Source organism: Streptomyces sp. NPDC088725 (assembly GCF_044751305.1).
Taxonomy (GTDB): Bacteria; Actinomycetota; Actinomycetes; order Streptomycetales; family Streptomycetaceae; genus Streptomyces.
Window position 1 is genome coordinate 1 of the sequence record NZ_JBIVLO010000010.1, and the last position, 56,854, is coordinate 56,854.

51 protein-coding genes (1 of these 51 cut by a window edge) are annotated in these 56,854 nt (G+C 69.1%); 29 read left to right on the forward strand and 22 right to left on the reverse strand.

Annotated elements, in window-relative coordinates:
- The first annotated feature begins 361 nt into the window (after positions 1-361).
- The 6 genes from ACIP6N_RS23415 to ACIP6N_RS23440 all read left to right on the forward strand — a co-directional run bounded on the left by ACIP6N_RS23415 (position 362) and on the right by ACIP6N_RS23440 (position 5,760).
- Positions 362-769: a TIGR03618 family F420-dependent PPOX class oxidoreductase gene (locus tag ACIP6N_RS23415; protein WP_401818385.1), complete on the forward strand. Its 408-nt coding sequence runs from the start codon at positions 362-364 to the stop codon at positions 767-769.
- Between the two features lie 882 nt (positions 770-1,651).
- Positions 1,652-2,986: an extracellular solute-binding protein gene (locus ACIP6N_RS23420; protein ID WP_401818812.1), complete on the forward strand. Its 1,335-nt coding sequence runs from the start codon at positions 1,652-1,654 to the stop codon at positions 2,984-2,986.
- A 5-nt stretch (positions 2,987-2,991) separates the two neighbouring features.
- Complete coding sequence (locus tag ACIP6N_RS23425) at positions 2,992-3,924, forward strand: carbohydrate ABC transporter permease (RefSeq protein ID WP_401818814.1); 933 nt, start codon at positions 2,992-2,994, stop codon at positions 3,922-3,924.
- Positions 3,924-4,748: a carbohydrate ABC transporter permease gene (locus ACIP6N_RS23430; RefSeq protein ID WP_401818387.1), complete on the forward strand. Its 825-nt coding sequence runs from the start codon at positions 3,924-3,926 to the stop codon at positions 4,746-4,748. The genes ACIP6N_RS23425 and ACIP6N_RS23430 overlap by 1 nt, the downstream gene beginning before the upstream one ends.
- Positions 4,749-5,279: 531 nt before the next feature.
- The gene (locus ACIP6N_RS23435) at positions 5,280-5,531 is read left to right on the forward strand and encodes a DUF6400 family protein (protein WP_401818388.1); all 252 of its coding nucleotides are present in this window, start codon (positions 5,280-5,282) and stop codon (positions 5,529-5,531) included.
- Positions 5,515-5,760, forward strand: coding sequence for a hypothetical protein (locus ACIP6N_RS23440; RefSeq protein WP_401818390.1), 246 nt, complete (start codon positions 5,515-5,517; stop codon positions 5,758-5,760). Before ACIP6N_RS23435 ends, ACIP6N_RS23440 begins: the two co-directional genes overlap by 17 nt.
- Positions 5,761-6,104: 344 nt before the next feature.
- Here the strand turns inward: ACIP6N_RS23440 and ACIP6N_RS23445 are convergent, their stop codons facing one another.
- Positions 6,105-6,371, reverse strand: a complete 267-nt coding sequence (locus tag ACIP6N_RS23445; RefSeq protein WP_401818393.1) for a hypothetical protein — start codon at positions 6,369-6,371, stop codon at positions 6,105-6,107.
- 419 nt (positions 6,372-6,790) lie between these two features.
- Between ACIP6N_RS23445 and ACIP6N_RS23450 the strand changes: the two genes are divergently transcribed.
- Complete coding sequence (locus ACIP6N_RS23450; RefSeq protein WP_401818816.1) at positions 6,791-7,222, forward strand: ATP-binding protein; 432 nt, start codon at positions 6,791-6,793, stop codon at positions 7,220-7,222.
- Positions 7,223-7,338: 116 nt separating this feature from the next.
- On the opposite strand, the gene ACIP6N_RS23455 is transcribed toward ACIP6N_RS23450, so the two are convergent.
- From ACIP6N_RS23455 to ACIP6N_RS23465, 3 genes are all read right to left on the reverse strand, one after another.
- A complete protein-coding gene (locus tag ACIP6N_RS23455) occupies positions 7,339-8,124 on the reverse strand; it encodes an SAM-dependent methyltransferase (RefSeq protein WP_401818394.1) in 786 nt (261 codons plus the stop codon).
- A gap of 170 nt (positions 8,125-8,294) precedes the next feature.
- A complete protein-coding gene (locus ACIP6N_RS23460) occupies positions 8,295-11,039 on the reverse strand; it encodes a molybdopterin-dependent oxidoreductase (RefSeq protein WP_401818396.1) in 2,745 nt (914 codons plus the stop codon).
- Entirely contained in the window at positions 11,036-11,866 is an 831-nt protein-coding gene (locus tag ACIP6N_RS23465) for an FAD binding domain-containing protein (RefSeq protein ID WP_401818397.1), read from the reverse strand. Before ACIP6N_RS23465 ends, ACIP6N_RS23460 begins: the two co-directional genes overlap by 4 nt.
- 329 nt (positions 11,867-12,195) lie before the next feature.
- On the opposite strand from ACIP6N_RS23465, the gene ACIP6N_RS23470 reads away from it, so the two are divergent.
- Together ACIP6N_RS23470 and ACIP6N_RS23475 are read left to right on the forward strand one after the other, a co-directional pair.
- Positions 12,196-12,981, forward strand: a complete 786-nt coding sequence (locus ACIP6N_RS23470) for a ferritin-like domain-containing protein (RefSeq protein WP_401818399.1) — start codon at positions 12,196-12,198, stop codon at positions 12,979-12,981.
- A complete protein-coding gene (locus ACIP6N_RS23475; RefSeq protein WP_401818401.1) occupies positions 12,978-13,799 on the forward strand; it encodes a ferritin-like domain-containing protein in 822 nt (273 codons plus the stop codon). The genes ACIP6N_RS23470 and ACIP6N_RS23475 overlap by 4 nt, the downstream gene beginning before the upstream one ends.
- A gap of 118 nt (positions 13,800-13,917) precedes the next feature.
- On the opposite strand, the gene ACIP6N_RS23480 is transcribed toward ACIP6N_RS23475, so the two are convergent.
- Positions 13,918-15,606: a putative glycoside hydrolase gene (locus ACIP6N_RS23480; protein ID WP_401818403.1), complete on the reverse strand. Its 1,689-nt coding sequence runs from the start codon at positions 15,604-15,606 to the stop codon at positions 13,918-13,920.
- A gap of 212 nt (positions 15,607-15,818) precedes the next feature.
- On the opposite strand from ACIP6N_RS23480, the gene ACIP6N_RS23485 reads away from it, so the two are divergent.
- A complete protein-coding gene (locus ACIP6N_RS23485) occupies positions 15,819-16,826 on the forward strand; it encodes a polysaccharide deacetylase family protein (RefSeq protein WP_401818405.1) in 1,008 nt (335 codons plus the stop codon).
- Positions 16,827-16,860: 34 nt separating this feature from the next.
- Here ACIP6N_RS23485 and ACIP6N_RS23490 read toward each other — a convergent pair whose 3' ends face one another.
- Complete coding sequence (locus ACIP6N_RS23490; protein ID WP_401818407.1) at positions 16,861-17,760, reverse strand: dihydrodipicolinate synthase family protein; 900 nt, start codon at positions 17,758-17,760, stop codon at positions 16,861-16,863.
- Between the two features lie 71 nt (positions 17,761-17,831).
- On the opposite strand from ACIP6N_RS23490, the gene ACIP6N_RS23495 reads away from it, so the two are divergent.
- The gene (locus ACIP6N_RS23495) at positions 17,832-18,746 is read left to right on the forward strand and encodes a LysR substrate-binding domain-containing protein (protein WP_401818409.1); all 915 of its coding nucleotides are present in this window, start codon (positions 17,832-17,834) and stop codon (positions 18,744-18,746) included.
- A gap of 80 nt (positions 18,747-18,826) precedes the next feature.
- Here the strand turns inward: ACIP6N_RS23495 and ACIP6N_RS23500 are convergent, their stop codons facing one another.
- Positions 18,827-19,369: a DUF4232 domain-containing protein gene (locus tag ACIP6N_RS23500; protein WP_401818411.1), complete on the reverse strand. Its 543-nt coding sequence runs from the start codon at positions 19,367-19,369 to the stop codon at positions 18,827-18,829.
- 181 nt (positions 19,370-19,550) lie between these two features.
- Between ACIP6N_RS23500 and ACIP6N_RS23505 the strand changes: the two genes are divergently transcribed.
- Positions 19,551-21,578, forward strand: a complete 2,028-nt coding sequence (locus tag ACIP6N_RS23505; protein ID WP_401818413.1) for a glycoside hydrolase family 15 protein — start codon at positions 19,551-19,553, stop codon at positions 21,576-21,578.
- A 66-nt stretch (positions 21,579-21,644) separates the two neighbouring features.
- Here ACIP6N_RS23505 and ACIP6N_RS23510 read toward each other — a convergent pair whose 3' ends face one another.
- The 7 genes from ACIP6N_RS23510 to ACIP6N_RS23540 all read right to left on the reverse strand — a co-directional run bounded on the left by ACIP6N_RS23510 (position 21,645) and on the right by ACIP6N_RS23540 (position 28,359).
- On the reverse strand, positions 21,645-22,361 hold the full coding sequence (locus ACIP6N_RS23510) for an SGNH/GDSL hydrolase family protein (RefSeq protein WP_401818415.1): 717 nt from the start codon (positions 22,359-22,361) through the stop codon (positions 21,645-21,647).
- A gap of 211 nt (positions 22,362-22,572) precedes the next feature.
- Positions 22,573-23,490: a UTP--glucose-1-phosphate uridylyltransferase gene (locus ACIP6N_RS23515; RefSeq protein ID WP_401818418.1), complete on the reverse strand. Its 918-nt coding sequence runs from the start codon at positions 23,488-23,490 to the stop codon at positions 22,573-22,575.
- Positions 23,491-23,666: 176 nt separating this feature from the next.
- Positions 23,667-24,785 (reverse strand): LLM class flavin-dependent oxidoreductase, encoded by a 1,119-nt coding sequence (locus tag ACIP6N_RS23520; RefSeq protein WP_401818420.1) that lies wholly within the window; start codon positions 24,783-24,785, stop codon positions 23,667-23,669.
- 129 nt (positions 24,786-24,914) lie between these two features.
- Positions 24,915-25,688, reverse strand: coding sequence for an amino acid ABC transporter ATP-binding protein (locus ACIP6N_RS23525; protein ID WP_401818422.1), 774 nt, complete (start codon positions 25,686-25,688; stop codon positions 24,915-24,917).
- Between the two features lie 43 nt (positions 25,689-25,731).
- On the reverse strand, positions 25,732-26,691 hold the full coding sequence (locus ACIP6N_RS23530) for an ABC transporter substrate-binding protein (RefSeq protein WP_401818819.1): 960 nt from the start codon (positions 26,689-26,691) through the stop codon (positions 25,732-25,734).
- A gap of 13 nt (positions 26,692-26,704) precedes the next feature.
- Entirely contained in the window at positions 26,705-27,226 is a 522-nt protein-coding gene (locus ACIP6N_RS23535) for a GNAT family N-acetyltransferase (protein WP_401818424.1), read from the reverse strand.
- Positions 27,226-28,359, reverse strand: coding sequence for an LLM class flavin-dependent oxidoreductase (locus ACIP6N_RS23540; RefSeq protein ID WP_401818425.1), 1,134 nt, complete (start codon positions 28,357-28,359; stop codon positions 27,226-27,228). The genes ACIP6N_RS23535 and ACIP6N_RS23540 overlap by 1 nt, the downstream gene beginning before the upstream one ends.
- 648 nt (positions 28,360-29,007) lie before the next feature.
- On the opposite strand from ACIP6N_RS23540, the gene ACIP6N_RS23545 reads away from it, so the two are divergent.
- On the forward strand, positions 29,008-30,021 hold the full coding sequence (locus ACIP6N_RS23545; RefSeq protein WP_401818427.1) for an amino acid ABC transporter permease: 1,014 nt from the start codon (positions 29,008-29,010) through the stop codon (positions 30,019-30,021).
- A 46-nt stretch (positions 30,022-30,067) separates the two neighbouring features.
- On the opposite strand, the gene ACIP6N_RS23550 is transcribed toward ACIP6N_RS23545, so the two are convergent.
- Positions 30,068-31,690, reverse strand: a complete 1,623-nt coding sequence (locus tag ACIP6N_RS23550; protein WP_401818822.1) for an ATP-binding protein — start codon at positions 31,688-31,690, stop codon at positions 30,068-30,070.
- A 118-nt stretch (positions 31,691-31,808) separates the two neighbouring features.
- On the opposite strand from ACIP6N_RS23550, the gene ACIP6N_RS23555 reads away from it, so the two are divergent.
- The 5 genes from ACIP6N_RS23555 to ACIP6N_RS23575 all read left to right on the forward strand — a co-directional run bounded on the left by ACIP6N_RS23555 (position 31,809) and on the right by ACIP6N_RS23575 (position 38,045).
- Positions 31,809-32,645: a response regulator gene (locus ACIP6N_RS23555; RefSeq protein ID WP_401818429.1), complete on the forward strand. Its 837-nt coding sequence runs from the start codon at positions 31,809-31,811 to the stop codon at positions 32,643-32,645.
- A gap of 63 nt (positions 32,646-32,708) precedes the next feature.
- The gene (locus tag ACIP6N_RS23560) at positions 32,709-35,255 is read left to right on the forward strand and encodes a glycosyl hydrolase 2 galactose-binding domain-containing protein (RefSeq protein WP_401818431.1); all 2,547 of its coding nucleotides are present in this window, start codon (positions 32,709-32,711) and stop codon (positions 35,253-35,255) included.
- Positions 35,252-35,611 carry a hypothetical protein gene (locus ACIP6N_RS23565; protein ID WP_401818433.1) on the forward strand — a complete coding sequence of 120 codons (360 nt, stop codon included), beginning with the start codon at positions 35,252-35,254 and terminating at the stop codon, positions 35,609-35,611. Before ACIP6N_RS23560 ends, ACIP6N_RS23565 begins: the two co-directional genes overlap by 4 nt.
- 355 nt (positions 35,612-35,966) lie before the next feature.
- Positions 35,967-36,170 carry a cold-shock protein gene (locus ACIP6N_RS23570; RefSeq protein ID WP_401818435.1) on the forward strand — a complete coding sequence of 68 codons (204 nt, stop codon included), beginning with the start codon at positions 35,967-35,969 and terminating at the stop codon, positions 36,168-36,170.
- Between the two features lie 321 nt (positions 36,171-36,491).
- On the forward strand, positions 36,492-38,045 hold the full coding sequence (locus tag ACIP6N_RS23575; protein WP_401818437.1) for a DEAD/DEAH box helicase: 1,554 nt from the start codon (positions 36,492-36,494) through the stop codon (positions 38,043-38,045).
- A 103-nt stretch (positions 38,046-38,148) separates the two neighbouring features.
- Here the strand turns inward: ACIP6N_RS23575 and ACIP6N_RS23580 are convergent, their stop codons facing one another.
- On the reverse strand, positions 38,149-38,460 hold the full coding sequence (locus ACIP6N_RS23580; RefSeq protein ID WP_401818440.1) for an SCO5918 family protein: 312 nt from the start codon (positions 38,458-38,460) through the stop codon (positions 38,149-38,151).
- Between the two features lie 201 nt (positions 38,461-38,661).
- Complete coding sequence (locus ACIP6N_RS23585; RefSeq protein WP_401818442.1) at positions 38,662-39,639, reverse strand: aldo/keto reductase; 978 nt, start codon at positions 39,637-39,639, stop codon at positions 38,662-38,664.
- Between the two features lie 454 nt (positions 39,640-40,093).
- Here ACIP6N_RS23585 and ACIP6N_RS23590 point away from each other — a divergent pair, with 454 nt between their 5' ends.
- A complete protein-coding gene (locus ACIP6N_RS23590) occupies positions 40,094-40,987 on the forward strand; it encodes a glutathione S-transferase C-terminal domain-containing protein (RefSeq protein ID WP_401818444.1) in 894 nt (297 codons plus the stop codon).
- Between the two features lie 180 nt (positions 40,988-41,167).
- Entirely contained in the window at positions 41,168-41,701 is a 534-nt protein-coding gene (locus ACIP6N_RS23595; protein ID WP_401818445.1) for a type 1 glutamine amidotransferase domain-containing protein, read from the forward strand.
- Between the two features lie 69 nt (positions 41,702-41,770).
- On the opposite strand, the gene ACIP6N_RS23600 is transcribed toward ACIP6N_RS23595, so the two are convergent.
- Positions 41,771-42,151 carry a VOC family protein gene (locus ACIP6N_RS23600; RefSeq protein WP_401818446.1) on the reverse strand — a complete coding sequence of 127 codons (381 nt, stop codon included), beginning with the start codon at positions 42,149-42,151 and terminating at the stop codon, positions 41,771-41,773.
- Between the two features lie 255 nt (positions 42,152-42,406).
- Here ACIP6N_RS23600 and ACIP6N_RS23605 point away from each other — a divergent pair, with 255 nt between their 5' ends.
- Positions 42,407-42,787 carry a hypothetical protein gene (locus ACIP6N_RS23605; RefSeq protein WP_401818447.1) on the forward strand — a complete coding sequence of 127 codons (381 nt, stop codon included), beginning with the start codon at positions 42,407-42,409 and terminating at the stop codon, positions 42,785-42,787.
- 188 nt (positions 42,788-42,975) lie between these two features.
- Entirely contained in the window at positions 42,976-43,500 is a 525-nt protein-coding gene (locus tag ACIP6N_RS23610) for an ATP-binding protein (RefSeq protein ID WP_401818448.1), read from the forward strand.
- Positions 43,501-43,758: 258 nt separating this feature from the next.
- Here ACIP6N_RS23610 and ACIP6N_RS23615 read toward each other — a convergent pair whose 3' ends face one another.
- The gene (locus tag ACIP6N_RS23615) at positions 43,759-44,217 is read right to left on the reverse strand and encodes a DUF5709 domain-containing protein (protein ID WP_401818823.1); all 459 of its coding nucleotides are present in this window, start codon (positions 44,215-44,217) and stop codon (positions 43,759-43,761) included.
- A gap of 72 nt (positions 44,218-44,289) precedes the next feature.
- Positions 44,290-45,435 (reverse strand): glutathione-independent formaldehyde dehydrogenase, encoded by a 1,146-nt coding sequence (locus tag ACIP6N_RS23620; RefSeq protein ID WP_401818450.1) that lies wholly within the window; start codon positions 45,433-45,435, stop codon positions 44,290-44,292.
- 388 nt (positions 45,436-45,823) lie between these two features.
- On the opposite strand from ACIP6N_RS23620, the gene ACIP6N_RS23625 reads away from it, so the two are divergent.
- Both ACIP6N_RS23625 and ACIP6N_RS23630 read left to right on the forward strand, forming a co-directional pair.
- The gene (locus tag ACIP6N_RS23625; protein ID WP_401818825.1) at positions 45,824-46,162 is read left to right on the forward strand and encodes a WhiB family transcriptional regulator; all 339 of its coding nucleotides are present in this window, start codon (positions 45,824-45,826) and stop codon (positions 46,160-46,162) included.
- 104 nt (positions 46,163-46,266) lie between these two features.
- Positions 46,267-47,673, forward strand: coding sequence for an NADP-dependent succinic semialdehyde dehydrogenase (locus ACIP6N_RS23630; RefSeq protein ID WP_401818451.1), 1,407 nt, complete (start codon positions 46,267-46,269; stop codon positions 47,671-47,673).
- A 242-nt stretch (positions 47,674-47,915) separates the two neighbouring features.
- Here ACIP6N_RS23630 and ACIP6N_RS23635 read toward each other — a convergent pair whose 3' ends face one another.
- Positions 47,916-48,266: a tetratricopeptide repeat protein gene (locus ACIP6N_RS23635; protein ID WP_401818454.1), complete on the reverse strand. Its 351-nt coding sequence runs from the start codon at positions 48,264-48,266 to the stop codon at positions 47,916-47,918.
- A gap of 112 nt (positions 48,267-48,378) precedes the next feature.
- On the opposite strand from ACIP6N_RS23635, the gene ACIP6N_RS23640 reads away from it, so the two are divergent.
- Positions 48,379-49,344, forward strand: a complete 966-nt coding sequence (locus ACIP6N_RS23640; protein ID WP_401818455.1) for a pirin family protein — start codon at positions 48,379-48,381, stop codon at positions 49,342-49,344.
- A gap of 446 nt (positions 49,345-49,790) precedes the next feature.
- Here ACIP6N_RS23640 and ACIP6N_RS23645 read toward each other — a convergent pair whose 3' ends face one another.
- On the reverse strand, positions 49,791-50,366 hold the full coding sequence (locus tag ACIP6N_RS23645) for a CGNR zinc finger domain-containing protein (protein ID WP_401818458.1): 576 nt from the start codon (positions 50,364-50,366) through the stop codon (positions 49,791-49,793).
- Positions 50,367-50,448: 82 nt separating this feature from the next.
- On the opposite strand from ACIP6N_RS23645, the gene ACIP6N_RS23650 reads away from it, so the two are divergent.
- From ACIP6N_RS23650 to ACIP6N_RS23665, 4 genes are all read left to right on the forward strand, one after another.
- Positions 50,449-51,621, forward strand: coding sequence for an epoxide hydrolase (locus ACIP6N_RS23650; protein WP_401818461.1), 1,173 nt, complete (start codon positions 50,449-50,451; stop codon positions 51,619-51,621).
- A gap of 1,055 nt (positions 51,622-52,676) precedes the next feature.
- Positions 52,677-55,232, forward strand: a complete 2,556-nt coding sequence (locus ACIP6N_RS23655) for a nitrate- and nitrite sensing domain-containing protein (protein ID WP_401818463.1) — start codon at positions 52,677-52,679, stop codon at positions 55,230-55,232.
- A 3-nt stretch (positions 55,233-55,235) separates the two neighbouring features.
- Positions 55,236-55,637 (forward strand): roadblock/LC7 domain-containing protein, encoded by a 402-nt coding sequence (locus ACIP6N_RS23660; RefSeq protein ID WP_401818464.1) that lies wholly within the window; start codon positions 55,236-55,238, stop codon positions 55,635-55,637.
- Positions 55,638-55,776: 139 nt separating this feature from the next.
- Positions 55,777-56,854: the 5' portion of an ABC transporter substrate-binding protein gene (locus ACIP6N_RS23665; RefSeq protein WP_401818827.1), read on the forward strand. 122 nt of this gene lie beyond the right edge of the window; only the first 1,078 of its 1,200 coding nucleotides appear in the window; the start codon lies at positions 55,777-55,779; its stop codon lies beyond the right edge, outside the window.

The following is a 56,854-nucleotide window of genomic DNA, read 5'->3' on the forward strand; positions in this document are numbered from 1 at the left end:
CGCCCGTCGAATACGAGAACAACCACTACCGCGCAACCACGAAACCCCAGGTCACAACCAACATCTGAGCTCTCTACCGAACCCGGAACGGTTCAATCGAGACTTCACCGAACCCACCACGGAGTGCGGTCCGCGGTGAGCGAGTGGGCCGTCCAGTTGTCGTGAATCACGACGGGCGGGGCCGGTGTGCCCTCCTCACCGGTGTTGTGCGGTGGATTCTGGCGGCACCGCCGACCACCACCGACGCCCCCGCCGACGAGAAACGCCGGGACGCAGTCAGCGCATCGCCACGATGCGAGGACAATGGTGGTGACCGGCGTCCAGCACCTGCGACCGGCATCCAGCATCCGAAGGAAGCACCATGGCGATACCTCATCTGCGTTCCGACCCGGCGTTCCTCGACTTCTGGCAGGAACGCCACGTCGGCTTCCTCTCCACAACACGGCCGGACGGCACACACCATCTTGTGCCCGTCGGTGTGACGTACGACAGTGAGACCGGCATCGCGCGCGTCATCACCAGCAGCACCAGTAAGAAGGCACGCAACATCGTGGCCGGCGGCCCCGGCGCCGTCGCCGCGGTGAGCCAAGCCGACGGAGCGCGCTGGTCGACCCTGGAGGGGACGGCGAGCGTCAACGACGACCCGGACGCCATTGCCGATGCCGTCGAACGCTACGCCCGCCGCTACCGCCGGCCGCGTGTCAATCCCAAGCGCGTCGTGATCGAGATCGCCGTCACCAGGACCATGGGTTCGGTCAAGCCGCACTGAACGCCGCGAAGCGGCATTGCTTGTCTCATTCTGACAAGAACATTGCAGGTCAGGGGGGTGGCGGGGAGAGGGAACCAGCAATCGCCGGAAACGATCAAGGGCGCGCGGCGGGAGCGTGAATGTCTTTGGGCGGGTCACCCCGCGTCAAGGGGAATCACAGGGCTCTCGTTCTCCGGGGTGCCCGACCGTGTGTCCGACCACCTCGCGGGAGCGCCCGACCGTGCGTCCGACCTCCCCGCCCACGCGGCGAGGACAAAACCGTAGCGCTTCCGGATGCCGAGCACACCGGTGGCGCGGCCCGCGCTGCGGCTGGTTCCAGGCCTCGTGTGCGAGGCGCCGAGACGTTCGGCGGCAGTGACCGGGGCGAGACGAGGGGTCCTGCCCGTACGGGCAGGGCGGCGGTTCGATTCCGGCAGGACTCCGGGGAGGCTTGCACCTGACGCCCCATCATATGATGGCTGGATGGAGGCGTTTCGGCGCCGTCCCGGGTTTCCGTGTGAGACCTCGCGCCGTTGTCTCGTTCCTACAAAGTGTCGCCGAGCCCACTTCCCATCCGGCCTACGGATGAAGCCACTTGACATCGTCGGGCAGTCTCGTAATGTCCTCGTAAAAAAACACCCGCTGCGGACTCGCCCGGCGAGGGCATTTCGGTGCTGGACGGCGCCCTGCGCGACGGCCCACGGAGGCCCGCACACGCCCGTCTTCTCCGGTCCCCTGGATTGCGATCATGGCGCTGACCACGCATGGAGCGCCGGAAGCGGGGCAGCACTGATCAAGCAGATTGAGGCGCAAGGGGATTGACCTTGGTCCAAACGAGTCCTACGGTCTGCCGGGCAGCCCTCACTGCTGCTCATAGGAGGATTTCCCCACGTGCGCACCACCATGCCACTCTTGCTCGTCGCCGTTCTCGCCGCCGGTTCCCTCACGGCGTGCGGCTCCGGCAGTGATCCGAACACCGTAAAGGTTGCTTATAACCGCTCCACTGACAACAAAATCCGTTTCAAAGACGCCTTCTTGGGGTCAGTCAAGAAGCAGTTTGAGACAGCCCACCCGGGCAAGAAGATCGAACTCCTGCCGATCCAGGCGTCGGACGAGGACTACGCCACCAAGCTGCAGCAGATGATGCGCTCGCCGAGGACGGCTCCTGACCTGGTCTACGAGGACACCTTCCGCCTCAAGTCCGATATCGAGGCGGGGTATTTGCGTCCGCTGGACGACTACCTGAAGTCCTGGGACGGCTGGGACCAGTTCATCGACGCGTCGAAGGCGGCGGTCACGGCCGAGGACGGCAAGCCCTACGCTGTGCCGAGCGGCACCGACACCCGCGGACTGTGGTTCAACAAGGCGATCTTCGCGAAAGCGGGCCTGCCGGAGGACTGGCAGCCCCGCACCTGGGCGGACGTGCTGGACGCGGCCCGTACCATCAAGCGCAAGGTGCCCGGAGTGATCCCGCTCAACATCTACACCGGCAAGGGCGCCGGCGAGCGGTCGGTGATGCAGGACTTCGAGATGCTGTTGTACGGCACGGGCGAGGATCCGCTGTACAACCCCGACACGAAGAAGTGGGTGTCGGGCAGTAAGGGCTTCAAGGACGCGCTGGGCTTCGTCCAGACGGTCTACGGCGAGAAGCTCGGACCGGATGTCACCGATGCCCTCGACCCGAACGTCAACACCCGTGTGACCACGGAGTGGTTGCCCGAGGGGAAGCTGGCCATGGACCTGGACGGCTCGTGGCTGGGGCAGAACTGGGCGAAGGGCGGCCCGCGAGAATGGCCGGAGTGGTCGAAAGAACTGGGGCAGGCGGCGATGCCGACCCAGAACGGCCAGGCTCCCGGCAAGGTGTCGATGTCCGGCGGCTGGACGTGGGCCATGCCCGCACGGTCCAAGAACTCGGACTTGGCCTGGGATTTCCTTAAGGCACTGGAAACCCCTGACAACGTTGTCACATGGGCGATCGCCGACTCGCAGATCGCTTCACGGAAGGACGTGGCGGCCGATCCCCGCTATCTGAACTCACGGCCGGGCGTCAAGTTCTTCACCGACCTCGTCCAGAACACCCACTACCGGCCCGCGCTGCCCGTCTATCCGCAGGTCTCGACGGCGATCAGCGAGGCGATGGAGAGCGTGACCACGGGTGACGTCTCCGCCGCCAAGGCCGCGAAGGAATACGACGGTCAGCTCCGGACCATCATCGAGAACGCGGGAGGCGCACAGTGAGCGCGCTGAGTACGGCGGCGCCGGCCGAGTCCGGTGTCCCGGAGCCTTCGGGCGGAACGTCCGGCGGCCCCGGCGGACGCCAGCAGGGGCGCCTGTGGCGCTGGGTGCCGCTCGCCCCCGCCACCTTGCTGCTGCTGCTTTTCCTGGCAGGGCCGATCGTGTACTGCATCTGGATCGCTTTCACGAACACCCAGTTGACCGGTTCTTCGACCTCGGAGTTCGTCGGCTTCGCGAACTTCCGCAGGGCCTTCTCCGACGAGAACTTCCGTAACGCGGTCTGGCTGACCCTCGTCTTCACCATCATCTCGTCCATCCTGGGGCAGAACACGCTGGGCCTCGGGCTGGCCGGGCTGATGCGGACCGCGTCCCGGCCGGTCCGCACGATCACGGGCATGCTCGTGATCGCCGCCTGGGTGCTGCCGGAGGTCGTCGCGGCGTTCCTGCTGTACGCCTTCTTCCGCCGAGAGGGATCGCTGAACGTCATCCTGGACTGGCTGCATCTGCCGTCCCAGAACTGGCTGTTCACCCTGCCGATCCTGGCAGTGTCCTTCGCCAACGTCTGGCGCGGGACCGCCTTCTCCATGCTGATCTACTCGGCCGCGCTCTCCGAGATCCCGAAGGAGATCACCGAGGCGGCGGAGGTCGACGGCGCGAACGGAATCCGGCGGACGTGGTACGTCACGCTCCCGATGATCCGGCGCTCGATCGGCACCAACCTGATGCTGAACACCCTCTCGACGCTCTCCGTCTTCGGGCTGATCTGGGCGATGACGCGCGGCGGCCCCGGCAACCGCAGCGAGACCCTGCCGGTGTTCATGTACGACCAGGCGTTCCTGAAGAGCCTGATGGGCTACGGCACCGCGGTCGCCCTGCTGCTGCTGATCGTCGGCGCGCTCTTCTCGGTCGTCTACCTGAAGCTGATGAAGGTGGAAGTCTGATGAAGCGCCAGACCCAGGGCCGTCTCGCGGCGGATCTCGCCCTGCTCGTCATCTCCGCGGCTTTCGCGATACCGCTGATCTGGCTCGTGCTCGCGTCGGTCGACGTCGACGCGGACCTGCGCGTACGCATCCCCTCGTCACTGACGACGGACAACTTCAGCGCCGTCCTGACGGACGACATCACCTTCACGCCGATGCTCAACAGCCTTCTGCTGTGCGGCAGTGCGACGATCCTGACGGTGGTGTGCGCGGCGCTGGCGGCGTATCCGCTCTCCCGCTACAAGTCGCGCTTCAACCGCCCGTACCTGCTGACGATCCTCTTCTCGACCTGTCTGCCGATCACGGCGATCATGGTGCCGGTGTACGGACTGTTCGTCCAGGTCAACCTGGTGGACACGATGTACGGCACGTCGCTCTTCCTCGCGGCTTCGCAACTGCCTTTCTCCATCTGGCTGATGAAGAACTTCATGGACGGTGTGCCGACGGTCCTGGAGGAGGCGGCGTGGATGGACGGCGCCTCGAACTTCCAGGCGCTGACGCGGGTCGTGCTGCCGCTGATGGGGCCGGGGCTGTCCGTGGTGATGATCTACACGTTCATTCACCTCTGGGGAAACTTCTTCGTCCCCTTCATGCTGCTGCTCTCGCCCGACCAGCTGCCCGCCTCGGTGTCGATCTTCAGCTTCTTCGGCAACTACGGTTCGGTGGTCTACGGGCAGCTCGCCGCCTTCTCGATCCTCTACTCGGCGCCGGTGCTGATCCTGTACATCTTCATCTCGCGCCGCCTGGGCGGCGGCTTCGCGCTCGGCGGCGCGGTGAAGGGGTAACCGTCCCGGTCAACTCCGGGCGGCCCCCGGACCTGCCGCTTCCTTGCCCGTCCGAGGCAGCGCCTTCGGGCCGGTGAAGCGGGGTGGGCCGGGCTGGTCAGTGGTTTCAGAGGACTCGTGGTCCGAGGAGACTCGTCGTTCCGGAAAACTCGTCCGCCCTGCGTCGTCCGGCGCGCACCCGCGCTCGTACGCGCGCCGGGCGGACGAGGCCGCTGCGCGACACGGCCCGGCTCGCCGCCCATGGGTGCTGCGGTCGGCGGTGGGGGCTGTTCGAGCCGGCTTCCGCGGCTCCGTCCATCCTGCGGACGCGAATCGTGAGGTACGTCACAGTGCTGCGGGTGGCCGATGTCCGCGGTTCGGTCGCGGCGCGGGCAACGGCCCACCTCTGCTGGCCGATCCGGGGATGCCCGGCGACGGGCCGGGTGGAGCCTCGTGCCGGGCGGCCCAGAGGCGACTTAGGTCACCCTTCCCTGTGGCCGCGGGTGCCTGGTACAGATGGATGGGTACCGACCGCAGACCGGAAGTATCACCATGAGCCAGGACAAAGAAGCGGACCTCACCCCCTTCATGATCGACCTGACCGTCGAGGAGGCCCGGCGACGGACCGAGGTCATGGCCGCGCTCGGCCCCGACTGGGACCCGGTCGCCGCCCTCCAGGGCGAGGACGAGGCGTACGCCCTTCTCTACTCGGGCCTGGACGCAGAGCAGCAGCACACCTACGACATGCTGGTGGCGGCCGGTGTCCTGCCGGCGAAGGGGCAGGGCCGTGCGGGTACCCATTGATCCCCAGGCGGACTCCTCGCGCCGCGCCTGGGTGGCCTGCCCCGTCTGCGACGACGCCCGCCACTGCGAGACCTGCGCCGACCTCCGCAACTGCGGCGAGCACTGGCGCTATCTGATCTCCAACAGCGGGCCGGTCCTCCACCTCCAGTGCCCTCAGTGCACGCACCTGTGGTCACTGAACACCCGCCCCGGCGTCACCCGCCGAGGCGACGGCACTCCCTGCTCCTGACGCGTCGGAGAGGCCGAGCGGGACGAGGGTCGCTGTCTATCGTCGGGTAATGCAACGGCCTCACGATCCGTCCAACGCCTCCCTTGTCCTGACGGTGTCCTTTCCGGGCCGTCTCGCGGGTGGCGTGCGGAGTGTCCTGGCGGTCGTGCCGGACACCGGGCCGGGATCCGCCGGAACTGTTCGCGCCGACCTGGGCGTCTCAACTGCCGTGTTTTGAAGCCCAGTTGTCCCGGTTCTGCAACGGCATGAAGCCGTACAACTTCCTCGCGGTGGTGTGGGTCCAACCTGATGTGCCGTTCGACCGACGTCACCTCTCGCACACCCGAAACGGGCAAGCGCATGATTCACGCCCGCCGAGCCGCCAGGGCCGTCGTCGCCACCGCCGTCACGCTCGTGGGCGCCACGCTTACTCTCGCGTCGGGAGCGAGTGCCGCGATCCCGACCGGCACGGCCGTCTCCGCCCGTACGGCCGTTCCGGCGGCGCTGCCCGCGACGGCCACACCGACGCGCGTTGTCCCGGCCGCCGAGGCCACGCCCTTCGGTACGATCGCGCCGTACAACGGGGCCTGTGGCGCAGGTTTCAGCGTGGTCAATTCGGCCGAGATCGGCACGCTGGGAACGGTCTACCCGACGTACAGTGCGGTCACGGGCAGCAACTACGTGGTGACCAGACGCAACAATGCCGGGGTGCCCGTACCTCTGGTGGCTCAGCTCGCCGTCACCTCCACCGGGGAGACAGGCGAGCGACAACGGCGACTTCACCACCTACGCGGGTCCGTTGTACCTGGAGGCGCGTGGTCGTTGCGTGAACTGGTACGGGGCGATCTCCGGTATCCCGGCCGGGACGATCGGCATGAACTGCGCCGCGCTCACCCGCTCGGAGTCCGCGTCCTCGCTCCGCCACGGGGCGGTGCGGAGGGCTCCGGGTTTGGTGGGACTGGAGGTGCGGAACCGGGGTAGAAGGGGGAGACCCCCGCATGGAACATGAGGTGTCGTGCGGGCATGGGGACAGGTGGTAGTCGTGGATCTGATGGCACTGGACAGCAGGAGCGGACTCACGTCCTCCGGCCGTTCAATGGCGGCCGGTGTCGCTTACGACGGCGGGCCGGGCATGATCGCGGAGGCGCGCCGTTTTGTCACGGACTTCCTGGAGAGCCTCCAGTCCACGCACGGTGTGCCGGTCTCGTCGCGGATGATCGGGACGGGCCAGCTCGTGGTGAGTGAGCTGGTGACCAACGTCTGCAAATACGCGCCTGGACCTTGCCTGCTGGATGTGGAATTCCTCGGTGACGTCGTGGAGATCACCGTCTGGGACGCCGACTCCACTCTGCCTTTCGCGCGTGCGGCCGAGCCCGGCCGGATCGGGCAGCACGGCCTGGAGATCGTCCTCGCGCTGTGCGAGGGCTTCGACGTCCGCCGCGAGCCCGTGGGCAAACGCATCAAAGTCCGGCTCGCCGTATAGGGGGTTCGCCGAGTGCGGCCTGTCAGAAGTATCGGCCTGAGGTGATCGGGCCCGGAAACGGCCCCGGCCCAGGAAACGGACTCCGCCCCCCCGACAGGCCTTGTCGGCAAGGGCGTTCAGCGGACGCGGGCCACCCCGACGTAGAAGCCGCTCAGCTCCTGCTTCGGCGCGGGCTCCTCCTGGTACCAGTGCGTGGCCGTCACCAGTCCCGGATCGACGAGATCGAGCCCGTCGAAGAACGGCAGGATCTCGGCGCGCGTCCGCATCCGCAGCGGGATGGCGCCTTCCTTGTACGCGGACGTCACGGTCTGGGTGAACTGCGGGTGCTCGTCGAAGGTGACGTGGGAGAGCGTCAGGTAACTGCCCGACGGCAGGGCGTCCACGAGCGTGCGGGTGATGCCGTACGGGTCCTGGTCATCGGTGATGAAGTGCATCAGCGCGATGAGGGACAGGGCGATGGGCCTGGTGAAGTCCAGGAAGGTGCGGGCGTGTTCAAGGATTTCCTCCGGGCGGCGCACATCCGCCTGGACGTAGTCCGTCCCGCCCTGCGGGCTGCTGATCAGCAGCGCTTCCGCGTGCCGCAGCACGATGGGATCGTTGTCCGTGTAGACGATCCGGGCCGTGGGGGTGATGTCCTGGACGATCTGGTGCAGGTTCGGCTCGGTCGGGATGCCCGTCCCGATGTCGAGGAACTGCTCCACGCCGCTGCGCGCGAGCCACGCCGATGCGCGGTGCATGAAAGCCCGGTTGCGTGCCGCGTTGCCCTGGGCCTCCGGCGGCAGCTTCTCCGCGACCCGCCGGTCGACCTCGTAGTTGTCCTTGCCGCCCAGGAGCCAGTCGTAGACACGGGCCGGATGGGCCTTGCTGGTGTCGACCTGGGCTCTGGGTATTCCCGCCGTCATGCGTGACTCCACAGGGAAGAGTGTCTGAAATTGAGAACGCCGGACTTCCTGCCTGCGGCACCGCGCCTGGGGGGAGTTGAGCGTACGCCACGCCGCGCGCACAGATTACGCTTCGAACGGCGGGGACGCGCCCGGCGCGCGGAGCCGCCCGGCGCTCCGTCCGGGAGCGATCACGCGGTCGGGTGACCGGCGCGTGCCTCCAGGGCCAGCCACACGCGGTCGGCGGTGAGCGGGAGTTGGGTGAAACGGATGCCCGTGGCGTCCCGCAGCGCGTTCGCCAGGGCCGGGGAGACCGGGTTGAACGGGCTCTCGCTCATGGACTTGGCACCAAGGGGGCCGATCTCGTCCGAGGTCTGTGCGAAGTACACCTCGGTACGCGGGACATCGGCGAAGGCCGGCAGCCGGTAGAGCCGGAACGAAGCGGTGCCGACCTCGCCCCGGTCATCCAGCCGTACGTGCTCGAAGAGCGTGGCCCCCAGCGCCTGGGCCACCCCGCCCTCCACCTGGCCCCGGCACTGCAGCGGGTTCAGCACCCGGCCCGCGTCGGCGGCGTGCACACTGCGCAGGACGCGGATCTCGCCCGTGCCGGGATCGACGGCGACGCGAAACCACTGCGCGTTGAAGCACACCGAGCGCGGAGTACCGCCGAAGTGCCCTTCCGCGGAGAGTGTTTGCCCTGCCGATCGCGCCGCCGCGTACAACTCCTCGAGCAGGAGGCACCGTCCAGGGGCCTCGACGGCCCCCTCCACCAGCCGGCACCGGTCGGCGACGGTCCCCAGATGGAGCGCGGCGAATTCCAGGATCCGCACGGACAGCGCCTGCGAGGCGCGCAGTGTCGCCTTCCCCGCGACCACGATGCCCGTGGAGGCGAACGCGCCCGTGTCGTGCCCCACGACGTCGGTGTCCGACTGGCGCACACTGATCTGCCCGACCGTGGTGGCCAGTTCGCCGGCCGCGATCTGCTGGAGTACCGTGGTGGTGCCGTTGCCGAACTCGGCGGTCCCCACCGCGAGATCGAACGAGCCGTCGGCCAGCAGTGTCGCGCACGCCTCGGCGACATGACCGCCGGGCGGCCCGGTCACATTCATCGACAGCGCGGAGCCCTCGCCCACCAGCCAGCCGGGGGGAGCTGGTTGAGCGGGCTCCGCCCGTGCCTTCCGCACGATGTCGAGGCACTGTTGTAGGCCGTAGCTGCCGATCCTCAGGTCCTCCTCCTCACCGGCGGGCGCGATCAAGGGGTCGCCGGGGCCGATGACGTTCCTCTCACGCAGGACCAGCGGGTCGAGGTCCAGCCGGCGTGCCAGTTCGTCCAGCGCCGATTCGACGGCGAACACGGCCTGGCCGAGACCGTATCCCCGGAACGCGCCCGACGGGACGGTATGGGTGTAGACGCAGTAGCCGTCCGCCTTCTTGTTCGGGCAGTGGTAGACGGACAGCGGCTCACCGCAGGCGTGGAACATCACGGCGGGCCCATGATTGCCGTACGCCCCGGTGTTGGACACCGCGTGCAGCTCCAGCGCGGTGAGCGTGCCGTCCCGCCGCGCACCCGCCTTCACCCGCACGGTGAACGGGTGGCGTGTGGTGGCTCCGTAGAACTGCTCCGCTCGGGTGTACTCCAGCTTCACCGGGCGCTTCGTGCGCAGTGCGGCGAGCGCGACGATGTCCTCGACCAGCATTTCCTGCTTGCCACCGAACCCACCGCCGACCCGGCCCGAGATCACGCGCACCTTGTCCTCCGGCAGGTCGAAGAGCGCGCACAGCGCGCGGCGGGTCAGGAAGGGCGTCTGCGTGCTGGACCGTACGGTCAGCCGCTCACCGCCCTCGTCCGTGTCCTCGAACCAGGCGACCGCGCCGTGCGTCTCCAGATGAGCGTGCTGTACCCGCTGCGTGCGGAACGTCTCCTCGTACACCGCGTCGGCTTCCGCGAACCCGGCTTCCACATCGCCGACTTCACCGTGCACCTCGGCCACCATATTGTTCCGCGGCCGCGCGATCCGGGCGGTGGTCGCGTCCTTGTCGTGCACGACGGGCGCGCCGGGGCGCATGGCCTCCTCCGGGTCGATGACCGCGGGCAGGACCTCGTACACCACCTCGACCCGCCGGCAGCCCTCCTCGGCCGCGGCCTCGCTGTCGGCGACGACCGCGGCGACCCGCTGGCCCACGTACCGCACGGTGTCGTCCAGCAGCCGGGTGTCGTCCGGGTTGCCCTCCGAGTGCTCCTGGCAGGCCGTCGTATAGAGCCGCTTCGGGGCATCGTGGTGTGTGAGCACCGTATGGACGCCCGGTACGCGCAGCGCGGCCGTCGTGTCGATCGCGACGACACGGGCGTGCGCGTGCGGGGAGCGCAGCAGCTTCAGGTGGAGCACGCCCGGGACATCGAAGTCGAAGGTGTAGCGGGCGGTACCGGTGACGATCTGCGGTCCCGCGGGGGCGGGAAGACTGCCGCCCACGGCCTTCCCCGCGCCGGGTGACTGCGCGTGCCTGACCCCGCGTACGGCGTCCTCGATCGCCCGGTAGCCGGTGCAACGGCACAGATTTCCCTTGAACGCGCGCGGCAGATCGGCCAGTTGCTCCTGGTCCAGGGCGGATGCCGTCATCAGGAACCCGGCGGTGCAGAACCCGCACTGGAAACCCTGGGCGTCGAGGAACCGCCGCTGTACGGGGTGGAGTTCGCCGTCGCCGGCCGCCAGCCCCTCGACGGTGGTCACTCTGCGGCCGCCGGCCCGCACCGCCGGATACAGGCAGCTGTGCACGGGCTCACCGTCCACATGGACGGTGCAGGCGCCGCAATCACCCGCGTCGCAGCCCTTCTTCACCCCGAACCAGCCGCGCTCGCGCAGATAGGTGCGCAGACACTGCCCCGGGCGTGGCTCGGTGTCGAAGAGCTTCTCGTTGACACTGATGTGAAAGGTCACCGCGCACCGACCCCGCCGGGCGTCAGTTCGGTACGGATCTCCTCGGCCAGCCGCAGCGTCATGTGGCGGCGCCAGGGCGGGAGTCCGTGGATGTCGTCGAACCACGCGTTGTCCGGGACGGCTCCCTCGATCGCGGCGCGCAGCTCCCTAGCCCCCGGAGGACACGGAAACCGGCAGCGGAACGGCCGTACGGTGGCGGCGGTGACCGTGACGGCCAGCGAGCCGTCCCGCGCGTCGAGCACGCCGGTGACCAGCGCTCCGGAGCGGCCCAGAGCGTACAGCGAGGCCTGGCGGAACGCCGTAAGCGAGGCCGTCGCCGGTGCCGGGAGGGTGATGGAGCGCAGCAGCTCGCCTTCTGCCAGGTCCGTGCGGCCCGCGCCGGTGACGAAGTCCACGACGGGGACCCGGCGCTCGGAGCCGTCCTGCGCCCGGAGGAGGCAGACGCCGTCGAGCGCGCAGGTCAGCGAGATCATCGGGCCGGCGGGCAGACCGTTGCAGAGATTGCCGCCCACGGTCGCCATGTTCCACACCTTGAAGGAGGCGAGGAACGCCCGGCAGCACTGTTCGAAGAGCGGGGCGGCTTTCGCGCGACTGTTCCTGGCGAACCGTGAGAGCTGCGTGATCGTGCAGGTCGCCGCGATCTCCCACGAGCCGTCAGGCAGGGTCAGCACCGGCTCCCAGCCCATCCGGCTCAGATCGAGCAGACGGCGCAGCCCGGGCTGAGGCTCGGAGAAGAGGTGCGTGCCTCCGGCCAGCCAGGCGTCACCGGGCCGCCAGGGCCCGCACCGGCGGGCGTCGCACACCTCCCGCACCGTATTCAGATCCATAGGGGTCCGTCACCGCCGTCCATGCCGGTTCACCACCGCTGCTCCGGCCGCCGAGGGGGAGGAGCGGACTCGCGCGCGTTCCCGATGTATTAACTCGCATCGGGCGGGCGAATTCCTCGCAGCGGGGTTCCGTGTCCCGCGACAGTTCGGGGAATTAGTGCGGAGCCACTGACGGCCGGATGACCGACTGGCCAGCGGGACAACAGTGCACCCAATGGGGTGAATACTCCGGACATGTCATGGATTAAGCCAATCCATCGCCCCCTCTCTCGCGAATGTGTCGGTAAGAGGGTCCGCGACGGCGCGGGCGCCGAGAGAGATGGGGCGTGATGGGCGCAGAGCGCATCGACACCCGACTGCTCGAAGAACTGACCGAGCAGTCGCAGGACCTGCACAGCGACGCGATGAGGATCACCGGGAGCGCGCTGACGGACTTCACGGAGGCCGCCGAGCGGCCCGGGCGCTGGTGGCAGCGGAGCGGGATGCTCACCGGAGCGTTCGGCGTGGCGGCCCTCCTCGGCTCCGGCCGCGCGATGGCGGCGACGACGAAGAACGACATCATGGCGCTGCAGACGGCGGCCTCGATCGAGAATCTCGCGGTGAGCGTCTACCAGACCGCCGCCGCACTGCCGTTCATCAAGAACGGCAACAAGACGATCGTCGAGTTCATCACCAAGACCACCCAGCAGCACGAGCAGCACGCCAAGGCGTTCAACGCGGCGGCGACCCAGGGCGGCGGCAAGGCGCAGACCGGCACCGACCCGAAGTACGCGGCCGTGGTCAAGCAGACGCTGCCGTCCATCAAGACCCCGGCTGATGTGGTCAAACTGGCCATCACCCTGGAGGACCTCGCGGCCCAGACGTACACCAAGAACGTCAGCCAGGTCAGCGACGCGCAGCTGCGCAGGCTCTTCGAGTCCGTCGCGCCGGTGGAGGCGCAGCACCGTGCCACACTGCTGGCCGTGCAGTCGCTGCTCGCCTCGGGCGACAACAGCCTGATCGCGATCCCCACGGACGTCGCCAAGCTGCCCGGGGCTGTCGGGACCGTCGGTTTCCCCGACGCCTTCTACCCGACCAACAACGCGTCGCCGATCTCCGAAGGGGCCGTGAAGTGAGTACGACGCAGGGCGGCTGGGAGCTGCCGATCAGCGAGGGCCAACTCGTCCGTCTCACCGCGGACATGGAGGAGGCGCACCGCGAGACACTGCCCGTGATGCACGCCAGCGCGGCTGATCTCACCGAGCGGATCAAGGCCGAGGAAGCGGTGGGGGAGAAGCCCGGCCGTACCGATGCAGGACGCCGTCGCTTCCTGCTGGGCGCCGGTGGTGTCGGAGCCGCGTTCCTGCTGGCGGCCTGTTCCAGCGACAAGGGTTCCTCCTCGACGCCGTCGGCACTCGACTCACCCGGTGCGGCGGCCGATTCGGTCACGTACACCGGCGACCTGAAGATCGTCGCGCTGGCGGTCGCGCTGGAGAACCAGGCGGTGGGCGCGTACAAGGCGACGCTGGCTGCCGCCAAGGCAGGCAAGCTCGGCAAGGTACCGCCGGCGGTGGCGAGCTTCGTCACCAAGGCGATGGCCCAGCACGCGGATCACGCGAAGGCGTGGAACGCGGTACTGACCGGGGCCGGCAAGCCGGCCATCACCAACGTGCCGCTGTCCAACCAGAAGCAGGTCACCTCGGAGCTGAGCAAGGCCACCAGCGTGGCGGCGGTCGCCAAACTGGCCCTGCAGCTGGAGGACCAGGCGGCTCAGACGTATTTCTTCGCGACCTACAACGTGAAGAGCGCCGGCGGGATCGCCACCGCCGCCACCATCGCGCCCGTCGAGGCGATGCACGCGGCGATCCTGCACTTCGTCCTCGGCCAGTACCCGGTCCCCGACGCCTTCCTGCCGGTCGACAAGGCCGCGAGCCCGAGCCTCCTGACGGTGTGACGGCGTGACATGACTGTGCGACGTGTGCCGGTGTGAAATGTCGGTGTGAACCGGTGGTGTGATGCCTCGGCGGTGTGAACCGCAGGTGTGAACATCCTCCGGAGCGCCGGCCGTTCCGTCAGTGCGACAGCTTCACTGACGGAACGGCCGGTCGCTCCGGCTTCTTCAGCTCCTCGTGAGTCCGCAGGACCGCGAGGGCGGTCTCCTGGTAACTGGCTCCGGCGTTCCACAGGATGAAGGAGTCCATCTTGTTGTCGGCGGCCGCCTTGATCTGCTCGGCCACCTGCTCGGGGCCGTAGTGCACACCCATCGAGAAGTCCTGGAGCCACGGGATGATCTGCGACCGGGTGCCCCTGGTCCTGTCGGCGAAGTCCTTGAGCGACCGCCGCACGATGGCGTAGGGCGCCGATCCCGGGTCGGACACGTCGTACTCGCCGGGGCCCCAGTGGGACGGGTAGACCATGGGCGCGATGTAGTCGCTCGCCCTGGCCAGCGCGGTGATGTCCTGGCCGATCTCCTTGGGCCGCGTGGCGGCGATACCGAAGACAGAAACGCCGAGGAACGCGCCCTGCGGCCGTACGGCGGCCCGGGTGTCGGCGACGAAGCCCGCGATGCTCCGTTCCGGTGAGAGAGCGCCGAGACCGGGAAACCTCATCCGGCTGAGCGGGCCGTCCGGGCGGCGTACGTAGTCGTACAGGATGTCGTCGAAGCCGAGCTTCGCGGCTTCGGTGGCCAGGTCCTCGTTGTACTGCCGGACGGCGGGGCTGGCGAAGTTGGTGAAGGCCATGGCGCCGTAATCGCTGCCTCCGTACGGCAGTCCGGCCGGTGTCTGCACGACCTCGTCGTGACGCCCGGCCTTCCAGGACGCCCCGGCGAGCAGTGGGTCGCGGAAGGCGACGATCCGTCCGACCACCTGTGCGCCCGCCGCGTGGATGTCGGCGATGGCCTCGCGCGCGTCGTAGTACCCCTTGGCCGCGCCGATGCTCCTGGCCCTCGGCACCCGCGAGGCGTACCCGACCTCGCCGTCCTCGTCCTTGATGTCGAGCTGTACGGCGTTGAGCCTGCCGCTCTTGACCAGCGCGAGGATACGGCCGCGCAACGTGGCGTCCGCCCAGCCGATGGAGGTGATGTGCGCCGCCCGCATGGGCGGATGCGTCACCTGGGCCCGTGCTTCCTTCGTGACCGTGTTCCCCGCCAGGTCGGTGGCGGAGACCTTGACGACGGCCGCGGGACGCGTGACGGTCGCGGTGAACACACCGGCGTGATCGGTCCCCACCTTCCGCCCGTCGACCGTGATCTCGGCGGCGCCCTTGGCGGTTCCCGTGACCGTGACCGGCGACCGCAGGGTCGCGGCCCTGGCGGGCTCCAGCCGGAGCGCCGGTGGCGTGGAGTCGACGCGGAACGCGAGCCGCCGCTTGGCAGGGACGAAGGGCAGCGAGCCGTGGCCCAGGACGACCATCTCGTGCGGGCCGTCCGCCAGTGCGGGCATGGCCAGCCGCAGCCGGGCGCCGTCCGCGCGGGTGGCGACCGGGGTCCCGTCGAGGGTGACCCGTATCTTCCCGGCGTGGTCCGCGCCCGCGCCGTCAAGGTAGAGATTCAGCCTGTCGACGGCGCTCGCGCCGAGGACGGCGCCGTCGGACAGTCCGTGCACGGGCGAGCCCGAGGAGAACGCCGTCCAGGTGAACGCGCCCGCGCCGGCGCAGGCGACCGTCACGGCGACGGTCAGCAGCGCGCGCCCGCGGCGCGGACGGGCCGCCGCTCTCCGTCGGCGGGTGGACTGGGCGAGGGGTGACCACGGTGTCGGCATACGGATTCCTTTGCGCCCGAATCGAGTAATCACCCTATTGATTGACATACGACACGCCGATGTGTCGGAAACAGCTGGTAAGTCATGCGAATGGCTCACGCTTTTGGCTCACACCACGCGGCGCGTCGCGTTGGCCCGTTCAGCCGGAGACCTGATAAGGATCGCGACGGCGGCGGTAGATGTGGTGCGACCGCTCCCCTTCAGGAGGACCCGTGCGCCGCTCCGCTGTCTCGCTGTTCCTGGCCCTCTCCACCGCGCTGGCCGTGTCCGGCTGCTCCTCCCCGGCCCCACCCGGCCGTACCGGCACCGCGCGCGAGCCGGCCGCCGCCTCGCCCGCCACCGTGCGCGCAGACCCCGCGACGGTGAAGGCCGACGAGCTGGGACTTGTGCCGGTACTGATGTACCACCAGCTCACGGCCCGGCCCGCCGGCGTCTACGACCGCACCCCGGCGGATTTCGCGGCCGAGCTGGAACGGCTGGCCAAGGAGGACTACGTCCCGGTCACCGCGGGCGACTTCAGCACCGGTGACCTCGACATCCCCGCCGGCAGCCACCCCGTGGTCCTCACCTTCGACGACTCCACCAACAGCCAGGTCAGGCTCGGCGCGAACGGCGTCCCGGCGCCCGACAGCGCGGTCGGTATCCTGCTCGCGACCGAACGGCGCCACCCCGGGTTCCACGCCACGGCGACCTTCTTCGTCAACGAGGAAGCCTTCACCGGAACCGGCTCCGCCAAGGCGCTCGTCTGGCTGGACCGGCACGGTTTCGAGATCGGCAATCACACCCTGCGCCACGGCGACCTCCGCACGATGGACCCGGCCGCCGTCGGGAAAGCCATCTCCGGCGAGCAGCGCAACATCAACCGCGCCGTGCCCGGCACCCGGGTCCGCTCGCTCGCCCTGCCGTACGGCTCGATGCCGCGGCCCGCGGAGCTGGCGGTACGGGGCCCCGGCTACCACCACCTCGGTGTGTATCTCGTCGGCGCCAACCCGGCACCGTCACCGTTCGCCGCGGCCTTCGACGCGGGAGCGATCCCGCGGATCCGCTCGGCAGGGGCCCACGACCAGGACGCCGCGTTCGGCTCCACCGTCTGGCTCGACAAGCTCGCGTCCTCCGGCGGCCGGTACACCTCGGACGGCGATCCGCGCACCATTTCCTTTCCCCGGTCCAGGGCGCGGGACCTGAAGGCCGCGTTCGCCGCCAGGGCCCGGCCGTACTGACCCGATCAGGCCCGCGCCTTCGCTCGCGGGCCTCTCACCCTTCGACTTCGCCGAGCCGTTGCAGCGACTCCGCCACGGTTGCCCTGCCGGCGGGCAACAGCGGCAGACGCACGTCGGGAGTGGGAATCAGGCCCCGGGTATGGAGGACCGCCTTGACGACGGCGGGGTTGGGCTCGCGGAACAGAACAGCAGACAGCCGGGCCAGCGTATGACCCAGGGAACGCGCCCGGCGGGTGTCGCCGGTTCGCCAGGCGTCCGCGAGTTCGGCGAACCGGCGTGTCGCGAGGTGGGCCGAGGCCAGGATGCCGCCCGCGGCGCCCATCGCCAACAAGGGGGAGACGAACAGGTCGTCACCCGCCAACATGGAGAGGCCTGGCGGAAGATCGCCGAGAAGTTCCACCGTCTCCTGGCTGATCCCGCCGCCGGCGTACTTGATGCCCACGATGTCCGGCATGCTTCCCAGCGTGCGGAGCGTGGCCACGCTCAGGGGCAGTGATGTGCGGTAGGGAATGTGATACACGATCAGGGGGACAGGGCTGACCGCCGTCAACCGGGCGAAGTGCGCGATCACGCCCTCCTCCGACGGGCGCGTGAAGGCGGGCACGGTGACCAGCGCGGCCGTCACTGCCGGCCATCGCGCGAGAGCGGCGAGAGCGGCCTCACTGCTCCGCGTGTCGTTCGACCCCGCCCCGACGGTCAGGGGCACGTCACGCTCCTGGCAGACGCGCACGCAGGTCTCCACCACCACGCGCTTCTCCTCGGCGTCCAGGGCGCCGGCCTCAGCGGTCGTCCCGAGCGCCACAAGCCCGGCGGCCCCCGCGTCCAGGAGGGTGTGAGCGAGCCCTTCAAGGGCTTCCCGGGCTACGAGACCGCCGGCCGTGAACGGGGTGACCAGAGGAACGTGAATGCCCTGCGGAAAAGTCTGCTCTGTCATGGGCAGAAGACTGCCCGGGCCCACCATTCAGGTCCAGTTCGCTTTTCTGACGTGAAGAGTAAGCTCAGCTGATGCTCGATGTCCGACGCCTGAGGCTGTTGCGGGAACTGTCCCACCGGGGCACCATCGCCGCGGTCGCCCATGCGTTCTCGTTCACCGCGTCCGCCGTCTCTCAGCAACTCAACGTCCTTGAGCGTGAGGCGGGTACACCCCTGCTGCAACGTACCGGCCGAGGCGTCGTACTCACTCCTGCGGGCCACCGGCTGGTTGGCCACGCCGAAGCCGTGCTGGAGCGGCTGGAACAAGCAGCGGCCGAACTGGCCGACGTACGCTCCGGGTTGGCGGGGTCCGTCCGCATCGGAGCCTTCCCGACGGCCATCAGAGCGCTGCTGCCCGCCATGCTCACCGCGCTCGGCGACAGGCACCCGGCTCTGGAAGCAATGATCTCGGAGATCGACCCGGCCGAAGTCGCCCACGCCCTTCGGGCGGGCGACTTGGACATCGCGCTCCTGCACGCGTACGACTTCGTGCCCGCTCCCGACGAGGCCGGGCTGGCAACCGAGCCTTTGTGCGTAGAAGCCCTGTATCTGGCATCACTCTCCTCCGGGAAAACACCACCCACCGACATCTCGTCGCTCGCATACTGGAAGAACGAGCCGTGGATCACCGCGACCCCGGGAACGCTCTGCCACACGATGACCGTCAGGGCATGCCAGGCCGCGGGCTTCACGCCTCATATCCGCCACCACGTCGATGAGTTCGCCACCATGCTCACTCTGGTGGCAGCCGGTCAGGGGGTGGCTGTCGTGCCCCACCTGGGGACCGCGGACACACCACCCACCGTGACCCTGACACCTCTCCCCATCCGGCGGCGCACCATGGCGGCCTACCGGCAGGGAGCGAGGCGCCACCCCGCCGTCGAAGCCGCCGTCACCGCGCTGCGCGCGGCGGTTCCCCAGGAACTGGCCAGCGACCCGGTCGCGTGATCTCCCGCGCCCGCGCTCCGGCCGGCGCGGGACGATTCACGGCGGGGTCCGAGGCGGGGAGTGCCGGGGGTCGTCGTTCGTCAGCCTATGTGCGGGACGGTGGACGACAGGGCCGTTACCTGGAGTGTGCCGCCGTCGACCACCCGCTCGAAGGCGAGGGTGCGGTGGGTCGTGGCGCCCGGTGGGGTCACTTCGAGGTACTGGGACTTCGCCGCGTCGTCGGCGCCGGTCTGGGTCCACGCCAGGTCGGCCCAGGCGCTCTGGCCGGACTTCAGTGTGACGGTGTGTTTTCCGGAATTCGGTGTGAAGTAGGTGTTGCCCCATGCTGCCGTTGTCTTCAGCGGCTTGTGGGCGGCATCCTCCAGGCCGAGCCCCGGGTACCCGTAGAGGGCGCAGGTGCCACTCCCGGTGTTCCGGAACCGCAGGAACTGCCCCGCGTGGCTCATCCCGCTCTGGCTGCCCGCCTGGCCTCCGTCGGACAGCGACACACTCAGGTCCGAGGTGTCGCAGCGCGGGGTGGCGGACGCGGACGCGCCCGTCTCCGCGGCCACGGCTCCGCCCGCGCACAGCGCGGCGCTCAGCACAGCGGCTCCGGTGACGGCGACGGTCTTGGTGCGGCGCATGATCTGCTCCTCTCGCGACCATGGCTCCGGACGTCCACGGTCCTGATGGGCTGCACCAGAACGTCTGACCGCTCGTGCGGCATCTCATGCCACGAAAGGGCAACGGGCCGCCGCCCCGGCTGTTGCCCGGCCGGCCGTACGTCCCGTGCGGGACCGGGCGCGGTGAGCGAGACTCGGTGGGATGAACGCCGACGATCAGGTGCCGCCGGAGAAGGAGCCCAGGCCGGGGAACGAGGCCCGGGCCTCGGGCGAAGCGCTGCCCGGGTGCGAGCCGCGGAGCGAGCCGCCCCCCGGGGACGAACGGGACAGCGCGGGATATCTCCCGATCGCCGAACACGGACTGATCGGCGACCTGCGTACCTCGGCACTGGTGGGGACCGACGGCCGGATCGACTGGTTCTGTGTCCCGCGCTTCGACTCTCCCAGTGTGTTCGGCTCGCTGATCGACGCCCGGCGCGGAGGCTACTGGGAGATCGTTCCGGTGTGCAGGACCGTCAAGCGCCACCAGTTCTACTTCCCCGACACGAACATCCTGATCACCCGTATGCACACCGACGACGGCATCGTGGAGATCCAGGACTTCATGCCGATCCGGCGGGAACGCGACCCGCACCACCAACAGCGCCTGGTACGGCGGGTGGTCAACGTGCGCGGCCGTATGGACATGTCCGTACGCGTCGCGCCGAGAATGAACTACGGCGCTGACCCGCACCGTCTGGACCAGATGGCGGAAGGCGTACGGTTCACCAGCGAATCGCTCGCCCTCACCGTGCGGGCCACCGTCCCGCTGGAACTCGACGACACCGACGCCCACGCGGAGTTCGAGCTGGACGAGGGCGACTCGGCGCTCTTCGTCCTGGAGACGGAGGCGCGGCACCCCGCGAGCGGCACGGACACACCCGGCACGGACACGCCCGGCACACAGACGCCCGCCACGGAGACGACCACCACGGGCACCGCCGAACGGGTCGACGCGGCCGCCGCCGACGAACTCTTCGAGGCCACAGTCGCGTTCTGGCGCCGCTGGCTGAAGCAGTCCACGTACACCGGCCGTTGGCGCGAGATGGTGCACCGATCAGCGCTGACCCTCAAACTGCTGACCCACGAACCCACCGGCGCGCTCGTCGCCGCACCGACGTGCGGGCTGCCCGAACAGCTCGGTGGCGGGCGCAACTGGGACTACCGGTACGTGTGGGTCAGGGACGCCGCATTCTCGCTGTACGCACTGCTGCGCCTCGGTTTCACGGACGAGGCCGAGGCGTTCATCGGCTGGCTCGCGGAGCGGCTGAGCGAGGCCACCGACGGCGAAGCCGGGCCGCTGCGGGTCGTGTACTCCATCGACGGCCATGAGCACCTGCCCGAGGAGGTTCTCGGGCATCTGGAGGGCTACCGCGGCTCGTACCCGGTCCGTACCGGCAACGACGCCAGTGGTCAGCGCCAGTTGGACACATACGGTGAACTGATCGACTCCGTCTACCTGTTCAACAAACATGGCGCGGGTATCTCGCACGAGAGCTGGACCGATCTGTGCGAAGTCCTCGAATGGCTGCTGCTGCACTGGGACAGCACCGACGAAAGTATCTGGGAGACCCGCGCCGGTCAGCAGCACCACACGTACTCACGGCTGATGTGCTGGGTCGCGGTCGAGCGGATGATCAGAATGGCGCGGCAGCGGGGCCTGCCCGCCGACATCGGCCGCTGGACCGCCGCCCGTGACAAGATCTATCACCAGATCATGTCGCGTGGCTGGAACGAAGAGGCCCGGACCTTCGTACAGCGACTCTCCACCGATGACGACCGGCCACCCGAGGTCATCCTGGACGCGTCCCTGCTGCTGATGCCCATGGTCAAGTTCGTCTCGCCGTCCGACCCCCGGTTCCTGTCCACCATCGACGCCATCGCCGACCGGCTCGTGGTGGACAGCCTGGTGTTCCGCTACGACCCGGAGCAGGCCCCGGACGGACTGGACGGAACCGAGGGCACGTTCTCCATCTGCTCGTTCTGGTGGGTGGAGGCGCTCGCGCGCAGCGGCAGGGTCGAACAGGCGCGGCTGGCGCTGGAGAAGATGTTCACCTACGCCAACCACGTCGGCCTGTACGCGGAACAGATCAGCCTGACCGGCGAGCACCTGGGCAACTTTCCGCAGGCCTTCACTCACCTCGCCCTCATCAGCTCGGCGATCAATCTAGACCGGGCGATGGGAAGTTGACCGCCCCGGTCCGTCACCCGGCCCCGGTCCGTCACCCGGCCCCGGTCCGTCACCCGGCCCGGTCCGTCAGCCGGACTGCGGCGCCGCGAGCGGGACGAGACTGCCGGGCACCGAACGCAGGGCGTCGTACCAGACCGTGGACATCTTTGCGTAGCCGGCGGGCGACGGGTGGACGCCGTCGGCGAGGTCGTCAGCGGTCAACGCCCCGTACATGTCGACCAGATGGACCCGTGAACCCTTTCCGCCCACGATGGCGGGCAGAGCCGCGTTGAACGCCTCCACACGGTTCTCGAGGTCGGGGCTCGACTCCGGCGTGATGGTCGCGACGAACACTTCCGCGTCCGGCTTCTGCGCGCGGATGTGATCGATGAGGGTGGACAGCCGCGCCGGAGCGTTCGCGATGTCGTAATTCTGGTTCATGTCGTTCGTGCCGATTTGCAGCATCACGGTGCGCGGGTCGCTGTCGTTCAGCCAGTTGACGATATTCGCGTCGAGCTCGTCGATACGCCAGCCCGAGTGGCCCTCGTGGTCGTGGTCGCCCAGCTCCGCGGGGCCGTTGGACTGCGAGCCGACGAAGTCGACCTGGTAACCGGCGCTTCCGAGCTGATTCCACAGGCCGATGCGGTAGCCGCCGGGCAGTGGGGTGAACCCGTCGGTGATCGAGTCACCGAGCGGCATGATGCGGACGCCGCCATTGGATTCGGCGGCGCCCGCGGTGGTCGGTGTCAGTGCCACGACCGCGGCGGCCGCGGCGACGACGACGGAGCTGAGGAGGGAGGTCACACGCCTGGATGTGGTTCTGCGCAAGGCAGTTCCTCTCATCGGGCCGCCTACGGGTGGGGGGTGGGGCGTGGCGGCTCGATGTTAATTACCACAGGAAAACCCTTGCCGATACGTGCTGAACCGTATCGGCCCGTAAAGGACCATTCAGGGGTAAGCGCTCTCCGGTCCGGCCCGGGCTTCGCCGACCCGGACCGGAAGACCGAAGACAGGTCTACACCGAGCCGGGCGTCCTGTCCTGCGCGTCGAGGCCCTGTGCCAGCTTGCGCAGGTGCGGGCCGTACTCCGGGTCGGCCAGAGCCGCGGCGAACTGGGCGGTGAGGTAGGCGAGCGGGTTACCGGTGTCGTACCAGGCACCCTGGATGACCTGCCCGTACACGGCACGGCTGCCCGCGTACGCGTTGATGGCGTCGGTCAGGTAGATCTCGCCCTCGCGGTGCTCGTGCCAGCGCTTCGTCTGTTCGCGCAGCTCGTCCACGATGCCCGGCGTGATGACGTAGCCACCGATGGCCGCGAACGCCGACGGCGCGTCCTCCGGCTTCGGCTTCTCGACCAGTCCGGTGATGCGCAGGAGGCCGTCGTCCAGATCCTCCTTGACCACCGGTACGCCGTAGCGCTGGGAGTCCGCGGGCGCCATCGGCATCAGGGCCAGGACGGGGCAGCTGGTTGCCTCGTACGCCCTGATCAGCTGCTGGGCGCGCGGTATCTCGGCCACGAAGACGTCATCGGGCCACAGGACCAGGATCGGTTCGTCGCCGAAGTTCCGCGCCGCGTTCAGGACGGGCGTTCCGTTGCCGTACGGGCCGTGCTGGTCCAGATAGGTGATGTGGCCGAGCCGGGACAGCTCGCCGACCTCCTCCACCGCGTCCGCGTAGGCGGTCTTGCCGTCCGAACGCAACTGGTCGACCAGGGCGGGGTTGGGGCGGAAGTGGTCCTGGATGAGCCCCTTGCCGCCGGAGACGACGATCGTGATGTCCGTGATCCCGGAGGAGACGAGTTCCCGGACGGTGTGTTCGATGACGGGCTTGTCGCCGACGGGCAGCATCTCCTTCGGCGTCGCCTTGGTCAGCGGGAGAAGGCGAGAGCCCAGTCCGGCGGCGGGGATTACTGCCCTGCGGATCGTCGTGACCATGGGAAACTCCCGTTGTGAAGCGGTTCGAAGGCGCGCTGCCGCCCCGACCGGCGGGGCTCGCGCCGAGGCTACCAACCGCGCCGGAGGACCCGGTGTGCGGGCTCAGTGTGGCCGCGGCCGTCCGCACTCCGGCGCGACGGCTGTCGTGGCCGGCCCGCCGCTCTACGCCTGGCGCTCTACGCCCGCGACTCGTCCACCCGGCTCGCCTTGTCCGCGTCGCCTGCCCCGTCCGTCTCCTCCGCCCACAGCGCGGTGGGCGCCTCGCGGCGGATCACCGGAGCGATCTCCTCGGCGAAACGCTGAAGCTGCTCACGCTGCGCCGACAGACTCAGGCCGAGTCCGTCGACGGTGACGGACTGGAGATCGTGCTGATAGACCTCGTGGTAGCCGAGGATCTTGTCGATGATCTGCTGCGGACCGCCGATCAGCTGGGGGCCGTCTCCGACCGCCTCCTCGATTGTGCGGAACGGTGTGTTGTAGCCGGCCTTTCCCACCAGACGCGGTTTGAAGTTCTGGCGTACGCGGGCTTCGTACAGTTCCTTGATGTCCGCGATCGCGCGCTCTGTCGTGTCCGCGATGTAGAGGCCGCCGGAACCCGCCGCGACATGCGCCCGCGCGGGGTCGTGCCCGTACTCCTCGAACTTCTCGCGGTAGTGCCTGATCAGCCGCGCGTACGCCTCGCGGGGCTGGATGGCGTTGGCCGTGAAGAGCGGATCGCCGTGTTTCGCCGCCAGCTCGGGTGAGTTGAGGCTCGTCGCGGAACCGTGCCAGACACGCGGCGGACCCTCGTACGGGCGCGGCACGGTCGTGACGTTCTTGAGCGGCGGACGGAACCGGCCCTCCCAGTCGAGGTTCTCCTCGCGCCAGAGCCTGCGCAGCAGCTCGTACTTCTCCGCCTGGTACTCCCACTGCAACTCCTCGTCCAGCCCGAAGAGGTCGAAGTGGCCTGCCTCCGCGCCCTTCCCGATCACCAACTCGATCCGGCCACGCGAGAGTTGATCGAGCGTCGCATAGTCCTCCGCCACCCGCACCGGGTCCAGGACGGCTACGACCGTGACCCCGGTCAGCAGCCGGATCGTGGTGGTGCGGGACGCGATCGCACCGAGGATCACCGTGGGACCGGACGACAGGAAGGGCCCGGCATGCCGCTCCCCGACGGCATACGCGTCGAAGCCCAACCGCTCCGCCTCGACGCCCAGCTCGACCACTTCGTGGAGCCGGTCGGCGGCGGGAAGAAGCTCGCCGGTGAGGGGATGCGGGGCATGACCCACGATGGTGAGTACGGAGAACTTCATGGCCTGCTCCGTTGTGTTGTGGTGCGATGTGTGGTGAGGCGGCGTGTCGTGGTGTGCCGCTGGGCCGTGTCTTCAAAGTGGCGTCGTCCGCCCGGAGGACGGGGCCGGATGCCACTTTGAAGACACGGCCTAGAGGACCTTGGACAGGAACGCCTTGGTGCGGACGTGCTGCGGACGGTCCAGCACCTCGGCGGGCGGCCCCTGTTCGACGACCACACCGCCGTCCATGAACACGACGGTGTCGGCCACCTCACGGGCGAAGCCGATCTCATGGGTGACCACGATCATCGTGGTACCGGAGCGCGCGAGGTCCTTGATGACATCGAGGACCTCGCCCACCAGCTCCGGATCGAGCGCCGAGGTGGGCTCATCGAAGAGCAGCACCTTCGGCTCCAGCGCCAGGGCGCGCGCGATGGCCACGCGCTGCTGCTGACCACCGGAGAGCTGCCGCGGATAGGCCCCCGCCTTTTCGCCGAGGCCCACCCGCTCCAGCAGTTGCCCCGCCTGCTCGACCACGGCCTTGCGGGGCCGGCGCAGTGCCGCGACCGGCGCCTCGATGATGTTCTCCAGCACGGTCAGATGCGGAAAGAGGTTGAAGTTCTGGAAGACGAACCCGATGTGCGTACGCTGCTTCAGGACTTCCCGCTCCTTGAGCTCGTGCAGCTTGTCGCCCGAGCGGCGGTAGCCGATCAGTTCGCCGTCGATGCTGACGTATCCCCGGTTCAGTTTCTCCAGGTGATTGATGCTGCGCAGCAGTGTCGACTTCCCCGAGCCGGAGGGGCCGAGTACGACGGCGACCTCCCCGGCGCGTACCTGGAGATCGACACCGCGCAGTACCTCAAGGGCGCCGAACCTCTTGTGGACGCCGTGCACATCGACCATCAGAGCGCTGTCGCTGCTCATCGCTGGAACCTCTCTCCGCGTGTGTGAACAAGGCCGCTGACGGCTATTTCTTCTCCGGCGGGCTGATCTCGGACCTCTCGATGGCGGAGTCGGTGGTGCCCCACTTGGCCAGGATCCGGTCATAAGTGCCATCGCTGATCAGCTTGTTGACCGCCCCCTGGAACGCTTTGAGCGCGGGCGAGCCCTTCTTGAAGGCGAAGCCGACGTCAAGACGGTGGAACTCCCCGAGGAACTTGACCCCGGCCGCCGACTGAGCCGCCTGGTACCTGAGGCCGTTGATCGTCCCCATCACCACATCGATCCGGCCCTGCTGAATGCCGGTGAGAATCGCGCCGTTGTCGGAGAACGCCTTGACCGAGTACCGCTTCCTGCCCGCGTCGGCGCACACGTGTCTGTTCGCGTTCAGGGTCGCCTCGAAGGTGGTGCCCGCCCCCGTCCCGACGACCTTGCCGCACAACTGGTCGAGCCGGGTCACCTCGGAGAGGCTGGTGTCGTCCTTGCGGACGGCGAAGCCCTGCCCGTCGTTGATGTACGTGACGAAGTCGATGGTCTTGCGCCGCACGTCGGTGACACCGAAGTTGCCTGTCCCGACGTCGTACTTGCCACTGCCGAGCGCGGGAAGGATCGCGTCGAAGGTGGCCTCCTGGCGGTCCAGCTTCAGCCCGAGCAGCTTGCCGACACTGTCGGCGATGTCGATGTCCAGACCGACGGGCTTCTTGCTCGACGCGTCGGGGAAGTACGCGGTCGGCGGAGCACCCACCGAGGTCGCGATCCGCAGGGTCCCCCGCTTCCGCACGTCTTCGGGGAGCAGCTTCGCCAGGGCCGGGTCCTTCTTCAGTGAGGCGGTGACGTCCTCCGACGGTGCCGACGCGGCGGCGCCGCTCTCCCGCCCGGACGCGGAGTCGTCACCGCAGCCCGCCAGGACGGGCAGCAGCAGAGCGGCGGCCAGAACGGCTGCCACGCGCGGGCGCGCGGCCCGGCGCGGGCTCGTAGTCGCGGTCAGGGTGCGCACGGGGTTACGCCTTTCCTTGGGTGGAAGCCGCGCGACGGCGCGTGAGGTGCTTCTCGAACGGGAGGGGGCCGATGGTCTCCGGGTCCGCCGCCGTGTCGAACAGCGGTGTGTACCCGGTGGCCAGGTACAGCCCGCGGGCCTCCGGCTGGCGGGGCCCGGTGGTGAGGTAGATCCGGCGGTAGTCCCGCACGGAGGCGACGCGTTCCAGCTCCGCCACCACACGGCGGGCCAGCCCGCGCCGGCGGTGGGCTGAGTGGGTCCAGATTCGCTTCAGCTCGGCGGTGACGTCGTCGTAGCGGCGGAAGGCCCCGCCCGCGACGGGCTCGCCGTCCTCCAGCAACAGCAGCAAGACACCGTGCGGCGGGTCGAACTCCTCGGCCGGATAACGGGCCAGCTCGCCGTGCGCGTCCTTGCCGTAGCGGGCGGAGTACTCGTCCCCCAGCTCCCGCAGCATCGGCCGCGCGAGCGGGTCACCCACCCTCGTACGCACCCAGGTCGAACCACCGGACTCGGCGACCGACCTCATCAGCCGGCCTCCACGAGGGAACGCGCGCCGCGTGCGGCGCCCTCGGCGTCCCGCTTGGCCACCTCTTCGCGGACCAGCGGAATGACGTACCGTCCGAAGTCGATCGCGTCGCCCAGCAGGTCGTAGCCGCGCGCGGAGAGGATGTCGACGCCCAAGTCGTAGTAGTCCAGCAGTGCTTGGGCGACCGTCTCCGGTGTACCGACCAGGGCGTTGGAGTTGCCGGCGCCCCCGGTCGCGGCGGCGGTCGGCGTCCACAGGGCCCGGTCGTAGCGCTCACCCGACTCGGCGATCGAGAGCAGCCGCTGCGATCCGGTGTTCTCGGGAGCACCCTGTCGGTGGTGACGTACGACAGCGGACTCGCCTTTCCCCCTGCGGGACTTGATGGCGTTGACCGTCCGGTGTGCCTTCTCCCAGGCGAGTTCCTCCGTCGGCGCGATGATCGGCCGGAAGGCCACCTGAATACGGGGAGCGGTGGTGCGGCCGGCCGCGCGCGCGGCGGCCTTCACGGCCTCGATCTGCTCCGCCGTCTTCTCCAGCGGCTCGCCCCAGAGGCAGTAGATGTCCGCCTCGGCGCCGCCCGCCGCGTAGGCGGCCTCGGAGGAACCGCCGAACGACACCTGCGGCCGGGGCTGTTGGACGGGGAAGACATCGCTGACGAAGTCCTGGAAGCGGTAGTGCTCACCCACGTGGTCGAACGGTTCATGGGTGGTCCAGATCCGCTTGACGATGTCGATGTACTCGCGGGTGCGGGAGTACCGCTGGTCCTTGGTAAGGGTGTCGCCCTCGCGCTGCTGCTCATGGTCGTTGCCACCGGTGATGAAGTGGACCGTGAGACGACCGTCACTGATCTGGTCCAGTGTGGCGAACGTCTTGGCCGCGTACGTCGGATACGAGACGTTCGGCCGGTGCGCCAGCAGGATCTGGAGCCTGTCCAGGCGGGAGGCGATGTAGGCGGCGGCCGGCGCGGGGTCGGCCGAGCCCGATCCGTAGGCGAACAGGACGCGGTCCCAGCCATGGTCCTCATGGGCGCGGGCGAGCTTGAGTGTGTACTCCTTGTCGAACGCGGCACCGGAGCGTTGATTCGTCTCCGATCCGTCGTGAGTGGCGGCGATACCCAGGAACTCGACAGGCATGACGGGCCTTTCGTGCGGAGAAGAGGGACCGGCGGAGGGCGAGCGGGGCCACTCCGGCCCGGAGGCAGGCGTACGGCCGGCGCGAGGCATGACGCGGGCAGTGTGTGACGGCGGGCAGCAGGCAGTGTGTGACAGCGGACAGCGGACAGCGGACAGCTGTGCCGACGAAGAGCGTGTGGGCGCGGGACGGTGCGTGACAACGGACGGCGCGAGACGACCTGGGGCTGTGGCGCGTGGTGTGTCGGAGATGGAGCGGCAGCGTGCGCCCGGTGAAGCGGAGGTGCTCGGCCCGCGACGGGGTCACCGAGGGAGGGAGGGGCCGGTCAGGCGGCCCGCTGCCGGGTCAGGCGCAACAGGAGGCGGACCACACGCGACCGAAGTCGATGTGTCCGCGGGTGACCAACGGCAGCTGCTTCTGCATGGAGTCAATTGAGCACGGCACGTATCCCGAAGTCAACAGCCGTTCGGAGTGTGGGCGGCAGGCCGAGCCCGGCACCGGAGCGCTCCTTGACAGTGCCGTTGCCGCACGTACGATCGAAAGGGCGTACGGCTCGGGCGCGAACCATGAGCCGTACCGGCCGTGTTGAGGGACGCGGTGTGGCGCGATGACCCCACCCCCGTCGACCGCATCTTCCGCCGGAGCCCTCCATGCCCGCATCTCCCGATGTCGCGAACGTCCCCGACGCGCTCTCCCCTGAACCCGCGAAACCCCCGAAGTCATCGGATCCCACGAAGAGTTCGAAGCGGACGGAAGACCCGCCGGGCAGCGACGAAGCACTGCGTATCGTTCCCCGCCGCCACCCCGGCCGGTGGCTGTCGGCCGCCGTCGCCCTGCTGGTACTCGCGATGGTCGTCAACTCGGTCGTCCGCAACGAGAGGTTCCAGTGGAACGTGGTCGGTGACTACTTCACCACCCCGGCCGTCCTGGACGGCCTCGTGCTCACCCTCTGGCTGACCGCGGCGGTGATGGTCCTCGGCTTCCTCATCGGCACCGTGTTCGCCGTCCTGCGCCTGTCGGCCAACCCCGTGCTGCGCGCCATCAGCTGGGGATACGTGTGGATCTTCCGTTCCACACCACTGCTCGTGCAGCTGCTGTTCTGGTTCAACATCGGCGCCCTCTATCCGACACTGGGCATCGGCATCCCCTTCGGCCCCGAATTCCTCACCTTCAAGACCGTGAACCTCTTCGGTGCGAGCTTCACCGCGCTGGTCGGCCTCACACTCCACGAGGCGGCCTACGCCGCGGAAGTCGTACGCGGAGGCATCCTCTCGGTCGACGCGGGACAGACAGAGGCGGCGCAGTCGCTGGGACTGAGCCGGTGGCGGGTGCTGCGCCGGATCGTCGTGCCGCAGGCGATGCGCTCCATCGTCCCCACGGCGGGGAACATGCTGATCGGCACCTTGAAGGGGACCAGCATCATCAGCGTGCTGGCTGTCCAGGATCTGCTCTACTCGGTGCAGTTGATCTACAACCGCACCTACCAGGTCATCCCCCTGCTGATGGTGGCGACCCTCTGGTACATCGCGGTGACCACGGTCCTGTCCGGGGGACAGTTCTACGTCGAGCGTTACTACGCGCGCGGCGCGGCCCGCGAGCTGCCGCCCACCCCGTTGCAGCGCCTGCGCCGACAGGCCGACGCCGTACGCGGCCGCGCGGTGTGACGCGGGCCGCGGACGGCTGCCAGGAGAGCGGCTGCGACGCGAACGGCTACGGCGCGGCGGTGACGGCCCGGTCCTGAGCCGCCGCCTGCGCCGGTACGGCGGCGTCGCCGCTCGCGTGGTCCGGCAGGGTGAAGGTCACCCGGGTGCCCGGGCGGTGTCCCGGGTCGATGGCGATGGCGCCACCGTGGTACTCGACGATCTTCTTGCACAGGGCGAGGCCGATGCCGTTCCCGGTGTACTGCTCGCGCGTGTGCAGCCGCTGGAAGATCACGAAGACCCGCTCGATGTACTCCTCGTCGATACCGATGCCGTTGTCGGAGACGGAGAACTCCCACGCGCCGTCGACGTGCCGGGCACCCAGGTGGATCGAGGGCGCGCGCTCCGGCGCCCGGAACTTGACGGCGTTGCCCAGCAAGTTCTGCAACAGCATGCCGAGTTGCGTCCGGTCTCCGTGAACCGTCGGCAGTGGGTCGTGCGTGATGACCGCCCCGGATTCCTCGACCGCCATGCTCAGCGAGTCCACGGAGCGGTCGAAGATCTCCTGGAGGCCCAGCGGGCTGTGGTCGGCGAGCAGCCGTCCGACCCGTGAGAACGCCAGGAGGTCGTTGATGAGCCCCTGCATACGGTTCGCCCCGTCCACCGCGAAGGCGATGTACTGCCTGGCCCGGTCGTCGAGCCGGTCACCGTAACGGCGCTCCAGCAGCTGGCAGAAGCTCGCGACCTTGCGCAGCGGCTCCTGGAGGTCGTGGGAGGCGACGTAAGCGAACTGCTCCAGCTCGGAGTTGGAGCGGCGCAGCTCTGCGGCCTGCTCGCTGAGACTCGTCCGCGCCGAGTCGCTGAAGGCCAGTTCGTCCGCGAGCCTGCGGCGCATGGACTCGACATCGGCCGCGAGCCGGCGCAGATCGGCGGGGCCCGTACCGGTCACCGGGTGGGCGAAATCTCCGTCGGCGACGCGGCGGACATCGGACGAGAGCCGGTCCACGGGCTCGGTGACGCCCCGGCGCAGACCCGCGAAGACCAGGCCTGTGAGGGCCAGGATGACCAGGGCCATGGCGCTGAAGGTCCAGTTGCGCAGAGCTCGTACGTGCTGGAGGTCGGCGCGCGCGAGATCCCGTTCGGCCTGCAGGTGCAGCTGTTGCGTCGCGACCGCCTCGCGTACGAAGTCGAAGGCGCGCTTGCCGTCCTCTGCGTGGGCCGTCGCGAACGGAACCGGCTCGGAGGACGCGGCGATGGGCCGGGCGATCGTGGACTGCCAGAACGCGGCCCGTTTCCGCACCTCGGCGAGGTCCTTCGCGGCCGTGGTGCCCTCACTGACAAGCTTTTCCAGCTGCTGTGTCGTTTTCTTCTGCCGCGTCAGTCCGTCGCGGTAGGGCGCGAGGAACTCGTCCCGTCCCGTCATTCCGTACCCGCGAATACCGGTCTCCTGATTGACCAGAGCGCTTTCGAGCTGCGCGGAGGCGATCAGCGCGGGCGTACTCCGGTCGACGAGACGGCCATTGATGGCGGTGGAGTGCGCGAAGATCCACGCCCCGCACCCGGAGAGCACGATCAGCACCGCCAGTGCCGCAGCGGTCCCGACGCCGAGCCAGCGCCGGGTCGTCCACCGCGATGACGCGGACGGCGAAGAGTCCACGCTCCGCGAGGACTCTTCATGGCCCACGGTGTCCATGGTGCTCACGGTGAGGTCTCCTCCTGGCAGGGCCCGGCCGGTGCCGGACGTGGCACAGCGTACCGTTGCATGACAACGGGTGTTGTCGCAGCACGGTCCGCACCCATAGGGTTCGGTCATGGCCCGTGACCTTTCCACCGTTCCCGATCACGACGAGTTGACCGAACTCGCCGAGAAAGCAGTGGAGGAACTGGTCCGCAGGCTGACGGAGCAGGCCTTCGGGCTTCCGGCGGACGGAGCGGGGGAGGGCGCGGCGGTGTCCGGAGGCGCGGCCGCGGGCCGCGACGACGAAGGACCGCTCGCCCGTCTGCGTGCTCTGGCCTACCTCGACCGGGCGGTGGACCGCTGCGCGAGACAGCAGGCCACAGCGGCGGCGCAAGCCGGTGCGAAGTACCCGCAACTGGGCGAGGCGTGGGGCATCAGCCGGCAGGGCGCCCGTCAGCGCTGGCCGGGACTGGTCTTCACGGCACGGCCCGCTTCCCGTCCCCTCCCCACCCCCGACCGCAGGAGCCCCACTGTGAACGCCTTCGCCTCAGACCGTCCGTACAGCGTCCTTCTCGTCGAGGACGATCCCGCCGACGCGATGCTGATCGAGGACGCGCTCGTGGAGCGGGGCATGGCCCGCACCATCGATCAGGTCGAGGACGGGGTCGCCGCCCTGGAGTACCTGCGCGATCCGGCCCGTGCGCGCCCGGATCTGATCGTTCTCGACCTGAACATGCCGAGGATGAACGGCCGGGAACTGCTCGCGGTCCTCAAGGACGACGCCGCCCTCGGCAGCATCCCCGTCGTGGTGCTGACCACCTCCGCCGCGCCCGACGACATCGAGGACGCGTACCGGCAGCACGCCAACGCCTATGTGACCAAGCCCGTCAATCTCGACGAATTCATCCACTCCGTCCAGGGGATCGACTCCTTCTTCCTCGACACCGCCGCGAAGCCGCCCCGTCCGTAGCGGCCGGCGGATCAGCCCGTCATGACGTGACGCCGCCGGGACCGGATGAATACTCTGCGTATCATGACCGTCGCGAATGAAGCTGATCCGCTGAAGAGGCTCATCCCGCTGACCGGGGGCTGGACACTGCGGCGCGAGGGATCCCCGGCACCCGGAGGTTCCCAGGCCGTCGGGGGTTACCGGGCACCCGAAGGGTCCGAGCCCGTCGGTACGTCCCCGATTCCCGCACAGGTCCCGGGCTGCGTCCATACCGATCTGCTCGCCGCCGGCCTCATCCCCGACCCCTTCCTCGGCCGTAACGAGGACGAGGTGGCCTGGGTGGGCCGCGCGGACTGGACGTACGAGACGCGACTCGGGCCCCGGCCCACCGCGCACGAACGCACCGACCTCGTCTTCGACGGCCTCGACACCGCCTCGGAGATCAGCCTCGGCGCGGAAGTGATCGGCCGGACCCGCAACATGCACCGCGGCTACCGCTTCGACATCACCGACCGGCCGGCGAGCGGGTCCACGGCACTCGCCGTGCGCTTCACCTCCGCGTACACCGAGGCCGAATCCGTACGCGAACAGCTGGGTGCCCGGCCCAACGCGTATCCGGAGCCGTTCCAGTTCATCCGCAAGATGGCCTGTTCCTTCGGCTGGGACTGGGGGCCGACCCTGGTCACCGCGGGCATCTGGCGGCCCGTGCGCCTGGAGCACTGGTCGACCGCGCGTCTCGCGCGGGTGCGCCCCGAGGTCACCGTCGACGGGACCACCGGCCGCGTCGACGTCCATGTCGAGGTGGAACGCACCGCGTCAGGAACGGGCCGCCCACTGGTGGCCGAGGTGCAGGTCGGCGGCCGGCGTGCGTCCCTGGGGTTCGACGGTGCGAGCGCCACCCTGGCCGTGACCGTGCCGGACGCCGACCTCTGGTGGCCGCGCGGGTACGGCCGACAGCCGCTCCACGACTGCGTGGTGACGCTCCACGACGAGAGCGGGGCCGTGATCGACCGCTGGTCGCGCCGCGTCGGCTTCCGTACCGTCGCACTCGACACCTCGCCCGACGAGCACGGCACCGGATTCACCCTCGTCATCAACGGTGAGCGGATCTTCGCACGCGGTGTGAACTGGATCCCCGACGACGTTTTCCCCTCCAGGATCTCTCCCCGCCGCTACCGTGAACGCCTCACGCAGGCCGCCGAAGCGGGCGTCGACCTGGTACGGGTCTGGGGCGGCGGCATCTACGAGAGCGACGACTTCTACGACGTCTGCGACGAACTGGGCCTGATGGTCTGGCAGGACTTCCTCTTCGCCTGCGCCGCCTACCCCGAGGAACAGCCGCTGCGTTCGGAGATCGAGGCGGAGGCACGGGAGAACGTCACCCGGCTCATGCCCCACGCCAGCCTCGTGCTGTGGAACGGCAACAACGAGAACCTGTGGGGCTTCCGCGACTGGGGCTGGGAACAGCGGCTCGCCGGCGCGTCCTGGGGCGAGGGCTACTACCTCGGCCTGCTGCCCCGGGTCGTCGCCGAGACCGACCCCACCCGTCCGTACTGGGCGGGCAGCCCGTGGTCGGGCTCCTGGGACCGCCATCCCAACGATCCGGCCCACGGCACGACACACTCGTGGGAGGTGTGGAACCGCACCGACTACACCGACTACCTCGCCGAAGTGCCGCGCTTCGTGGCCGAGTTCGGCTGGCAGGCGCCACCCGCGTACGCCACACTCCGCCGCGCCCTGCCGGACGAGGAGCTGGCCCCCGACTCACCCGGCGTCCTGCACCACCAGAAGGCGGCGGACGGCAATGGCAAGCTGGAGCGCGGACTCGCCCGCCACTTCGCACTCCCGGGCGACTTCGACCGCTGGCACTACCTCACCCAGGTCAACCAGGCCCGTGCTGTCGCCACCGGCATCGAACACTGGCGTTCCCACTGGCCGGTGTGCGCGGGCACGATCGTATGGCAGCTCAACGACTGCTGGCCGGTGACCTCATGGGCCGCCGTCGACGGCGACGCCAGGCTCAAGCCGCTCTGGTACGAACTGCGCCGTGTCTACGCCGACCGGCTGCTGACCGTACAGACCAGGCAGGGCCGCCTCGCCGTCGTCGCCGTCAACCAGTCGGCCGAAGCCTGGCAGCCGGACGTACGGCTGCGCCGGATGTCCGCCGGCGGTGAGGTGCTCGCCGAGACCGGGATCATGCTCTCGGCCCACAGCCGGGGCGTCGCGCACGTCCCGGTGCCCGGCGAACTGGTGCCCGACGCCACGTCGGCGCGGGAATTCCTCGTCGCCGACGCGGGCACCTCGCGCGCCGTGCATTTCCCCGTACGGGACCGGGACTTCGCGTATCCGGCGCCGCGCTACGACGTGGAGGTGATCCGGCGCGGCGACCGGACCGATGTCGTGGTGACCGCGGGCACTCTGCTGCGTGACCTGCTGCTCCAGGCCGACAGGCTCGCCCCTGCGGCCCGCGCCGACCAGGGACTGCTGACGCTGCTGCCCGGTGAGAGCGCCACCATCGCCGTACGGGGCTGGGAAGCGCCGGATGCCTCGGCCGCGAGCGAGGTCAGGGCGGCTCTGCGCACCATGGAACAGACATCCCTCGCCCAAGAGAGGACAGACGTACCGGTATGACCACTCAACAGGCAGAGCAGCACAGCGAACGGAACAACGTCGGGATCAGGCCGTGGGCCGAGGTGGAGGAAGCGCACCGGGCGCTGGCGGCCGTCGGGGAGGGAACAACCCAGCAGACCCAGCTGTCCCGGGGCGCCCTGACCGGATATCTCTGGGCCCTCGGGCGCGGGGATGTGGCGCCTGTCACAGGCGCGGCCGTCACGGGCGCCCCCGATCTGTCCCTGCTGACCGCGGAGACGGACGCGGCCGCGGTCCAGCTGGAGGACGCCACCCAGCGCACGGTGCCGCGCGACTACATCCAGGGCGTCTACGCGGCACTGGCCTGGATCTGCGGCCACAGCGAGCAGCGGCCCTGACCCCGGACCCCGATGCCCGGCCGTGACGCCGGGCCCCGGGGCCGGTCTTCCGGTTTCTGATTCCCGCGCGAGAATATCTATTGCCGCAGCTACAGAAATGCGTTCAATGCGCGGTGAGGATTTATGGCATGACAGGCGGAGTGATGGGATCTACCATGCCGGGGCGGTCGCCCCGTGCTACTGTTGATCTCAGTTGCAGTTGTGGTTCCCAAAGACTTCAAGTGCTCTTGCTGGCGACATGTGCCGGCGGGTGCGCTTTTGTATTTCCGGTCTCGTACCGGACGTGGTAATCATCGCGGCGACGTGGGGCTTGCACAGTGCGAGCCTCCGGGCATTGCCCCGAAGGAGATCTGACATGGCTAGTGGCACCGTGAAGTGGTTCAACGCGGAAAAGGGCTTCGGTTTCATCGAGCAGGACGGCGGCGGCGCCGACGTCTTCGCTCACTACTCGAACATCGCCGCCCAGGGCTTCCGCGAGCTTCAGGAAGGCCAGAAGGTTAACTTCGACGTCACGCAGGGCCAGAAGGGCCCGCAGGCGGAGAACATCACTCCCGCCTGATGTGAAGCACAAGACGTAGCTGGGGCCCGCTCCTTGGGATGCGGGCCCCAGCTACGTTGCTTTTTGTCCGCTGACCCGGCGGACGGCGGCCGGTCCGGCCGCGTCCCGGTGTCAGCCGGAGGCAGGCCCTCCCCGGCCGCGCGCTCCGCCAACCCACCGCCTTGTTCGGCGGATGCCGTGCATTCGACATGCCGGTTCCGGCTCTTTTTCACCCCGGCGAGGCTTCCTTATTCATTTGTTTCTTCGGCTCGTTCTTGCGATTCTTTGTGCGTTTACTCCGCCAGGAATTCTCGATACGCGCCGCATCGAGAAAGGTTCTGCGTGAACCGCACACCTCGCACCAACGACCGTTACTCCCGTACACGCTCGGGCGGCTCCGCCGGTTCCGGCCAGGGCGGCCGTTTCGGAGGACAGTCGGCGGGCCGTTCCGGCGGCCAGGGCCGCTCAGGCGCACCCGGCAGGTCCGGTGGCTACGGTCGCCGGCCCGCCGCGCAGCAGGGCGAGTTCGCCCTGCCGGTCACCATCACCCCCGCGCTGCCCGCTGTCAGCACCTTCGCCGAACTGAACATGCCTGACGCGCTGTTGAAGATGCTCACCAGCCTGGGCATGAACGAGCCGTTCCCGATCCAGGCGGCCACCCTGCCCAACTCGATCGCGGGCCGTGACGTCCTCGGCCGCGGACGTACGGGATCCGGCAAGACCCTCGCCTTCGGTCTCGCGCTCCTCGTGCGCACCGCGGGACAGCGTGCCGAACCCCGGCAGCCGCTGGCCCTGGTCCTCGTGCCGACCCGGGAACTCGCGCAGCAGGTCACCGACGCGCTCACCCCGTACGCCAGGTCGCTGCGGCTGCGGCTCGCCACGGTCGTCGGCGGTATGTCGATCGGCCGGCAGGCCAGCGCGCTGCGCGGCGGCGCCGAGGTCGTCGTCGCGACACCCGGGCGTCTGAAGGACCTCATCGAGCGCGGCGACTGCAAGCTCGACCGCGTTTCCATCACGGTGCTCGACGAGGCCGACCAGATGGCCGACATGGGCTTCATGCCCCAGGTCACCGAACTGCTCGACCAGGTGCGCCCCGACGGCCAGCGGATGCTGTTCTCGGCGACGCTGGACCGTAACGTCGACCTCCTGGTGCGCCGTTACCTGCACGACCCGGTCGTCCACTCCGTCGACCCGTCGGCGGGCGCGGTCACCACGATGGAACACCACGTGCTGTACGTCCACGGCGCCGACAAGTACGCCGCGACGACGGAGATCGCCGCGCGCGACGGCCGGGTGCTGATGTTCCTCGACACCAAGCACGCCGTGGACCGGCTGACCGAGCACCTGCTGAACAGCGGTGTACGGGCCGCCGCGCTGCACGGGGGCAAGTCGCAGCCCCAACGCACGCGCACCCTCGCCCAGTTCAAGACCGGGCATGTCACGGTGCTGGTGGCCACCAACGTCGCGGCCCGCGGTATCCACGTCGACAATCTCGACCTCGTCGTCAACGTGGACCCGCCCAGCGACCACAAGGACTACCTGCACCGCGGCGGCCGTACCGCGCGCGCCGGCGAGTCCGGCAGCGTCGTCACACTGGTGCTGCCCAACCAGCGCCGTGAGATGACCCGCCTGATGTCCGACGCCCGCATCACCCCGCAGATCGCGCAGGTCAGGTCGGGCGAGGCGGAGCTGAGCCGGATCACCGGTGCACAGGCCCCCTCGGGTGTGCCCGTCACGATCTCCGCACCGGTCGTGGAGCGCGCCAAGCGCGGACCCTCGTCCTCCCGCGGCCGCGGCCGCTCCGGCCAGGGCCGCCGCTCCTCGGGCTCGTCCTCCTCGCGGACGCGCGCCACGGGCACGGCGCCGTCCGCCGCGCCCCGCATCAGCGCCGCCTGAGTCCACACACGGGCAGTCTCGCGCCGGACAGCGTCGCGCCCCGGTACCGGCCTTTCCAGGCCGGTACCGGGGCGTTCGTCCTTCCGTGTCCGCGCGAGTGGCGTCAGCCGGTCACGGCGGGGGAGCCGAGCAGGGCCGACGCGGCCTCGACCGGCGTGGGAGCTGCCTCGGGAACCGGCTCGGGCAGAGTCCGGCAGGTGAAGCCGAGCCGCGTCAGCGCCCTGACCACTTCACCGGCGGTGAAATCACGGCGGTCCTGGCGGGTGATCACCTCGCCGACCTGCTTGACCGGATAGCTCCGGCGGCTGATCACGACGGATTCTCCGGTGATGGGCTCGGGCTTGATGCCCTTCATCGACTGCTGCACCTCGCTTTTGACCAGTTCGAAGGGGAAGCGGGCGATGACGCAGCGCATAGTGCCTCGGCAGGGAGAAGGGAAAATCCGGATACCCCCAGCATCCCACACGATGCGGAGGCCCGGAAGCGGAGTTTTCCCGGTGGGTCCCGAATGAATAACCGCGCATAAGATCGATTGCGTTCATTTCACGGGAGACGCCGGAGTGCTTGTCTCTCCGCTCTCACTCCGGATTCTCACCACACATGTATTCGGAGCGGTTCAGAAACCTTCCGCGGCGCGGGGCACGTAGTGCTCGCCGAGACTGCTCAGCTCCTTGTCGTCGAGGCGCAGCGTCGTGGCGGCCACGGCGTCGGCGAGGTGCCGCTCCGAGGTGACACCGACGATCGGGGCCGTGACGGCGGGCTGGTGCAGCAGCCAGGCGAGCGCGATCTGAGCACGCGAGACACCGCGCTGCTCCGCCAGCGCGGCCACGGCCTCCACGGTCGCGCGGTCGGAGTCCTCCGCCTGACGGTAGAGGGTGCCGCCGAACCGGTCGCTCTCGGTACGCCGGGTGGTGGCGTCCCAGTCCCGGGTGAGACGGCCCCGGGCCAGCGGGCTCCAGGGCAGCACGCCGACCCCCTGGTCCTGGCACAGCGGGAGCATCTCCCGCTCCTCCTCGCGCATCAGGAGGTTGTACTGATCCTGCATCGAGGTGAAGCGGGTCCAGCCGCCCAGCTGGGCCGCGTGCTGAGCCTTGGCGAACTGCCAGGCCCACATCGAGGAGGCGCCCGTATAGCGCACCTTTCCCGCGCGGACGAGATCGTCGAGCGCCTCCATCGTCTCCTCGATGGGCGTGTGCGGGTCGTACCGGTGGATCTGGTACAGGTCGATGTAGTCCGTGCCCAGGCGCCGAAGGCTCGCCTCGGCCTGCGCGAAGATCGCGGCGCGGGACAGACCGGCCCCCTTGGGACCCGGGTGCATCCGGCCGTGGACCTTGGTGGCGATGACGACTTCCTCGCGGCGGGCGAATTCGCCGAGCAGCTTGCCCGTGAACTCCTCGCTGGATCCGAGCGAGTAGACGTTGGCGGTGTCGAAGGTGGTGATCCCCGCCTCGACCGCCTGGCGGACGAGCGGACGGGCCTCGTCGATGCCGAGCGACCAGGGGTGGGCACCGAGCTGCGGATCGCCGAAGCTCATGCAGCCGAGAATGACCCTCGACACCTCGAGTCCCGACCCGCCCAGACGTACGTACTCCATTGTTTCTCCTCCATGCCGGCCGGCCGGTTCACCGGACGCCGGCGAGTGGTGCCAGAACAGGGAAAGTCTGCCCGCCGCTTCCCGGCCGACTCCGTCCGGGAGGCGCCCTTGACGGCGCGGAGAAGCGGAACGAGACTCAAGAGCGGAACTCTGGCGAACGGGTGGGCGGGAATGGGACGTTCGGGGCTCGACACCGACTGTGCGGCCGTCATGGCCCAGTCGCTGCCCCTTCTGACCTCCCGTCGCCACATCGATCTGCTGCGCGTCTGCAGCGCGGCGGGTCCCCTCAGCTGATACGGCGACCGCTCCGCCGGCGCCCGCGCTGTCCGCTTCCCCCGTGAATGCCGATCGCCCGGCATGGGCCGTATCCGTATCCCCTCGTACGCCTCAGCCGCAGCACCATCCCCTCGTACGCCTCCACAGCAGCATCATCCCCAGGACCGCAGGGAGACGCATGTCCGCCACATCCCCGTCCGCCACCTCACCGACCACCGGGCCCGCGATCCGCGGCAGGATCGGCCGTGACGCGCGCAGCGGCCACTACGCCGTGCCGCACCGCTACGGCCTGTACCTCTCGCAGACCTGTCCGTACTGTCTCCAGATCGCCGTCACCCACAGCCTGCTCGGCCTGCGTGACGCCGTCCCCGTGACCGTGCTGCCACCCGTACCCGACGGCCCCGCAGGCGGTTACGCGGCGCTGCGCCCGCTGTACGAGGCCAGCTCGCACCACCACCCGGGACCGGCGGCCGCGCCGGTGCTGACCGACAGCTGGACCGGACGCATCGTCAGTACGTACGCGCCGGACATCCTGCGTGACCTGGCGGGACGTTTCGGCGGCCGGGGCCCCGACCTGCGCCCGTGCGGCGCCGAGGACGACATCGAGGCGGTCGCCCGGCTCTGCGAGACGGACATCGGCGAATCAGCGGCGCGCGCCGGAGACCCGGACACCGGTGGCGCGGAGCGCGACGGCGCCCTGCGCACGCTCTTCACCGCGCTGGACTCGATGGAAGCCCGGCTCGACGGCCGCGCGTACGTGCTCGGCGAGGGGCCCACCGCCGCGGACGTACAGCTGTGGGTGACGCTGATGCTGCTCGACACCGTGCACCGGCCCCATCTGGACACCGTCGCCGGCCAGTGCGTCGCGCACTACCCGCGCCTGTGGGCGTACGCCCAACGGCTCACGTCCCACCCCGGCTTCGGGGTCCACCTGGATGTGGAGGGGGTCGTGCGCAGGTACCACGCGGGATGCCCGTGCCCGGCGGGCACCGGCACGCCGGAACACATCTGCGGTCAGATCGTGGACTGGACGGCGCCGGCGCGGCGGGAGGCCGTACGCCAGCCCTGCTGACGCACCGGACCCCTGGCCGGGCTGCGGAGCGAATCGTCTCGACGCGCCCATGTGTCCGGGATCGGCAAGAATCTTGCTGGTCGGCCCTTGTCGTCGCGGTGCGCGGAAGCCGCCGGACGAGACGCGGATCGCAGGGCGGGCGGACATGGGCGTGTCGGACGAGGCAAGGATGTGAGTCGCATGCGCGTAGCGTTTCTGGTCGCCACCGAGGGTGTGGAGCAGGTCGAGCTGACCGAACCCTGGAAGGCCGTGGGTGACGCCGGCGGCGAACGGGTGCTTGTCTCGACCGATCCGGGCCGCATCCAGGCGTTCAACCACCTCGACAAGGCGGACACCTTCCCCGTCGACACGACGGTGAAGGAGGCGTCGGCGGCGGACTACGACGGCCTGGTGCTGCCGGGCGGGGTCGCCAATCCGGACGCCCTGCGGACGGACACCGGTGCCGTGGCGTTCGTGAAGGGCTTCTTCGACGCGGGGAAGCCGGTGGCGGCGATCTGCCACGCCCCGTGGACGCTGGTGGAGGCCGGTGTGCTGGGAGGCAGGACCCTCACCTCCTGGCCGAGCCTGCGGACCGACATCAGCAACGCGGGCGGCACCTGGGTGGACGAACAGGTCAAGGTCTGCACCTCGGCGCCGAGCACACTGATCACCAGCAGGAAGCCCGACGATCTGAAGGCGTTCAACGCCGCCGTCATCAGGGAATTCGGCGGCTGAGCCCGCCGCACGCGTTCTCGCAGGTGCCGTCCGGTGCACCGCATCGCTGATGTAGTGCACCGGACAGCGTCATGGCTTGACAGCCAGAATGAAGGAGTGCCCGGCCGGGTCCGAGTAGACGCGCACGTCCCGGGGGCCGCCGTTGTCCTTGGTCTCGATCGGCCGGGCGCCCAGCGCGATCGCCTCACGCTCCGCCTCATCGATGTCCTCGCGGGCCACGAGTATCCGGAGGTGTGCCTGCTGGGAGGTCTCGGGCCGGGGCCAGCTCGCGGGCGCGTAGCCGTGATCCCGGTGGATCGCCAGATGGACGCCGCCGTGGCCGACGATCTCGACGAAGTCCGGATCCGCTCCGATCCGGACCTCCGCGTCGAAGAACGATGAGTAGAACTCGGCCAGTTCGGCGGGTTCGGAGCAGTCGAGGACAAGAACGCTTGTTTTGGTGACTGTCATGTAACCGCGTGTACCCCCGGCTCCCGGCAGCACACGGACGGCGACGGCCACGGCGCGCTAACCCCGGGCTCGCGCCCAGCGCGAGCGGATGCCGGCCACACCGCGGCGCGTCGCCCGCCCGGCCGGTCACGACCCGGGCCCGGGTCGCACACTCGCGGTCCTGGGGAGAGCCTGGAGGCGGTGGCGTCATCGCGGACCTGCGGTTTCGCGGGACATGCGGAACAGCCGAACAGCAGCCCAGAGAGGAAGAATCCCGTGAACAGTGCGGACCAGCCCGCGTCACAGGTCGAGGTGTCCCTGAGCGGCAAGGCGAAGGAGGACGCGCACGCGGTGTTCGGTGCGCTGAACACGGCCTTCGCCTCCGACCGCGCGGCGGACGACGCCCCGCAGGACATCCCCGGGGAGCGGCCGACCGTCTGGACCTCGACGTTCGACGTCTCCGACGTACGGTCGAAGCCGCGGCCCACGCGGCTGACGGAGTCCGTCACGGCCACCCTCCAGGGCGGCTACACGGCGGTGAACAGCCTGCACCAGGCCCTGTCCTCGGCGTTCGCCGTACGGGTCGTCGGTACGGCCTCCGGCGACCAGGAGGAGGAAGTCCAGCTGCGCCTGGAGAGCCACGAGAGCGGGTCCTGAGCGCCGGGAACGTGTCAGAGTCCCTTGACGGCCGATCCGGGCTCTGTCCGGCGGCCGAGGTTGCGCGTTCGGCCCAGTCGGGTCAATCTGGTGATGACCCAGAAGTGGCTGTCGCTCACGCTTCGTACTCGGGGGTCGTTGGTACAACGCGGTGAAGCACGTGGGCCTCTCTGCGAGGAGCCTTGAACATGACAGTTCCGCCCGCCCGGCGCTACGTGGTGGAATTGCACGCCTCCGAGGAGCGTGCTTCCCAGCTCGGGCGCATCGTCGCCGCACATCTCCGGTACTGGAAACTCGACCTGCACGTCGACCCCGTTCGCAAGGGCGTCGCAGAGCTGCTGACCAATGTCCACCGGCATGTGGGCGAGGCCAACAGATGCGTCGTCGAACTGCGTTGGGCCGGCCGCCATCTCACAACCTCCGTCGAGGACAACGGCCCCCGGATGCCGCGCCTGCTCACGGCCGGCGGCGGGGGCCTCGCCCGTGTCGCCGCGCTCAGCGACAGCTGGGGCACCTGCGCCACCGCGGGGGGCAAAGTCATCTGGTTCACCAGGAGCGTGCAGTCCCCGCAGAACGTCTTCCTCGTGCCCAGGACCCCTCTCGGCGGGGTGGGCACGGCTCAGCTGGGGCCCTCGGTGGTTCCGGAATCGTCGCGGTTCCCCGAACCGGCCGTGGCGACCCGTACCTCGTTCACGGCCACGGCCCCTGCCTGAGGGCTTGCCCGACGCCGAAGCGGCTCTTTCCTCAGGCTCGCCAGGGCTCCCTGACGCCGAGCCGAAGCGCCGGATGGGCTTGTCCGACACCGAAGTGCCGGATGCCGAAGTGCCGCACACCGGCGGGCCGATGCCCGGCCCCGGTGTGCGGCACTCACGATCCGAACGCTCCTCCGGCAGTCCGGACGGCCGCTGCTCCGGACGGCCCTGCTGCGACCTCTGCGAACGATCCGGCGCCGTGGCACCGGCCGCCGCCGCTCACCCCTCTGCTTCGTCGTCCGCGTCGGGTACGAGATGCACCGCGGCCTCCTCCGCCGAGGCCGCCGCGCCGTCGATGCCGACATCCGTGGCGATCATGTCCTTCTCGGCGTCCTCGTGCGCTCCCTCGTCCGGCGCGACCAGTCGCCCCGACCTGTCGGTGCCGACCTCTCCGTCGACCAACTCGCCGTCACCGTAGGCGAGATCTCCGACACCGTCCCCGACGAAACCGTCGGGCTCCGGGATCTCCTCCGCGAGCCGCTGGTCCAGCGACTCACCCTCCCGCTGCTCGGCGGCCGTCGTCCCCGCGTGGTCCACGCCCAGGGGGCGTTCCGGCGGCGACCAGCCCTCGTCGAAGGGGTCAGAACCCCGGTCGACGAGCGTGTCCTCGGAGTCGAGTATCCCCTCGTCCTCGGTCACCTCCGCGCCGTCCGGCTGGTAGACCTCGTCGCCCATCATCTCGTCGCTGTCGCCGCTCACGTCGTTCACGTCGCTCTCCTTGATGCGTCTGTGCCACCCGCCCACGAGGGCTCAGGCGGACGGATGCAGAAGCACCTTGGTCCAGCCGGCGTCGCGGGCGTCGAAGTGCCGGTACCCGGTCGGGGCCTCCGCAAGCGGCAATTCGTGCGAGACGATCCACGACGGACGGGCCTTGTCCTCCTCGATGAGCGCGCACAGCTGCCGGTTGTACGCCTTGACGTTGCACTGGCCCGTGCCCATCGTCTGGCCCTTGAACCAGTGCAGGCCGTAGTCGAAGGCCACTTCGCCGTCCTGGTAGAGGGAGTCGGGGCTGTTCGGGTCCTGCGGCACGAAGACCCCCACCACGCCGATACCGCCGGTGAACTTCACCGAGTGCACGAGGCTGTTGAGCGTGGCGTTGGGATGCTCGTGGCCCTCCACGTCATGCGCCTGGTAGCCGACGCACTCACAACCGCGGTCGGCGCCCGCGCCGTTGGTGATCGCGTTGACCTGATCGACCGCGGAGACCTCGGAGTCGTTGATGGCGATGGCGCCGATCTGCTCCGCCAATGTCAGCCTGTCGTCGTTCCTGTCGACCACCATGACCTTCGCGGCACTCTTCAGCGTCGCGGAGAGCGCGGCCATCAGGCCGACGGGGCCGGCCCCGTAGATGACCACCGTCTCGCCGGGCCGTACACCCGCGAGTTCGGTGGCGTGCCAGCCGGTGGGGAAGACGTCGGAGAGCATGACGTAGTCGCTCTCCCTGGCGTGCGCGTCCTGCGGCAGCACCAGACAGTTGTGGTCGCCGTACGGTACTTGGAGGTATTCCGCCTGACCGCCGCTGTGCGGGCCCATTCCGGCGAAGCCGTACGCGGCCCCCGCCATCCGCGGATCGGGGTTGGTGGTCAGGCAGTACGCGGTCTTCCCCGCCTCGCAGTTGCGGCAGAAGCCGCAGGAGATGTTGAACGGCAGACACACGACATCCCCGACGCGTATCCGGTCGACACCCTCTCCGATGGCGACCACCTCGCCCATGTTCTCGTGGCCGAGGACGCGTCCGGATTCCATGTCCGTCCGGCCCTCGTACATATGCAGGTCGGAACCGCATATGTTCGTGGTGGTGATCTTCACCAGTACATCGGTGGGACGCTCGATACGGGCGTCAGGCACGTCCTGCACACTGACGTCGCGCGCTCCGTCGTAAACGAGGGCCTTCATGGCGCGTTCTCCTGCCTCTCGGCACGCTCCTGCGCCACAGTCCTGTGAGATCTCCAGGAGCACGCTCTTGGTCATCCCCTGCGTCCCACCTTCCCACCATTCACTGCCGTGTCAAACGGCAGGTGAGCGGGGCTGTCGTGGGCGGGAACGCCCTTCGGACCCGGGCTTTCGCGCGTGTGCGGCCGCCGGCGAAGAGGGACATCCACTGAAGGCCATTCGCTGGAGGTCTTCCCCTGGAGGTGTTCCGCTGGAGGTGTTCCGCGCCGAGGTTTTTCGCGTACGTCGCTCCGGCGCCGTTTCGGAGCGCGCCATCGGGTACGCGAAGGTGAACCACCCGCGATCGCGGGCGAGAAGCGATGAGGAGGACCTCATGACTGTGCGTTTGCCGATGGACCAACTCGACATCGCTCCGGACGCCGAGACGTGGCAATGGCTGAGCCGGGCGGCCTGCGTCGACGCCGACCCCGAGCTGTTCTTCCCGGTGGGGGAGTCCGGGCCCGCCAACGAACAGGCCGAGCGCGCCAAGCAGGTGTGCCACGGCTGCCCGGTCGAGAAGCAGTGTCTCGAATGGGCGCTCAACACCAATCGTACTTCCGGCGTGTGGGGCGGTACGGACGAGGAGGAACGCAGGAAGCTGCGGCGCCGCCACGACCGGCGCAGGAGTGCGCAGGGAACCCAGGCCCGCACCAGGCAGCAATCGGCGCCGGGCCGCTCGCGCCGTCCCTGAGCCGCGCTGTTCCGGCGCGCCGGGGCCCGGCACGCCCGTGTCCCGTGTTGCGCGTCCTGTCGGGTCGCGCGAGGGTCTGACTGTCGAACCAGGAGGAATCACTCATGCCCATCGCGACGGTCAATCCCGCCAGCGGGGAAACGCTCAAGACCTTCGACGCGCTGGGATCGGAGGAGATCGAGCGTGCCCTCGCCACCGCGCACGAGACGTTCCGGCAGTACCGCACCACCGGATTCGACGAGCGCGCGCGGCTGCTGACCCGCGCCGCCGAACTGCTGGAACAGGACGCGCCGGACGTCGCCCGCACCATGACCACCGAGATGGGCAAGCCGGTGGCGGCCGCCCGCGCGGAGGCCCTGAAGTGTGCGAAGACGATGCGCTGGTACGCGGAGCACGCCCCCGGTCTGCTGGCGGACGAGCATCCCACCGGCGCCGATGTGCGCGACTCGGGCGCCTCGCGGGCCTACGTACACTACCGCCCGCTCGGCGCGATCCTCGCGGTGATGCCGTGGAACTTCCCGCTCTGGCAGGTCGTACGGTTCGCCGCCCCGGCGCTCATGGCGGGCAACGTCGGTCTGCTCAAGCACGCTTCGAACGTGCCGCAGACCGCGCTGTACCTGGAAGACCTCTTCCGCAGGGCCGGTTTCCCGGAGGGCTGCTTCCAGACGCTCCTGGTGGGCTCCGGTGCGATCGAGGCGATCCTGCGCGATCCCCGGGTGGCCGCCGCCACGCTCACCGGCAGTGAGCCCGCCGGGCGCGCGGTCGCGTCGATCGCGGCCGACGAGGTCAAGAAGACCGTCCTGGAGCTGGGCGGCAGCGATCCGTACGTGGTCATGCCGTCGGCGGACGTCGAACGCGCGGCGAGAACGGCGGTGACGGCCCGGGTGCAGAACAACGGCCAGTCCTGCATCGCCGCCAAGCGTTTCATCGTGCACGCGGACGTCTACGACGCCTTCGCCGAGCGGTTCACGGCGGGGATGCGGGATCTGACCGTCGGCGATCCACTGGACGAAACCACCGACGTCGGACCGCTCTCCAGCGAGCAGGGCCGCTCCGACCTGGAGGAACTGGTCGACGACGCGCTGAGCCACGGAGCCACCGCGCTCTGCGGCGGACGCCGTCCGGAAGAGTGGACCCGGGGCTGGTTCTACGCCCCCACCGTGCTCGCCGACATCACCGAGAGCATGCGGATCCACCGCGAGGAGGCCTTCGGTCCCGTCGCCACGCTCTACCGGGTGGAGAGCCTGGACGAAGCCGTGACGGTGGCCAACGACACGTCGTTCGGGCTGAGTTCGAACGTATGGACCCGGGACGAGGACGACGTACGGCGTTTCGTGCGTGACCTGGAGGCGGGCGGTGTCTTCTTCAACGGCATGACCGCATCGCACCCGGCCCTGCCTTTCGGCGGTGTGAAGCGCTCGGGCTATGGACGGGAGCTGTCGGGGCATGGCATCCGGGAGTTCTGCAATGTCACCACGGTGTGGCACGGCGCGGATCCCGGCGAGGGGTAGTCACGTACGGAGCGGATGGCCATGTACGGAGCGGAACCGGCGACGCCCGGCGGACACCGCCGCCGGGAACGCGTGGGAGATGACCGCGGGCGAGGCTGGTGCCCCGGCCACCGGGGCCGACGAAGCGGGATCACAGCCGACGCGTTCCCGCGCGCCTCGCCCTCGTCCCGTATGTGGCTGCCTCGCCGCCCTGTGACGGGCCGGCCGAGGGGCCGTCCGGCGAGTGAACGGGGCGGGAGCACTCAGTCCGCCGCCGGGAACTCCCCGGACAGCGCGGCAGCCAGCCGCAGGTGAGGAGCCGCCTCCGCGTCCCGGCCCTGCCGCTCCAGCGTGCGGCCGAGCAGCAGCTGCGCGTACTGCTCCACGGGGTCACGCTCCAGCACGAGCCGCAGCTCTGCCTCCGCCTTCCCGAGCCGCGCCGAGTGGTAGTAGGCGCGGGCCAGCAGCAGCCGCGGAGCGACCTGCTCGGGGACCTCCGCCACCAGGCCGCCGAGGATGCGGGCGGCCGTGACGTACTCCTTGGCGTCGAAGAACAGCCGCGCCCGGTCCCAGCGCTCCGCCGCCGTTCCGAACTCGTAGTACGTGGTCTCCACTCGCCCTCCTCCGTTGCTGATGTGTCTCTCAACCGCGTGTTGTGGTTGAACATTCCACCATTCTTGATGTGTGTACCGCTTGCGCGACCGTGCGCGCGTTAGGTTGTGAGCCATGAGCAATCTTGACCGGCAGGCCACCCCCACCGTCTGCGGCGGTCGCGGCTTCGTGGTGGCGGAGCCCGTACGGGAACTCCTGAGCCCGCGCCGGGTCCCGCTGGGCGAGTCCACCGAGGTCCGCAGGCTGCTGCCCAACCTGGGACGCCGGATGGTGGGGGCGTGGGCCTTCGTCGACCACTACGGGCCCGACGACATCGCGGGCGAGCCCGGCATGCAGGTGCCCCCGCACCCGCACATGGGACTCCAGACGGTCAGCTGGCTGCACGACGGCGAGGTCCTGCACCGCGACAGCCTCGGCAGCCTCCAGACCGTACGACCGCGTGAACTGGGTCTGATGACCTCGGGCTCGGCGATCTCCCACTCGGAGGAGAGCCCGCGCGAACACGCCCGCCTTCTGCACGGCGCCCAGCTCTGGGTCGCGCTCCCGGACACCCACCGCCACATCGAGCCGCACTTCCAGCACCACGCGGATCTGCCCGCCGTCACAGGCTCCGGCCTGACCGCGACCGTCATCCTCGGCGAGCTGGACGGCGCTCTCTCACCCGGTACGACCTACAGCCCCCTGCTGGGCGCCGACCTCACGCTCACCGCGGGAGCGAAGGCCGGGCTGCCCCTCGACCCGGACTTCGAGTACGCGGTACTCGCCATGTCCGGCGAGGCGGAGGTCGACGGCGTACCCGTACTGCCGGGATCGATGCTCTACCTGGGCTGCGGACGCTCGGAGCTGCCTCTGAGGGCGGAGACGGACGCGGGCCTCATGCTGCTGGGCGGCGAGCCCTTCGAGGAGGAGATCGTCATGTGGTGGAACTTCATCGGCCGCTCCCACGAGGAAATCGAAGAGGCCCGCAGGGCGTGGACGGCCGGCTCCCGCTTCGGTGAGGTGAAGGGTTACGACGGCCCCGCGCTACGGGCGCCCGACCTCCCGCCGGTGACCCTGAAGCCCCGTGGACGAGTGCGCTGAGCTGGGGCGATCAGCTTGCGGCTGACCGCCGTCAGGTTTGTGGGCCGCTTCCCTCTCCCCGGGGAGGCGGGAGCCCGTTGCTGCCGGCCCGGTCCTGGGCGACGGGGCCGGCGGGCGTTCGCGCGTGGGATCAGGGCTGATCGAACGCTTGCTGACCCTTTGCCGGCTCTACTGACGAGAAATCATTTTGACGGGGCAGGTGGACGATCGGTCTCTCCGCGAGGCGGAGGTGGGAGGCGTTTCCAGCAGGTCTGTGACATTCACGCCTGACCGCCGGCACACCCGATGCGAAGAGTCGATGAAGGTCGCCGATCAGTAAACGCAGACGTACTGCCCGAGGACGTGATCGAAGGCGACGAATGGCCCTTGGCGGCCCCGTTGGGGTGCGCCCAACGCGACAGATGTGTCGCAGGCGCGAGGGTCACTTGGATGTGCCGACGTAACGATTACTCCGCTGATTTGAGGTTTTGGCGCTGGTTGGCATGGAAGCGCGCTTTCTTCTGGCGATTCCCACACGTGTTCATGTCGCACCATTTGCGGGTGCGGCTCTGGCTGGTGTCGAAGAAGGCTGCTCGGCAGGTTGGCGATGCGCACAAGGCCAATTTTCCGTCTCGTTCGCCCGCGATGATGCTGATCGCGTCGGCGGCGATCACGCTGAGGGCGTCTTCCACGCGGGAAGCCGAGCCGAGCAGCCATCGCCGCTCACCCTCGGGCGTCAGGATGGCCGCGGCCCGACCCCGGGCGCTGCAGTCATTGATGACGTGGACAGCAGGCGCGGGAAGGTCGTCCTGGATCGCGGCGGCTGTCGCAGCGGCGTGAATCGACTCCCTCAGTTCCCGGGCGAGGTCGAGTTGGGCTGTGGTGCAGGACGCCACGGTGAGGCCGTTCACCGCCAGCCAGTCGGCGAGTCGGTGTGGCACGGGAATGCGCTCCACAGCGTTGCCATGGCGCTCCGACAGGGTCCCCGTGAAGCTGGTCGCCAGCACGTTACCGAGGCGGAAGTCAGGGAACTCAGCGCGCATGGAACCACCTTAGCGGGTTGCGGCGAGACTCGGAGGGCTGTTAGAACCTTCTTAGCCGGTTCCACTATGGCCAGGAGGTCTCATGCCCCGTCCAACCAGTGACGTACGAGCATGTGAAGCCCACGCGACTGATGCCGACCTCGACGATCTGCGTGCACGACTGGCCGCGGCGCGACTGCCGGAGGCTGAGACGGTCCATCGCGCCGCGCCCGACCGCCATCGATGGGAGCAGGGTGTTCCTCTCGCCGACCTTGTCGATCTCGTCAACTACTGGCGCACCGGATACAACTGGCGGTCGTTCGAAACGCGTCTCAACCGGATCGGCCAGTTCCGCACGACCATCGATGATCTGGGAATCCACTTCCTGCACCGCCGATCCGCGCGTGCGGACGCCACTCCTCTGATCTTGACGCACGGCTGGCCAGGCAGCATTGCCGAGTTCGTCGACGTAGTCGACGAACTGGCGGATCCGAAAGACGCAGGCGCGCCGGCGTTCCACGTCGTGGTCCCGTCGTTGCCAGGCTTTGGTTACAGCGACAAGCCGGTCACCACCGGGTGGGGAACCGAGAAGATCGCGGCCGCATGGGTAGAGCTGATGGGAAGGCTCGGCTACCGCGAGTTCGCAGCCCACGGTGGCGACTGGGGAGGTGTGATCACCACAGTCCTCGGCGGCAGGTTCCCGGCACATGTTCTCGGCATCCACACAACGTTCGCGGAGGCACCACCCGGGCTGACAACGGACGGGCTGACGGCGGTCGAGCGCAAGTGGACCGAGGAAACCCGCGATTTCTGGCGCCACCGCGCGGCGTACGCGAAGCAGCAGGCGACCCGACCGCAGACCATCGGCTACTCGCTCGTCGACTCACCCGTCGGGCTTCTTGCCTGGATCCTTGACAAGTTCGCCGAGTGGTCGGACACCGAAGACAGCCCGTTCGAGACGATTTCCCGGGACAGCGTTCTTGATGACGTCACCCTGTATTGGCTGACGCGGACCGGGGCATCGGCGGCCCGTATTTACTACGAAAGCCACAACTCGCTCGATCCCGAACTTCGGGTCGACGTCCCGTCAGCAATCACTGTGTATCCCCGCGATATTGAGAAGTGTCCGCGCTCCTGGGCCCAGGAGCGGTACCGGCAGATCGTCCGATGGGGATCGCCCGGCATCGGGGGACATTTCCCGTCGCTGGAGGTTCCCGAGTATTTCGTCAAAGATCTGCAAGAGGGCCTCGCGGCAGTGCTGGCCGCTCATCGGTGACCGCGGTTGGGTGCCGGCGCTCGATCGCCGCCTGCTCCGGCCCGAGGCGAAGATGGCGTGAGGCATGTCGAGGTCCTTCGGATGGGCGGTGCGGGAAACTCCATCCCGGAGGGCCCCGACGCCCGCCCGTCTGCGCCCCGACCGCACCCTCAACTGCGAAGCCTTCGAGCTGAGGCTGGAGAAGACACGCGGTGTCGGTGATCCGGTTGGTGCGGCGGCGGACCCTCCGTAGCTGCTTCAGCTCCTCGTCCCGCCTGTCGGCGGCCCGCACCGCTTCGGGCATCGACCGGTGCTCTGGGCGGCGCGGGCCTTCCCCGCCCAGCCCCGCGGGGACTCCGAAATGACCCCGGGCTCCCGGGCGATCGCGGTCTCGGCCCGGCCCGATGACCGCGCGAGCTCGATCGCGTCCCGCTCGTACTCGTCCGCCACCCGCTTCGTGTACGTGCTTCCCGCCTGGCGCTGCTTCCTCTGGAACCTCAGATCCCGGTCTCCAGGTGTCCACGGTCAAGAGGAAGCTTCCGGTCTCACAACGCGTAACCATCGCAAGGGACTTGAAATCCTCCGAAACGTCATGAACGACTCACGGGGTATGAACCTTCGGGGCTGAAAGTGGGCCTGTCGCGGTGCGTCGTGCAAGCGGATCTAACCTTTTCGCAACGACGCAACGGGCTCGAATGACTGATCAAGTCGCCGAGCCGGGGCAGTTCATGAGCGGCCGGTGGGGCGTCTGTGGTTGCCGCCGCGAAGGGTTGGAGTGCTGGTCAAGCGGGGTTTGACGGACGTATTCGGCCAATGTCACCGGCCTCGGGCCGGGTTGTTGGCATGGCACTTGTGACCATGTTGGATCGATCTTGTTCTGATTCATGCGCGTATATTTTGGACGATGTCGCGTCCGTGGTCGCATGCTGCGGCATAAGATCAAGTCGCGCCACTGGGGCCCGTCCACACGGTGCACACAAAGTAGCCAGAGTCCCCAGCGACATCCCCCACAACCCGTTAACAGGTATCTGCGTGCCCCCGATACTCGGCAGCGGTTCCGGCGATGGAGCCGCACAGTGAAAATCAATCGTCGCCTCGTCCTGCTGGTCACCGCGCCGCTCACCGTGGCCGTCACCTTCTCGGTTCTGGCGCTCGCGCCGGCGACCAGCCAGGCGATCCGGGCCGACCAGCTGACCGCGATGGTCGATGTCGCGGCCGACGCGGGAGAGTTGACCCGTCAGCTTCAGAGCGAGCGGGTGGCAGCCACCGCGCTGGTCTCCAAACAGGGAGATTTGGATGCGTTTGGAGTAAGTACCGCCGCGACCGACAAGGCCGTCGGCGCATTCCGTGAGCAAGCCGGACGTCTGTCCGACGTGCCGGGCAGTGCACAGGGGGCGCTGGATCGTATCCGGCGCTTCATTGACGAGATGCCCGCCCTGCGCGCCCAGGTGCGCTCGGGCAGCAGCACCATCTCCGCGCTCGCCTTCCGCTACCGGATCGTGATCGCCGACCTGATCAACTACCGCGACGGCATCGCGCAGGCCAACGACGTCGATGCCGACATCGCGGACCGGATCCGTGCCGCGGCGGCCCTGTCCAAGGCGGCCGAGTACCGGGCCCAGGAGCAGGTCACGGTCATGAGGGCGCAGTCCGCCGGCGGCTTCACGATCGCCTCGCAGCGGACGTTCGAGAGCGGTCAGCTGGGCTACACCGAGTCGATCGGTGTCCTGTTCGACCTCGGCCCCGCCGAGTGGCGGACCTGGCTGGAACGCACGCTCTCCGGCCCGAAGGCGCTGGAGGCCCGACGGCTCGAGGACAAGATCGGGCTTACGGGAACGAGCCAGGACATCGACGTCACGCCGAAGCAGTGGCAGAAGGCGTCCGAAGACCGTCTGACGCTGCTGAGCGAGGTGGAGAAACGGATCGACGAGTCCGTCTATATGACGGTCGACGACGCGCGCTCCACGCTCCTCCTGAAGGCGGGGGCCGAAGCCGCCCTGGTGCTGCTGACCCTGGTCGGCGCCGTCTTCGTCGCCATCCGGCTGGGCCGCGTCATGATCCGCCGGCTGCGCGATCTGCGCAACGCCGCGCACGAGGTCGCCCACACCGGGCTGCCCGCCGTGATGGCCGAACTGTCCCAGCCCGGCGCACTGAGCGGCGCGTCGCCCGAGGAGATGGCCGAGCGGACCGGCGATCCGGTCAAGACCACGGGCGAGGACGAGATCGGCGAGGTCGGTGAGGCGTTCAACGCCGTCCACCACGAGGCGGTTCGTCTGGCGGCGCAACAGGCTCATATCCACGACCAGTTCGCCGAGACACTGGTCCGTGTAGCCCGCAGGGGCGCGCAGTTGACCACGGTCATGGTGTCCGAGCTCGACGCGGTGCAGCGCGACGAGGCCGACCCCGAGCGCATGAAGACGCTCTTCGCGCTCGACCACCTCGCCATCCGCATGGAGCGCAACACCAACAACCTTCTGGTGCTGGGTGGTTACGGGAACGCGCGAGTGCGTGCGACTGACATCGCCTGCTCCACCGTCATCGTGGCGGCCTCGCAGCAGATCGAGAGCTTCGACCGCGTGTCTCTCGGTGTCATCGAGTCAGGGATCGGTATCGCCGCCCGCGCCGTGCACGACGTGGCGCACATTCTGGCTGAACTCCTCGACAACGCGGCGCGGTTCTCGCCGCCGGACAAGCAGGTCGGAGTCGCCGTATGGCGGCTGGCGGACCGGGCGGTCGTGCAGATCGTCGACGAGGGCGTGGGCATCAAGGCGGAACGCCGCGCCGTCCACAACGCCGCGCTGCGCGAGCCGCAGGCGGGCATCGGCGACGTACGGTCCATGGGCCTGCACGTGGTGTCGCGGCTCGCCGCGCGTCACGGCATCCTCGTCGAACTGCGCGATTCGTCCGGCCCCGGCACCATCGCCGAGGTCACCCTGCCGGCGAACGTACTGGCCGCGGTCCCGCAGACGGCGCCGCCCGCGCCGCAGGGCGCGTTCGGCGAGGATCGTGACCAGGACAACAGCGGCAGTACAGCGCGCTACGAGGTGCGTCAGCCGAACGTGTCGCCGGGACAGCACGGCCGCAGGCAGCCCGCCGGAGTGGACGGGGAGCCCGACAGGAACGGCTACGCCGCCGGCACAACCGAGCGCCCCGGTGCTCCCGTCAGCAACGGCAACCGTCCCGGCGCCCCCGTCGGAGCCGGAACGGGCGCTACTCCCGGCGCGGGGGCCTACGCGACCGGCGGGTACCAGGACGGAACACACCAGAGGACGGCGCCCGCGGGCAGCGACTTCCGCGGCGGAGAATCCGGCGCCGCCCCCGGACAAGGGCACGGCGCCCCGACTGCTCCGTACCCCGTGCGCGACCCCGGGCGCGACGAGCCGGTCTCGCGCGTCGCCGGCGTCAGCTCCTCGGGACTGCCGCTGCGGCAGCGCAACACCCAGCAATGGCCCACCTTGGGCAACAAGGGCGACGCCGAACGACGTCCGGCAGCCGCCACGCCGAGGCCGTCGCCCCGCCGCCGGGACTCCCGGCAGGTCTCTGATGTCCTGGCGGCCTACGCCCAGGGAATCAACAGGAGCACAAACCACCGCGGGCGCTCCGCCAGCGACAACGACACCGAACGGAGCTAAGAAATGACCTCACCCACCGACCTCAGCTGGATACTGAGCGGTTTCGCCGGGCGCATCCCGGAAATCTCCTCGGCCATCGCGGTGTCCGTGGACGGCCTCGCCGTGGCCCACACCGGCGTGAGCCAGGACGACGCCGACCGGCTGGCCGCGATCTCCTCCGGAGTCGTCAACCTGCTTTCCGCCGCTGCTCGCGTGACGAACACCGATCCCGTGGAGCACAGCCTCACCGCGATGGAGGGCGGCTACATGTTCTCGATGGCCGTCTCCAGCGGTGCCTCGCTGCTGGTGACCACCACCAGGGACGCGGACATCGGTGAGGTCAGCTACATGATGTCCGAGCTGATCAACCAGGTGGGTGACTCGCTGTCTCCCCAGATACGCGACGCCAGCACGCTGCCCGGCTGATCGCCGGGCCGTCTCCTCACGACCGCACCAGCAGCCCCGTCCTTCCGGCCCGCACACGGCACCATCCGGCTCGCCGCCCGGCGAGCCGGCTCCAGGGCCGTTCCCGCAGTTCTGTCCACTCCACCTGATGAGAGCCGTCATGTTCTTCGACATATCCGTTTCACGCCGCCGTAGATTCCGGCCGGTCGGCGCCACCGTCCTCGTCCTCGGTCTGGCGGCCGGCGGGTGCAGCGGCGGCGGCGACGCCGGCGACGACACCGTGAAAGTCGGCCTGGTGGCCTCCCTGTCCGGCACGTACAAGCCGGTCGGCACCGAGCTGGAGGCCGGCTTCAAGCTCTACCTCGACACCCACGACAACAAGCTGGGCGGCCGCAAGGTCGAGCTGCTCGTGGCGGACGAGGGCGACGGTCCGCCGACGGCCGTTCCCGCGACCACCAAGCTGGTCAAGAAGGACAAGGTCGACGTCCTGACGGGTTTCGTCAGCGGTGGCTCAGTGGCAGCGGTGATGCCGCTGGTCAACCAGGCCAAGATCCCCTTCCTGGGGTCGAACGCCCGGCCGACCGTCAAGGACCTCACGCATGTGTGGACGACGAGCTTCCTCTCCGACGAGCCGGGCAAGGCCATCGCCCCGTACGTCAAGGAGAAGGTCGACGGACCGGTCTACGCGATCGGCCCCGACTACCAGGGCGGCTACGACGAACTGCGCGGTTTCACCGACGAGTTCAAGCGCATAGGCGGTGAACTCGCCAACCCGGACGGCAAGACCACCTGGACGCCGTTCCCGCAGACCACCAACTTCATGCCGTACTTCGCCAAGATCGCGCAGTCCGACGCCAAGGCGGTGTACAGCTTCTACGCCGGTAAGGCCGCGATCGACTTCGCCAAGCAGTACGCACAGTCCGACGTCGCCGACCTGCCGCTGTACTCGGCCTTCGTCACCGAGGGCAGTGTGCTCCAGGCGCAGGGCGACGCGGCGAAGGACATCTACTCGGTCCTGAACTACGCGGCCGACCTGGACAACCAGGCCAACCGTACGTTCGTCGCCGACTGGACGGCCGAGCACGACTCGCAGCCCACCACGTACGCGATGGCCTCCTACGACGCCGCCTCCGTCCTGGACAAGGCGATCGCCGATGCCGCGAAGCAGGGTGACGTGACGCCGCAGACCATCAACAAGGCCATCGCGGGCCTGGGACAGATCGACAGCCCGCGCGGCG

Bases quoted from the DNA above. Each gene is read 5' to 3' on its own strand.
- ACIP6N_RS23415 (WP_401818385.1), top strand. From the start codon at position 362: ATGGCGATACCTCATCTGCGTTCCGACCCGGCGTTCCTCGACTTCTGG.
- ACIP6N_RS23420 (WP_401818812.1), top strand. From the start codon at position 1,652: ATGCCACTCTTGCTCGTCGCCGTTCTCGCCGCCGGTTCCCTCACGGCG.
- ACIP6N_RS23430 (WP_401818387.1), top strand. From the start codon at position 3,924: ATGAAGCGCCAGACCCAGGGCCGTCTCGCGGCGGATCTCGCCCTGCTC.
- ACIP6N_RS23435 (WP_401818388.1), top strand. From the start codon at position 5,280: ATGAGCCAGGACAAAGAAGCGGACCTCACCCCCTTCATGATCGACCTG.
- ACIP6N_RS23450 (WP_401818816.1), top strand. From the start codon at position 6,791: ATGGCACTGGACAGCAGGAGCGGACTCACGTCCTCCGGCCGTTCAATG.
- ACIP6N_RS23455 (WP_401818394.1), bottom strand. From the start codon at position 8,124: ATGACGGCGGGAATACCCAGAGCCCAGGTCGACACCAGCAAGGCCCAT.
- ACIP6N_RS23465 (WP_401818397.1), bottom strand. From the start codon at position 11,866: ATGGATCTGAATACGGTGCGGGAGGTGTGCGACGCCCGCCGGTGCGGG.
- ACIP6N_RS23470 (WP_401818399.1), top strand. From the start codon at position 12,196: ATGGGCGCAGAGCGCATCGACACCCGACTGCTCGAAGAACTGACCGAG.
- ACIP6N_RS23480 (WP_401818403.1), bottom strand. From the start codon at position 15,606: ATGCCGACACCGTGGTCACCCCTCGCCCAGTCCACCCGCCGACGGAGA.
- ACIP6N_RS23490 (WP_401818407.1), bottom strand. From the start codon at position 17,760: ATGACAGAGCAGACTTTTCCGCAGGGCATTCACGTTCCTCTGGTCACC.
- ACIP6N_RS23495 (WP_401818409.1), top strand. From the start codon at position 17,832: ATGCTCGATGTCCGACGCCTGAGGCTGTTGCGGGAACTGTCCCACCGG.
- ACIP6N_RS23500 (WP_401818411.1), bottom strand. From the start codon at position 19,369: ATGCGCCGCACCAAGACCGTCGCCGTCACCGGAGCCGCTGTGCTGAGC.
- ACIP6N_RS23505 (WP_401818413.1), top strand. From the start codon at position 19,551: ATGAACGCCGACGATCAGGTGCCGCCGGAGAAGGAGCCCAGGCCGGGG.
- ACIP6N_RS23515 (WP_401818418.1), bottom strand. From the start codon at position 23,490: ATGGTCACGACGATCCGCAGGGCAGTAATCCCCGCCGCCGGACTGGGC.
- ACIP6N_RS23520 (WP_401818420.1), bottom strand. From the start codon at position 24,785: ATGAAGTTCTCCGTACTCACCATCGTGGGTCATGCCCCGCATCCCCTC.
- ACIP6N_RS23525 (WP_401818422.1), bottom strand. From the start codon at position 25,688: ATGAGCAGCGACAGCGCTCTGATGGTCGATGTGCACGGCGTCCACAAG.
- ACIP6N_RS23535 (WP_401818424.1), bottom strand. From the start codon at position 27,226: ATGAGGTCGGTCGCCGAGTCCGGTGGTTCGACCTGGGTGCGTACGAGG.
- ACIP6N_RS23540 (WP_401818425.1), bottom strand. From the start codon at position 28,359: ATGCCTGTCGAGTTCCTGGGTATCGCCGCCACTCACGACGGATCGGAG.
- ACIP6N_RS23545 (WP_401818427.1), top strand. From the start codon at position 29,008: ATGCCCGCATCTCCCGATGTCGCGAACGTCCCCGACGCGCTCTCCCCT.
- ACIP6N_RS23550 (WP_401818822.1), bottom strand. From the start codon at position 31,690: ATGGACACCGTGGGCCATGAAGAGTCCTCGCGGAGCGTGGACTCTTCG.
- ACIP6N_RS23555 (WP_401818429.1), top strand. From the start codon at position 31,809: ATGGCCCGTGACCTTTCCACCGTTCCCGATCACGACGAGTTGACCGAA.
- ACIP6N_RS23560 (WP_401818431.1), top strand. From the start codon at position 32,709: ATGACCGTCGCGAATGAAGCTGATCCGCTGAAGAGGCTCATCCCGCTG.
- ACIP6N_RS23565 (WP_401818433.1), top strand. From the start codon at position 35,252: ATGACCACTCAACAGGCAGAGCAGCACAGCGAACGGAACAACGTCGGG.
- ACIP6N_RS23570 (WP_401818435.1), top strand. From the start codon at position 35,967: ATGGCTAGTGGCACCGTGAAGTGGTTCAACGCGGAAAAGGGCTTCGGT.
- ACIP6N_RS23580 (WP_401818440.1), bottom strand. From the start codon at position 38,460: ATGCGCTGCGTCATCGCCCGCTTCCCCTTCGAACTGGTCAAAAGCGAG.
- ACIP6N_RS23585 (WP_401818442.1), bottom strand. From the start codon at position 39,639: ATGGAGTACGTACGTCTGGGCGGGTCGGGACTCGAGGTGTCGAGGGTC.
- ACIP6N_RS23590 (WP_401818444.1), top strand. From the start codon at position 40,094: ATGTCCGCCACATCCCCGTCCGCCACCTCACCGACCACCGGGCCCGCG.
- ACIP6N_RS23595 (WP_401818445.1), top strand. From the start codon at position 41,168: ATGCGCGTAGCGTTTCTGGTCGCCACCGAGGGTGTGGAGCAGGTCGAG.
- ACIP6N_RS23600 (WP_401818446.1), bottom strand. From the start codon at position 42,151: ATGACAGTCACCAAAACAAGCGTTCTTGTCCTCGACTGCTCCGAACCC.
- ACIP6N_RS23610 (WP_401818448.1), top strand. From the start codon at position 42,976: ATGACAGTTCCGCCCGCCCGGCGCTACGTGGTGGAATTGCACGCCTCC.
- ACIP6N_RS23615 (WP_401818823.1), bottom strand. From the start codon at position 44,217: ATGATGGGCGACGAGGTCTACCAGCCGGACGGCGCGGAGGTGACCGAG.
- ACIP6N_RS23620 (WP_401818450.1), bottom strand. From the start codon at position 45,435: ATGAAGGCCCTCGTTTACGACGGAGCGCGCGACGTCAGTGTGCAGGAC.
- ACIP6N_RS23625 (WP_401818825.1), top strand. From the start codon at position 45,824: ATGGACCAACTCGACATCGCTCCGGACGCCGAGACGTGGCAATGGCTG.
- ACIP6N_RS23630 (WP_401818451.1), top strand. From the start codon at position 46,267: ATGCCCATCGCGACGGTCAATCCCGCCAGCGGGGAAACGCTCAAGACC.
- ACIP6N_RS23640 (WP_401818455.1), top strand. From the start codon at position 48,379: ATGAGCAATCTTGACCGGCAGGCCACCCCCACCGTCTGCGGCGGTCGC.
- ACIP6N_RS23645 (WP_401818458.1), bottom strand. From the start codon at position 50,366: ATGCGCGCTGAGTTCCCTGACTTCCGCCTCGGTAACGTGCTGGCGACC.
- ACIP6N_RS23650 (WP_401818461.1), top strand. From the start codon at position 50,449: ATGCCCCGTCCAACCAGTGACGTACGAGCATGTGAAGCCCACGCGACT.
- ACIP6N_RS23660 (WP_401818464.1), top strand. From the start codon at position 55,236: ATGACCTCACCCACCGACCTCAGCTGGATACTGAGCGGTTTCGCCGGG.